55 protein-coding genes, 1 tRNA gene and 1 pseudogene (2 of these 57 only partly in view) are annotated in these 55,921 nt (G+C 59.6%); 27 read left to right on the top strand and 30 right to left on the bottom strand.

What is annotated here, in order from left to right; genetic code table 11:
* Both NKJ04_RS10250 and NKJ04_RS10245 read left to right on the top strand, forming a co-directional pair.
* A protein-coding gene (locus NKJ04_RS10250) for an alpha/beta fold hydrolase (protein WP_352674808.1) crosses the window boundary here: on the top strand, positions 1 to 121 show its 3' end. Its footprint begins 683 nt before the window's first position; 121 of the gene's 804 nt are visible here — the last part of the coding sequence; its start codon lies beyond the left edge, outside the window; the stop codon is at positions 119 to 121.
* Between the two features lie 114 nt (positions 122 to 235).
* Positions 236 to 853, top strand: coding sequence for a hypothetical protein (locus tag NKJ04_RS10245; RefSeq protein ID WP_352674689.1), 618 nt, complete (start codon positions 236 to 238; stop codon positions 851 to 853).
* Here the strand turns inward: NKJ04_RS10245 and NKJ04_RS10240 are convergent.
* Positions 837 to 1,766: a metallophosphoesterase family protein gene (locus NKJ04_RS10240; protein ID WP_128303702.1), complete on the bottom strand. Its 930-nt coding sequence runs from the start codon at positions 1,764 to 1,766 to the stop codon at positions 837 to 839. The two genes, NKJ04_RS10245 and NKJ04_RS10240, sit on opposite strands and share 17 nt — an antisense overlap.
* A 53-nt stretch (positions 1,767 to 1,819) precedes the next feature.
* Here NKJ04_RS10240 and NKJ04_RS10235 point away from each other — a divergent pair, with 53 nt between their 5' ends.
* On the top strand, positions 1,820 to 2,314 hold the full coding sequence (locus NKJ04_RS10235) for an NUDIX domain-containing protein (RefSeq protein ID WP_127290254.1): 495 nt from the start codon (positions 1,820 to 1,822) through the stop codon (positions 2,312 to 2,314).
* A 1-nt stretch (position 2,315) separates the two neighbouring features.
* Here NKJ04_RS10235 and NKJ04_RS10230 read toward each other — a convergent pair whose 3' ends face one another.
* Positions 2,316 to 3,308 (bottom strand): glutathione S-transferase family protein, encoded by a 993-nt coding sequence (locus tag NKJ04_RS10230; protein ID WP_352674686.1) that lies wholly within the window; start codon positions 3,306 to 3,308, stop codon positions 2,316 to 2,318.
* 271 nt (positions 3,309 to 3,579) lie between these two features.
* On the opposite strand from NKJ04_RS10230, the gene NKJ04_RS10225 reads away from it, so the two are divergent.
* The 6 genes from NKJ04_RS10225 (at position 3,580) to NKJ04_RS10200 (ending at position 8,409) form a co-directional block, all read left to right on the top strand.
* Positions 3,580 to 4,116 carry a GNAT family N-acetyltransferase gene (locus NKJ04_RS10225; RefSeq protein ID WP_352674685.1) on the top strand — a complete coding sequence of 179 codons (537 nt, stop codon included), beginning with the start codon at positions 3,580 to 3,582 and terminating at the stop codon, positions 4,114 to 4,116.
* Between the two features lie 61 nt (positions 4,117 to 4,177).
* On the top strand, positions 4,178 to 4,939 hold the full coding sequence (locus NKJ04_RS10220; RefSeq protein WP_128303701.1) for a 3-hydroxyacyl-CoA dehydrogenase: 762 nt from the start codon (positions 4,178 to 4,180) through the stop codon (positions 4,937 to 4,939).
* Positions 4,940 to 4,945: 6 nt separating this feature from the next.
* Positions 4,946 to 6,121 (top strand): CaiB/BaiF CoA transferase family protein, encoded by a 1,176-nt coding sequence (locus NKJ04_RS10215; protein ID WP_352674683.1) that lies wholly within the window; start codon positions 4,946 to 4,948, stop codon positions 6,119 to 6,121.
* A 31-nt stretch (positions 6,122 to 6,152) separates the two neighbouring features.
* Positions 6,153 to 6,932, top strand: a complete 780-nt coding sequence (locus NKJ04_RS10210; protein WP_352553348.1) for a HugZ family pyridoxamine 5'-phosphate oxidase — start codon at positions 6,153 to 6,155, stop codon at positions 6,930 to 6,932.
* Between the two features lie 152 nt (positions 6,933 to 7,084).
* Positions 7,085 to 7,429: an ArsR/SmtB family transcription factor gene (locus NKJ04_RS10205; protein WP_023809905.1), complete on the top strand. Its 345-nt coding sequence runs from the start codon at positions 7,085 to 7,087 to the stop codon at positions 7,427 to 7,429.
* Positions 7,430 to 7,593: 164 nt separating this feature from the next.
* Positions 7,594 to 8,409, top strand: a complete 816-nt coding sequence (locus NKJ04_RS10200) for a TrmH family RNA methyltransferase (protein ID WP_352440338.1) — start codon at positions 7,594 to 7,596, stop codon at positions 8,407 to 8,409.
* 91 nt (positions 8,410 to 8,500) lie between these two features.
* Here the strand turns inward: NKJ04_RS10200 and NKJ04_RS10195 are convergent, their stop codons facing one another.
* A complete protein-coding gene (locus NKJ04_RS10195) occupies positions 8,501 to 9,637 on the bottom strand; it encodes a coiled-coil domain-containing protein (RefSeq protein ID WP_352674679.1) in 1,137 nt (378 codons plus the stop codon).
* A gap of 189 nt (positions 9,638 to 9,826) precedes the next feature.
* Complete coding sequence (locus NKJ04_RS10190; RefSeq protein ID WP_352674677.1) at positions 9,827 to 10,408, bottom strand: DUF1134 domain-containing protein; 582 nt, start codon at positions 10,406 to 10,408, stop codon at positions 9,827 to 9,829.
* Positions 10,409 to 10,754: 346 nt separating this feature from the next.
* Here NKJ04_RS10190 and chpT point away from each other — a divergent pair, with 346 nt between their 5' ends.
* Positions 10,755 to 11,384: a histidine phosphotransferase ChpT gene (gene chpT / locus NKJ04_RS10185; RefSeq protein WP_024504504.1), complete on the top strand. Its 630-nt coding sequence runs from the start codon at positions 10,755 to 10,757 to the stop codon at positions 11,382 to 11,384.
* A 239-nt stretch (positions 11,385 to 11,623) separates the two neighbouring features.
* Positions 11,624 to 12,028: a response regulator gene (locus tag NKJ04_RS10180; protein ID WP_352674675.1), complete on the top strand. Its 405-nt coding sequence runs from the start codon at positions 11,624 to 11,626 to the stop codon at positions 12,026 to 12,028.
* A gap of 104 nt (positions 12,029 to 12,132) precedes the next feature.
* On the opposite strand, the gene ctrA is transcribed toward NKJ04_RS10180, so the two are convergent.
* Entirely contained in the window at positions 12,133 to 12,828 is a 696-nt protein-coding gene (gene ctrA, locus NKJ04_RS10175) for a response regulator transcription factor CtrA (protein WP_006203583.1), read from the bottom strand.
* A gap of 452 nt (positions 12,829 to 13,280) precedes the next feature.
* Here ctrA and NKJ04_RS10170 point away from each other — a divergent pair, with 452 nt between their 5' ends.
* On the top strand, positions 13,281 to 13,658 hold the full coding sequence (locus tag NKJ04_RS10170; protein ID WP_013529907.1) for a flagellar export protein FliJ: 378 nt from the start codon (positions 13,281 to 13,283) through the stop codon (positions 13,656 to 13,658).
* Positions 13,659 to 13,744: 86 nt separating this feature from the next.
* On the opposite strand, the gene NKJ04_RS10165 is transcribed toward NKJ04_RS10170, so the two are convergent.
* On the bottom strand, positions 13,745 to 14,143 hold the full coding sequence (locus NKJ04_RS10165) for a winged helix-turn-helix transcriptional regulator (protein ID WP_023809911.1): 399 nt from the start codon (positions 14,141 to 14,143) through the stop codon (positions 13,745 to 13,747).
* 90 nt (positions 14,144 to 14,233) lie between these two features.
* Between NKJ04_RS10165 and NKJ04_RS10160 the strand changes: the two genes are divergently transcribed.
* On the top strand, positions 14,234 to 15,160 hold the full coding sequence (locus tag NKJ04_RS10160) for an NADP-dependent oxidoreductase (RefSeq protein ID WP_023809912.1): 927 nt from the start codon (positions 14,234 to 14,236) through the stop codon (positions 15,158 to 15,160).
* 64 nt (positions 15,161 to 15,224) lie between these two features.
* On the opposite strand, the gene sciP is transcribed toward NKJ04_RS10160, so the two are convergent.
* Positions 15,225 to 15,500 carry a CtrA inhibitor SciP gene (gene sciP / locus NKJ04_RS10155; RefSeq protein WP_013529904.1) on the bottom strand — a complete coding sequence of 92 codons (276 nt, stop codon included), beginning with the start codon at positions 15,498 to 15,500 and terminating at the stop codon, positions 15,225 to 15,227.
* A 288-nt stretch (positions 15,501 to 15,788) separates the two neighbouring features.
* Here sciP and mnmA point away from each other — a divergent pair, with 288 nt between their 5' ends.
* Entirely contained in the window at positions 15,789 to 16,979 is a 1,191-nt protein-coding gene (gene mnmA, locus NKJ04_RS10150; RefSeq protein ID WP_023809913.1) for a tRNA 2-thiouridine(34) synthase MnmA, read from the top strand.
* A gap of 24 nt (positions 16,980 to 17,003) precedes the next feature.
* On the opposite strand, the gene NKJ04_RS10145 is transcribed toward mnmA, so the two are convergent.
* Complete coding sequence (locus NKJ04_RS10145; RefSeq protein WP_352610520.1) at positions 17,004 to 17,969, bottom strand: Gfo/Idh/MocA family protein; 966 nt, start codon at positions 17,967 to 17,969, stop codon at positions 17,004 to 17,006.
* Between the two features lie 240 nt (positions 17,970 to 18,209).
* On the opposite strand from NKJ04_RS10145, the gene NKJ04_RS10140 reads away from it, so the two are divergent.
* Positions 18,210 to 18,286 (top strand) — tRNA-Met (locus NKJ04_RS10140).
* On the opposite strand, the gene NKJ04_RS10135 is transcribed toward NKJ04_RS10140, so the two are convergent.
* From NKJ04_RS10135 to NKJ04_RS10120, 4 genes are all read right to left on the bottom strand, one after another.
* Positions 18,243 to 19,925, bottom strand: coding sequence for a recombinase family protein (locus NKJ04_RS10135; protein ID WP_352674806.1), 1,683 nt, complete (start codon positions 19,923 to 19,925; stop codon positions 18,243 to 18,245). The genes NKJ04_RS10140 and NKJ04_RS10135 overlap by 44 nt on opposite strands.
* Entirely contained in the window at positions 19,922 to 20,104 is a 183-nt protein-coding gene (locus NKJ04_RS10130) for a hypothetical protein (RefSeq protein WP_156935953.1), read from the bottom strand. The genes NKJ04_RS10135 and NKJ04_RS10130 overlap by 4 nt, the downstream gene beginning before the upstream one ends.
* A gap of 412 nt (positions 20,105 to 20,516) precedes the next feature.
* A complete protein-coding gene (locus NKJ04_RS10125) occupies positions 20,517 to 21,044 on the bottom strand; it encodes a helix-turn-helix domain-containing protein (RefSeq protein WP_084566687.1) in 528 nt (175 codons plus the stop codon).
* A gap of 95 nt (positions 21,045 to 21,139) precedes the next feature.
* The gene (locus NKJ04_RS10120) at positions 21,140 to 21,775 is read right to left on the bottom strand and encodes a hypothetical protein (protein WP_352674673.1); all 636 of its coding nucleotides are present in this window, start codon (positions 21,773 to 21,775) and stop codon (positions 21,140 to 21,142) included.
* 119 nt (positions 21,776 to 21,894) lie between these two features.
* Here NKJ04_RS10120 and NKJ04_RS10115 point away from each other — a divergent pair, with 119 nt between their 5' ends.
* Positions 21,895 to 22,140, top strand: a complete 246-nt coding sequence (locus NKJ04_RS10115) for a helix-turn-helix domain-containing protein (protein WP_031252501.1) — start codon at positions 21,895 to 21,897, stop codon at positions 22,138 to 22,140.
* 89 nt (positions 22,141 to 22,229) lie between these two features.
* Here NKJ04_RS10115 and NKJ04_RS10110 read toward each other — a convergent pair whose 3' ends face one another.
* The 5 genes from NKJ04_RS10110 to traA all read right to left on the bottom strand — a co-directional run bounded on the left by NKJ04_RS10110 (position 22,230) and on the right by traA (position 28,370).
* Complete coding sequence (locus NKJ04_RS10110) at positions 22,230 to 22,694, bottom strand: HEPN domain-containing protein (protein ID WP_352674671.1); 465 nt, start codon at positions 22,692 to 22,694, stop codon at positions 22,230 to 22,232.
* Entirely contained in the window at positions 22,694 to 23,806 is a 1,113-nt protein-coding gene (locus tag NKJ04_RS10105) for a GmrSD restriction endonuclease domain-containing protein (protein WP_023686201.1), read from the bottom strand. Before NKJ04_RS10105 ends, NKJ04_RS10110 begins: the two co-directional genes overlap by 1 nt.
* Positions 23,807 to 24,286: 480 nt before the next feature.
* Positions 24,287 to 24,682 carry a sigma factor-like helix-turn-helix DNA-binding protein gene (locus NKJ04_RS10100; RefSeq protein WP_352674668.1) on the bottom strand — a complete coding sequence of 132 codons (396 nt, stop codon included), beginning with the start codon at positions 24,680 to 24,682 and terminating at the stop codon, positions 24,287 to 24,289.
* Positions 24,683 to 24,984: 302 nt separating this feature from the next.
* Positions 24,985 to 25,200 carry a helix-turn-helix transcriptional regulator gene (locus tag NKJ04_RS10095; RefSeq protein WP_033001299.1) on the bottom strand — a complete coding sequence of 72 codons (216 nt, stop codon included), beginning with the start codon at positions 25,198 to 25,200 and terminating at the stop codon, positions 24,985 to 24,987.
* A 128-nt stretch (positions 25,201 to 25,328) separates the two neighbouring features.
* Complete coding sequence (gene traA, locus NKJ04_RS10090) at positions 25,329 to 28,370, bottom strand: Ti-type conjugative transfer relaxase TraA (protein WP_352674665.1); 3,042 nt, start codon at positions 28,368 to 28,370, stop codon at positions 25,329 to 25,331.
* A gap of 172 nt (positions 28,371 to 28,542) precedes the next feature.
* On the opposite strand from traA, the gene NKJ04_RS10085 reads away from it, so the two are divergent.
* Positions 28,543 to 28,869, top strand: coding sequence for a conjugal transfer protein TraD (locus tag NKJ04_RS10085; protein ID WP_352674662.1), 327 nt, complete (start codon positions 28,543 to 28,545; stop codon positions 28,867 to 28,869).
* A 1-nt stretch (position 28,870) separates the two neighbouring features.
* Complete coding sequence (locus tag NKJ04_RS10080; protein ID WP_023686206.1) at positions 28,871 to 29,119, top strand: conjugal transfer protein TraD; 249 nt, start codon at positions 28,871 to 28,873, stop codon at positions 29,117 to 29,119.
* A 115-nt stretch (positions 29,120 to 29,234) separates the two neighbouring features.
* Here NKJ04_RS10080 and NKJ04_RS10075 read toward each other — a convergent pair whose 3' ends face one another.
* From NKJ04_RS10075 to NKJ04_RS10065, 3 genes are all read right to left on the bottom strand, one after another.
* The gene (locus NKJ04_RS10075) at positions 29,235 to 30,149 is read right to left on the bottom strand and encodes a hypothetical protein (protein WP_352674658.1); all 915 of its coding nucleotides are present in this window, start codon (positions 30,147 to 30,149) and stop codon (positions 29,235 to 29,237) included.
* A gap of 118 nt (positions 30,150 to 30,267) precedes the next feature.
* Positions 30,268 to 31,206, bottom strand: coding sequence for an SEC-C metal-binding domain-containing protein (locus NKJ04_RS10070; RefSeq protein WP_352674656.1), 939 nt, complete (start codon positions 31,204 to 31,206; stop codon positions 30,268 to 30,270).
* 161 nt (positions 31,207 to 31,367) lie between these two features.
* Positions 31,368 to 32,072 carry a hypothetical protein gene (locus NKJ04_RS10065; protein WP_352674653.1) on the bottom strand — a complete coding sequence of 235 codons (705 nt, stop codon included), beginning with the start codon at positions 32,070 to 32,072 and terminating at the stop codon, positions 31,368 to 31,370.
* 119 nt (positions 32,073 to 32,191) lie between these two features.
* Here NKJ04_RS10065 and NKJ04_RS10060 point away from each other — a divergent pair, with 119 nt between their 5' ends.
* Genes NKJ04_RS10060 through NKJ04_RS10050 form a run of 3 tightly spaced genes read left to right on the top strand, consistent with a single transcriptional unit; the run spans position 32,192 to position 36,758 of the window.
* Complete coding sequence (locus NKJ04_RS10060) at positions 32,192 to 34,570, top strand: ATP-binding protein (protein ID WP_023686211.1); 2,379 nt, start codon at positions 32,192 to 32,194, stop codon at positions 34,568 to 34,570.
* Positions 34,567 to 36,240, top strand: coding sequence for a DEAD/DEAH box helicase family protein (locus tag NKJ04_RS10055; protein ID WP_023686212.1), 1,674 nt, complete (start codon positions 34,567 to 34,569; stop codon positions 36,238 to 36,240). The genes NKJ04_RS10060 and NKJ04_RS10055 overlap by 4 nt, the downstream gene beginning before the upstream one ends.
* Positions 36,237 to 36,758 carry a hypothetical protein gene (locus NKJ04_RS10050; protein ID WP_023686213.1) on the top strand — a complete coding sequence of 174 codons (522 nt, stop codon included), beginning with the start codon at positions 36,237 to 36,239 and terminating at the stop codon, positions 36,756 to 36,758. Before NKJ04_RS10055 ends, NKJ04_RS10050 begins: the two co-directional genes overlap by 4 nt.
* An 11-nt stretch (positions 36,759 to 36,769) precedes the next feature.
* Here NKJ04_RS10050 and NKJ04_RS10045 read toward each other — a convergent pair.
* The 4 genes and pseudogenes from NKJ04_RS10045 to NKJ04_RS10030 all read right to left on the bottom strand — a co-directional run bounded on the left by NKJ04_RS10045 (position 36,770) and on the right by NKJ04_RS10030 (position 40,381).
* Positions 36,770 to 37,287, bottom strand: a pseudogene (locus NKJ04_RS10045) (Eco29kI family restriction endonuclease).
* Positions 37,288 to 37,445: 158 nt separating this feature from the next.
* Positions 37,446 to 38,609, bottom strand: a complete 1,164-nt coding sequence (locus tag NKJ04_RS10040; RefSeq protein WP_352674648.1) for a DNA cytosine methyltransferase — start codon at positions 38,607 to 38,609, stop codon at positions 37,446 to 37,448.
* A complete protein-coding gene (locus NKJ04_RS10035; protein WP_352674645.1) occupies positions 38,593 to 39,018 on the bottom strand; it encodes a very short patch repair endonuclease in 426 nt (141 codons plus the stop codon). Before NKJ04_RS10035 ends, NKJ04_RS10040 begins: the two co-directional genes overlap by 17 nt.
* Positions 39,019 to 39,067: 49 nt before the next feature.
* Positions 39,068 to 40,381, bottom strand: a complete 1,314-nt coding sequence (locus tag NKJ04_RS10030; protein WP_352674642.1) for a GTP pyrophosphokinase — start codon at positions 40,379 to 40,381, stop codon at positions 39,068 to 39,070.
* Between the two features lie 681 nt (positions 40,382 to 41,062).
* Between NKJ04_RS10030 and NKJ04_RS10025 the strand changes: the two genes are divergently transcribed.
* Together NKJ04_RS10025 and NKJ04_RS10020 are read left to right on the top strand one after the other, a co-directional pair.
* Positions 41,063 to 41,863 (top strand): restriction endonuclease, encoded by an 801-nt coding sequence (locus NKJ04_RS10025; protein ID WP_050587378.1) that lies wholly within the window; start codon positions 41,063 to 41,065, stop codon positions 41,861 to 41,863.
* A gap of 490 nt (positions 41,864 to 42,353) precedes the next feature.
* Entirely contained in the window at positions 42,354 to 44,555 is a 2,202-nt protein-coding gene (locus NKJ04_RS10020; protein WP_352674639.1) for an AAA family ATPase, read from the top strand.
* Between the two features lie 605 nt (positions 44,556 to 45,160).
* Here NKJ04_RS10020 and fghA read toward each other — a convergent pair.
* From fghA to NKJ04_RS09990, 6 genes are all read right to left on the bottom strand, one after another.
* On the bottom strand, positions 45,161 to 46,009 hold the full coding sequence (gene fghA / locus NKJ04_RS10015; protein ID WP_352674636.1) for an S-formylglutathione hydrolase: 849 nt from the start codon (positions 46,007 to 46,009) through the stop codon (positions 45,161 to 45,163).
* Positions 46,010 to 46,245: 236 nt separating this feature from the next.
* On the bottom strand, positions 46,246 to 47,373 hold the full coding sequence (locus NKJ04_RS10010; protein WP_352674633.1) for an S-(hydroxymethyl)glutathione dehydrogenase/class III alcohol dehydrogenase: 1,128 nt from the start codon (positions 47,371 to 47,373) through the stop codon (positions 46,246 to 46,248).
* Between the two features lie 159 nt (positions 47,374 to 47,532).
* Complete coding sequence (locus tag NKJ04_RS10005) at positions 47,533 to 48,183, bottom strand: glutathione S-transferase family protein (RefSeq protein WP_352674630.1); 651 nt, start codon at positions 48,181 to 48,183, stop codon at positions 47,533 to 47,535.
* 9 nt (positions 48,184 to 48,192) lie between these two features.
* Positions 48,193 to 49,959, bottom strand: coding sequence for a Rieske 2Fe-2S domain-containing protein (locus NKJ04_RS10000; protein ID WP_352674627.1), 1,767 nt, complete (start codon positions 49,957 to 49,959; stop codon positions 48,193 to 48,195).
* A gap of 21 nt (positions 49,960 to 49,980) precedes the next feature.
* Entirely contained in the window at positions 49,981 to 50,886 is a 906-nt protein-coding gene (locus NKJ04_RS09995; protein WP_352674624.1) for an aromatic ring-hydroxylating dioxygenase subunit alpha, read from the bottom strand.
* 40 nt (positions 50,887 to 50,926) lie between these two features.
* Positions 50,927 to 51,787 carry an aromatic ring-hydroxylating dioxygenase subunit alpha gene (locus tag NKJ04_RS09990; RefSeq protein ID WP_352674621.1) on the bottom strand — a complete coding sequence of 287 codons (861 nt, stop codon included), beginning with the start codon at positions 51,785 to 51,787 and terminating at the stop codon, positions 50,927 to 50,929.
* A gap of 249 nt (positions 51,788 to 52,036) precedes the next feature.
* Between NKJ04_RS09990 and NKJ04_RS09985 the strand changes: the two genes are divergently transcribed.
* The 4 genes from NKJ04_RS09985 to NKJ04_RS09970 form a co-directional block, all read left to right on the top strand.
* A complete protein-coding gene (locus NKJ04_RS09985) occupies positions 52,037 to 52,894 on the top strand; it encodes a GntR family transcriptional regulator (RefSeq protein WP_352674618.1) in 858 nt (285 codons plus the stop codon).
* Positions 52,891 to 53,985, top strand: coding sequence for a BMP family ABC transporter substrate-binding protein (locus NKJ04_RS09980; RefSeq protein ID WP_352674615.1), 1,095 nt, complete (start codon positions 52,891 to 52,893; stop codon positions 53,983 to 53,985). Before NKJ04_RS09985 ends, NKJ04_RS09980 begins: the two co-directional genes overlap by 4 nt.
* A 100-nt stretch (positions 53,986 to 54,085) precedes the next feature.
* A complete protein-coding gene (locus tag NKJ04_RS09975) occupies positions 54,086 to 55,633 on the top strand; it encodes an ABC transporter ATP-binding protein (protein WP_352674613.1) in 1,548 nt (515 codons plus the stop codon).
* Positions 55,617 to 55,921 carry the start of an ABC transporter permease gene (locus tag NKJ04_RS09970; RefSeq protein ID WP_352674610.1) on the top strand. It continues 763 nt past the right edge of the window, so the window shows 305 of its 1,068 coding nt (coding positions 1–305); its start codon is at positions 55,617 to 55,619; the stop codon falls past the right edge of the window. The genes NKJ04_RS09975 and NKJ04_RS09970 overlap by 17 nt, the downstream gene beginning before the upstream one ends.

Raw genomic sequence — 55,921 nt, 5'->3', positions numbered from 1 at the left:
GCTGGGGGCCGGCCATATGCTGGCTGAGGAAGCCCCCGGCCTTGTTGCCGAGATCATTCGCCGCAACACCAATCGTCGCGCCAGGCCACATCGCCAGAAATTCGCCGCAGCAGCCAGCTGACCTTTTTCGCGCACGACAACCTTCCTAGGCACCCCGGGGCCGTCGATCTCGCCAGTGCATTTTGCCGGCGGCTGTGTTAACCCGGTGTTAACCAAACCCACGAGGCAGACGCCGATGAAGGAAGCAGGCGAGAAGACCATCGACCAGTCGAGGAAACTGTCCGATGCCATCCGTGATGTGAAAAATGCCTTCGCCGACCGCGACGACGTCGTCGTCGACATGCGCGAAGCGCATCGCATGCGTCTCGATCTGCTTGCCGCCGAGTTGGCGCCGGTTTTTGCCGATGTTCCGGCCGACATGGACAATTTCGACTTTGTCGTCTCGTCCGGCTTGCAGCCGCGCCTGTGGATCGACGCCATCAGCCATGTCGCCATGGGGCGCGACCGCCGGACCTATCGCTTCCTCAAGGACACCAGTATCGGCCGGGTGGTGCTTGCCGAATCCACCGAGATGAAGCCGGTTGCCGATTCCGTGACACGCTATGTCGCCGAGCGCATTGTCGAGCGTCAGAGGATGCTGGAAGGCGGCGTCGAACCGGCCGTCGCCGGCATGAAACGTGCCTATGTGCCGGAAGCCGAACCGCCGCTGCGCGCGACGGCGCGCGGCAAACGCTGGTCGGCCTTTCTGTCCGGGCTTGGCCTTGTGGCTGCCGGTGCCCTGGTCGGTCTTCTCGTGTCCATCGTCCTATTCTGGGACCGCATCGTCGCCATGGTAGTCAGCTTGCGGCCATAGCGGCGCCAGTCACGGCACCGAGTTCCAGCGTCTGCAGATCGGATGGCGGCATGGACGGCCCGGTCAGGCCGCGCCGCGTCAGCCGGATCCGCCAATTGCCCGTCTCGCCGTCAATGTCGAACAGATTGTACTGCGCCGCCGGGTTCTTGCCGCCCGGCGCCTGGCCGGCGGCGGCGACGCCGACCGCTGGGATCCTGACGCCGCGATCGCCGATGAAGAACAGCGACGGCAGATGTGAATGGCCGTGCAGGACAAGGTCGGCGCCGTGGCGGCGAATGATCTTGTTGAAGCGGGCAATGCCGAACAGCCGCTTGTGCTGCGGGACCGCGCCGCGCACCGGCGGATGATGGATCATGATGGCGCGGAACAGCCCCTGTCCGGCGGTATCCCCGAGGATTTTGCCGAGCCGCTTCGCCTGGCCTTCCATGAAGAAACCATTGGCCATGAAGGGTGCCGTGGCGCGCGCCGTCGAGACACCGATCAGCGCGACGTTGCCGCGCACGCGCAGATAGGGAAATGCGTTACGATCGACCGGCGTGTTGACGCCGTCGCCGCTCATCCACGCCGCCCAGGATCGGCAGACCTTGTCGAAGGCGCCTGGCACATAGGCGTCGTGGTTGCCCGGAACGACCGAAACATCATGCGCCGGCCCCAGCGTCTCCAACCAGTGCCTGGCCATCTCGATCTCGCCGTCAAGTGCCAGATTGACCAGGTCGCCGGTGACGGCGAGGTGGTCAGGCGTGTTCGCCTTGATGTCGGCGACGATCGTGTCAATGACCGCATCATGCATATGGCGGCGGCGGTTGCGCTGCCAGTTGACATAGCCGAGCACGCGCTTGGAGGCGAGATCGCGATAGGATACATCGGGGAGCGGCCCCAGATGGACATCGGAAATATGCGCGAGCCTGAACATACAACCTTCATAGGCGACCCGCGCGCGGCTTTCCACCCACGGTTTCGCTATCAATGACGAGCCCTGAAGATGCCTTCCGCCAGACCGGCTGGCCAGGTTTGAGGGCCAGGCTGTTCCATCTCTATTTCGTGCTGCGGAGGCCGATGACGCTTGGCGTGCGCGGCTTGATCCACGACAGGGCGTCCAGGTCCGTCTTCCTTATTCGCCATACCTATGTACCGGGCTGGCAGCTTCCCGGCGGCGGCGTCGAAGTCGGCGAGACGATGAACGAGGCACTGGCCCGTGAACTGGCCGAGGAAGGCAACATCGCTCTCACCGCCCCGCCGGTGCTCAAATCGATGCATTTCAACCGCCGCTCCAGCCGCCGCGACCATGTCGGCTTTTATTTGCTTGAGCATTTCAGCCAGACGGCGCCGAAGCTGCCGGACCACGAAATCGCCGAAGCCGGCTTCTTCCCGCTCGACGGCTTGCCCGAGGGCACGACGCCGGCGACGCTGCGCCGGATCGCCGAGGTTTTTGACGGCGAGCAGCCCTCGCCCTACTGGTAGATCAGGCTGCCGCTTTCTCGAAGCGCGCCCGGTCATGCCGTGCGGCATAATCCAGATCCGGTCCGACAGGCACGATCCGCGTCGGATTGATTGTCTGGTGGCTGCCGTAATAATGCGCCTTGATATGATGCATGTTCACCGTCCCGGCCACATCAGGCACCTGATAGAGATCGCGCAGATAGTTGGACAGGTTCGGGTAGTCGGCGATACGGCGCAGATTGCATTTGAAATGGCCGACATAGACCGGATCGAAGCGCACCAGCGTGGTGAACAGCCGCCAGTCGGCTTCGGTGATACGATCGCCGACGAGATAGCGCTGCTTCGACAGCCGCTCCTCCAGCGTATCCAGCGCTGTGAACAATTCACCGAACGCCTCTTCATAGGCACGTTGCGTGGTGGCGAAGCCGGCGCGATAGACGCCGTTGTTGACCGCGGGATAGACCAGCGCATTGATCCGATCGATCTCGCCGCGCAACGCCTTCGGATAGAAATCGAGGCTGGCGTCGCCCCATTCGTCGAAGGCTGAATTCAGCATGCGGATGATTTCGGAAGACTCATTGGAGACGATGGTTTGTTCCTTTTTGTCCCACAGCACCGGCACCGTCACCCGGCCCGAATAGGCGGGATCGGCCTTGGCATAGATCTGGTGCAGGAAGTCGAGGCCGTAAAGCGTGTCGCCCGTGGCGCCATCCTCAGCCAAAAACGTCCAGCCGTTGGCGCCCATGAAATGATGCACCACCGACACCGATATGACGCCTTCCAGCTTCTTCAGCGCGCGAAAGATCAACGTCCGGTGGGCCCACGGACAGGCAAGCGAGACATAGAGGTGATAGCGGCCGGGCTCGGCCTTGAAACCGCGCGTCCGGCCTTCGGCAGGCGCCCCGTCAACGGTGATCCAATCGCGCCATTGTGACTGCGCCCGTACGAACCTGCCACCGTTATCCGCCGTATCATACCAGCGATCCTGCCACCTGCCGTCGACCAGCAATCCCATGCAAATCTCCTTGCGTCCTTTTTGCCTATTTAGGCGCAAGGTTGGCCTGTCGAAGGCGTCAGGTGCTGAACAGACCGTCACTTGGCCGAAACGACGGACAAAAACGGCCGATTGCAGCGGCCGAAAATTGATGCTAGCGGACAATCCGCATGTTCGACTTTGCTTTGATCCGGTTTGACCGACGACGAAAGGGCGCCCGCGCTTGATGAAGCGCTGACTGGCGAATGCTGCCGTTTGCAGCAACCTTCCTCCTTACCGGAACGCAAAGACCATGAGCCTTGCCGACGTGAAATACCTGCCGGAAACCCCGGCGCATGACCTCCAGATCGAAGCCATCAACGACGAAGCCTTCGGGCCGGGCCGCTTTGTGCTGGCCGCCTACAAGATCCGCGAAGCCGGAGGGCACGAACGCTCGCTGTCCTTTGTCGCCGTCGACGGCGACATTGTCGTCGCCTCGGTGCGCATGACCCGCATCGCCGCCGGTGCCGGCCGCGCATTGATGCTCGGGCCGCTCGCGGTACGGCCGGCCTTCAAGAATCTCGGCATCGGCCGCCGGTTGGTGGCGATCGCGCTGGAGGCCGCCGCCCGGGCCGGCGCACCTGCCGTCATGCTGGTCGGTGACGAGCCCTATTACGGGCCGCTCGGTTTCAAGCGGATTCCGCGCGGCCAGATTTCGATGCCGCGCCCCGTCGATCTCGACCGGCTGCTGTCGCACGAGATCGCGCCGGGCGCGGTAGCCAGGCTCTTGGGCGAGGTCGGCCACGCCGATCAGGCCAGGGTGGCCGATCCTACCGCCGCGATGGCTTGACCTTTCCCTTCGATCTGGCGCCTGATCCATCCCACTGTTCCCGAGATCAAAGGATGACGCCATGAACCCGAACGGCCAGATCGCGATCGTCACCGGCGGCGGCTCCGGCCTTGGCGAGGCAACGGCGCGCGCGCTGGCGGCCAAGGGCGCCCGCGTCGCCATCTTCGATGTCGGTATCGATCGCGCGGCCAAGGTCGCGGCCGAGATCGGCGGTATAGCCGTCCAGTGCGACGTCAGCAGCGCCGACAGCGGGACCGCTGCCCTCGCCGACGTTACGGCCAAGCTTGGCCAGCCACGGATCCTGGTCAACTGCGCCGGCATCGCCATCGGCGTGAAGACGATCGGCAAGGATGGTCCCCACCCCCTTGATCAGTATCGCAAGGTGATCGAGGTCAATCTGATCGGCACGTTCAACATGATCCGCCTCGTTGCCGAGCGCGCGTCGAAGCTCGAGCCGCTGCAGGGCGGCGAGCGCGGCGTCATCGTCAACACCGCTTCGGTTGCCGCTTATGATGGCCAGATCGGTCAGGCCGCCTATGCGGCTTCCAAGGGCGGCGTCGTCGGCATGACGCTGCCGGTGGCGCGCGATCTTGCCCGTTCCGGCATCCGCGTCTGCACCATCGCACCCGGCATCTTCAAGACGCCTATGATGGCCGGCATGCCGCAAGAGGTGCAGGATTCGCTGGGCGCCGCCGTGCCATTCCCGTCGCGCCTGGGCGAACCATCCGAATATGCCGCTCTCGCCCTGCACATCGTCGAGAACCAGATGCTGAATGGCGAGACCATTCGCCTCGACGGCGCCATTCGCATGGCGCCGAAATAGAAGGTCATGAGCGCCGGCCTGTCCGCTGCCGCTAAAACCGGGCCGCTGGCCGGGCTGAAGGTGATCGAGATGGCCGGGCTCGGCCCGGTGCCGCTGGCCGGCCTGATGCTGTCGGAGATGGGCGCCGAAGTGTTGCGCATCGAACGGGCGGGGACGAGCCAGTTCCTGTCGCTGCCGGATGAGTACAACATCAACCGCCATGGCCGCGCCGTCCTGCGCCTCGACCTGAAGCGCCGTGAAGGCACCGATCTGTTGTTGCGCCTTGCCGAAAAGGCGGACATGTTGCTCGAAGGCTTTCGCCCGGGTGTCATGGAACGGCTCGGCCTCGGCCCGGAAGCGGTGCAGGCGCGTAATCCGGCGCTGATCTACGGCCGTATGACCGGCTTCGGCCAGGACGGTCCGCTCGCCGGCCGCGCCGGCCACGACATCACCTACCTCGCCTATAGCGGCGTGCTGCACGCCATCGGCCATGCCGACGGCCGTCCCGTCCCGCCGCTCAACCTTGTCGCCGACTATGGCGGTGGCGCCATGATGCTGATTGCCGGCGTGCTGGCCGCCCTGTTCCAACGTTCGCGCACGGGCAAGGGTGACGTCATCGACGCAGCGATGGTCGACGGCGCCTCGATGCTGGCGGTGCCCCTGCACGCCTTGACGGCGGCCGGCTTGTGGAGCGACAAGCGCGGCGCGAACCTGCTCGATTCCGGCGCCCCGTTCTACGACACCTATGAGACGGCGGATGGCGGGCACATCGCCATTGGCTGCCTCGAGCCGCAATTCTTCGCCGAATTCGCCAAGCTGCTGCCGCTCGACGAGCGCTTTGCGTCCGGCCAGTACGACAAGGCCCTGTGGCCGCCGATGCGCGCCGCCATTGCCGAACGGGTCCGGCAGAAAGCGCGCGACAACTGGGACCTGCTGTTTGCGCAAACCGATGCCTGCGTGGCCCCCGTCCTGTCGCTGCAAGAGGCGAAGCACCACCCGCACAATCGGGCACGCAACGCCTCTGTGACGACAGGTGCATTTGAGCGCCCGGCCCCCGCGCCGCGTTTCTCGAGCTCGCAACCGACATTGGCTACTATGCCAGGCAATGAGGATTTGTCGCCATCGGCAATTCTGGCACGTTTCGGCTTTGCGAAAGCCGAGATCGACGACCTTGTCAAATCCGGCTTGCTGACCGATAACTAGAGAAGAAAGATCAACTTACTGTGGTGCTGCCTTGGACGAGCCGAAAAAGGATGTGATCCGCGAGACGGACGCCGAAGCGATCCGGCTGGCGAAGACGCTTCTGCGCAGCGCCCGCTTTGGCGCCCTGGCGGTGATCGAACCGCAAACCGGCTCGCCGCTGGCCAGCAGGGTCGGCGTGGCCACCGACATCGACGGTGCGCCGCTGATCCTGGTTTCGATGCTTTCGGCGCACACCGGCGCGCTGCTTGCCGATCCGCGCTGTTCCCTGTTGCTCGGCGAACCAGGCAAGGGCGACCCGCTGGCGCACCCGCGCCTGACATTGATCTGCCAGGCGGCACGGCTTGAGCGCGGATCAGCCGAACACGCCCGCACCGAGCGCCGTTATCTCAATCACAATCCCAGGGCGAATCTTTACGCCGGTCTCGGCGACTTTTCGATCTTTCGCCTCGATCCGCAACGCGCCAGCCTCAACGGCGGCTTCGGCAAGGCCTATCAGCTCGATCGATCGGATTTGCTCGCCAGCGGACCGGTCGTCGAGGAACTCGCGGCGCGCGAACAATCCGCCATCGACCACATGAACGCCGACCATCTCGACGCAATCGCCGTTTACGCACAGCATTTCGCCAAAGCATCCGGAAACGGCTGGCGTGTTGCCGGATTCGATGCCGATGGCATGGACCTGGTGTCGGGCGACGATGTTTGCCGGGTCTTTTACCCACACCCTTTGGCGGCGGCAGGCGAATTGCGGCACGTTCTGGTCGATATGGCCAAGGCCGGCCGAGCCATGGCCGACGCCGGGACTGAGACTTAATTATGCTGGATCAAAAGCAACACTTGAGATTTAAGTGAAATGCTCTACCTTTTGGTGACGCTGAATCGCCAGCGCCGATCGACAAGTGAATTTATGGAATCAGACGCCATTGCCCCCATGGCGTCGGGATGAACAGGAAGCATGGGGGATCGATGGTCTCGACAAAGCTAATCGTGAACGCCGAATCGGCGGCAGAGTTTCTCATGCTGATGGGCAATGAGAAGCGACTGTTGATCATGAGCTATCTCGCCGAAGGCGAAATGTCGGTTGGAGCCATTGCTGAGAAGGTGATGCTCAGCCAATCCGCCCTGTCCCAGCACCTCGCCAAGTTGCGGGCGCTCGACCTGGTCGAGACCCGCCGCGACCGGCAGATGATCTACTACTCCTGCAAATCCGACGCCGTGCGAGAACTGCTTGTCATGCTGGACGGCATTTTCGGCAGCGGCAAGGATGACCTGTCCCAGATGGCGCACCGTTTGCGCCGTGCTGGAACCTGACCACATACCGCCGATCTCGCCGGTGATTTCAGAGCGACATGCGCCCATCCGGGGCGCACAAAGCTGGCTGATTGTCCCGAATTGTCGCATCGTGCTTTCCAAACAAGATGAGCGCCGGGAAGCGGTCCGGATTTTCGGGCCGATGCGACGGTCGCGAGGAATGCATGGATCCCATTCGCATCGACGACCCGCAAGATCCGCGCGTCGCTGCCTATCTCGACATTCGCGAGCGTGACCTCGCCGGCCGGCAAGGCCGCTTCGTCGCCGAAGGCAAGGTGGTGCTCGACCTGCTGCTCTCGACCGGGCGCTTTGCCGCCGAATCGATCCTGGTCCTGGAAAACCGGCTGGCAGGTCTCGACAACATCCTGAGCAAGGCGCCCGCCGACCTCCCGGTCTATGTCGCCACCAGCGCGGTGATGGACGCTATCGCCGGATTTCATATGCACCGCGGCATCCTGGCCATTGGCCGCAAGGGAGAGCCGCAGCCGGCCGAAGACCTGCTCGATGGCTTGCCGCCTCGGGCGCTCGTCGTAGTGCTCGTCGGCATCGCCAACCATGACAATATGGGCTCGATCTTCCGCAATGCCGCCGCCTTTGGCGCCGACGCGGTTCTGCTGGATGCGACATGCTGCGATCCGCTCTATCGCAAGGCGATCCGCGTTTCGGTCGGCGCCGCCCTCAAGATCCCCTTCGCATCGTTCTCCGACACCGCCCGCTTCACAACGATGCTCGCCCGGCGTGGTTTCGAACAATTCGCGCTGTCGCCCCGCGGGAGGACCGACATCCGCGATGCGCAGCGTAGCGAGCGCCTGGCGCTCTATCTCGGCACCGAGGGCGAAGGCTTGCCGGACAACCTGCTCACAAGCCTGCGCAACGTGCGGATCACCATGGCGGAAGGCTTTGACAGCCTGAATGTCGCCGCGGCTTCAGCCATCGCGCTGCATCATTTTTCGGCTAGAGCAATTCTAGGGAAAGTGTGAAGCGGTTTTCCGTCCAGAATTGCGTCAAAGCAAAGAGTTAGGGCATTTCGCCGTTTCCGTGAAACGGTGAAATACTCTAAAGAAGCCTGATTCAGCTTGTCGCGTCAGCCTTCTGCAGCGCGCGCACGCGGTCGGCAAGACTGCGGTCACCGTTGCCGGAGCGGGCGTCCGACGGTACCGCCAATGCCTTGGCGATCGGCGAACCAGGCCCCTCGAGCTTCGCCGTCAGATGGACGACCTCCGCCGCCAGTTCGTTCATCTGCTCGCGCAAGGCGGAGCTGCTGTCCGTGGCCTTGGACACTGCCAGTGCGGTGAGATCCGCCTTCAGCCGCTTGTTCTCTCGCGCCAGCGCCGCCAGCCTCGCCTCGAGCTGCTCACGGTCGCTGTCGAGCTTGGCGATTGCCTTGTCGAAATCATCGCTCCCCGCGACATCGCCGCCCTTGCCGACCAGCCGCAAGGCTGGCGCGCTGTCTTCGGATTTCGATCTTTCGCGCATGCGTGCCAGTTCCTTTTCGCGGCGGTCGAGTTTGTCTTCGCGATCGGCAAGTGTGGCCAGCAGCCGCTCGACCTTCTTGTCGAGCTCGGCGGTCCTTTTCTTCTCGGCTTTTAGGGCCTCCCGCGCGGCCTTGCTTTCAGCCACGATTTCCTGGCCGCGCCTGTCGGCTTCCTTGCGCTGGCCGCGCAGCATCGCAATGTCACTGGCGAGCTTCTGCATTTCGGACTCTCGCGCCACGAGCTCGATCTGCCGGCTGCTCGAGGAAAAACTGGCGTCGTCATACATGCGCTCCAGCTTTTCCAGCTCAACTGCGCGCTTTTCCAGCTTGCGCTCGGTTTCCTTCAGCCGCTCCGAAAGCTGCTGCAACTCGCCCTCTCGTTGACGCAGCGCTTCGTTCTTCGCGCCCAGCTCGGTCAGCGCCTGGTTCTTGTCCGTCCGCTCGACCGCCAGGCCCTTTATGGCCTCGCGACCGCGATTGATCTCGACGAGTTGTTCGGCCGCCTTCTCTCGCAACGCCTTGACGCCGATTTCCAGGCGGCGCGTCGTCATAGCGTATTCGGCGCGGATGCGATCCTTGTCCGCCTGGATCTCGGTTTGCGTCAGAGGGATCGAGGATTCGACGCGTCTGCGTGTAAGCGCGACCGCACGACGCCATATGGCCGGAGCCACCATGAGCGCCAGAAAGCCAGCGCAGAGAAAGCCGAGGACGAAGAACAGGACCGACTGGACCAAGTGACTACCCGTTGTGGCCGGTAAGCATCAAACCAGATAAACCAAAAGCGCATAGAGCGCTTGACTGTGCCACGTTGACATGGCGGAAATCCAGCGTTGCGGCAAGGGTTTGCCGCAACGCCACGAGTTTAATGCATGTCGACCCAAAAGCGGTCCCGGTTTTGGGCAACAACAGCCAAGGACTTCAGCTTAGAACGGGTTCCACGTGGCCCGCTCGGTAAGCTTCAGATAGCCGAGATTGACGCCAAGCCGGGCACCGACGCCCGTGCGGATCGGCACCAGGAGCACATTGTTGTTCTTCAGCACGTTGAAGCCGACGCCCGCCACCACATAGGCCGAACCGGCAACGCCGCCATAGCGGTTGTAGAGGCTGCCCACATCGTCGAGATTGTAGACCAGCATCATCACCCGCGAACCCTCGCCGCCGAAATCCCAGCCGAGCGACGGGCCTTGCCAGAACACTTTGTGGTCGCCGGCATTCTTGGTGTAGAGCGTGCCTTCGCCATAGGTCAGGCCACCGATCAGCGCACCCGAGCCCTCTTCGCCCAGCAGATAGCCGTTGGGCAGGCCGTAGGAGGCAAAAATCTTCTCGATCACCGTGGCGAGCCCGCCCGATGTCGCGCCAAAAAATTTGTGACCGGAATCGACAATCTCCTGAGCGGTGTATTCCTGGGCCCGCAGGGCTGAAGTCGAGAAGACGAGAACGCCCAGGAGCGTGACCGCCATTGAGAAGACACGGAGAAGGCTCCGGTCGTAGTATCGGGAAAACATGCTTCCAATCTCCGTCAGGGAGCACCTTCGCCGACGCCTCGCACCCCGTACGGCTCTTTTAGCCGGCCGTTAAGGGTAACTGTTAGGGGCAAACTATGCCGTAATCCTTTTTCAACCATTAAGCTCACACATGAACATGGCGGTTCGAAGGCTGTTTGGGGTCGCTCAAGTGGGGTCGGCAGCCTGCGTGAACACGCCATTTGCCACAACCACAATTTGGATTTGTTGCTGCACGCACGGGCGCTGTGTATTCAGAAAGCCCGAGGAGAGAGTGCGTGATTCGTGTGGCAGGCGACGATCGATCGCCCGGCCATGAGTTGTGAGATTTTGCAGGGATTTTTCGCCGATGGCCGATCTGTTCACCCTTTCCGCACCCGATCTGGCAGCGCTTTTGTGCAGTCGGGTCTGCCACGATATCATCTCGCCGGTCGGCGCGATCAACAACGGGCTCGAATTGCTTGATGAAGGCGGCGCCGACGAGGACGCCATGAAGCTGATCCGCCAGAGCGCCCGCAACGCTTCGGCCCGCCTGCAGTTCGCCCGCATCGCCTTCGGTGCCGCCGGCTCGGCCGGCATGTTGATCGATACCGGCGATGCCGAAGCGGTCGCCATCGCCTTCCTCAAGAACGAAAAGCCGGAACTGACCTGGAACGGGCCCCGCGCGTTGTTGCCCAAGAACAAGGTCAAGCTGCTGCTCAACCTGATCCTCGTCGCCAATGCCGCCATTCCGCGCGGCGGCAAGCTTTCCGTGACGCTGGAAAATCTTGAGACCGAACCGCGTTTCGCGCTTGCGTCGGCTGGCCCGATGCTGCGTGTGCCGCCGAAGTTCCTCGAACTGCATTCCGGCCACAAGCCGGAGGAACCGATCGACGCGCATTCCGTGCAGCCCTACTACACGCTGCTTCTGGCGCGCGAAGCCGGCATGACGATATCGATCCACGCGACGCCGGAAGAAATCGTGCTTTCTGCGGCCTGATTGCGCAGCCGATAAAGCGAAGTATTTCTACATTGAAATCTGTAATTCCAGCTCATCGACTTGAGATGCATCTGGTCGTCCAGTCAGTGCCAAAGCATTCGCGAATAAAAGCAGGCACCTGCCTATCTTTGTAAAAATTTTACCTAACGCCTTTTCGGCTTCTTTACCAGATTGGCCTATGGTCCGCCCTGGATGCCCCCGACGCTACCGGACTGCCAGAAGGCAAAGAGGACCCGGAAATGAAACGCTGCATGTTCGTCGACGATTCAAGCGTCATCAGGAAGGTTGCAAAACGCATCCTGGGCGGCTCCGAAATGATTGTCATCGAGGCCGCCAGCGGACTTGACGCGCTGGAGATGTGCGCCGCCGACATGCCCGACATCATCGTCGTCGATGGCGCCTTGCCCGACGTACCGGCGGTCGAGCTCATCCGTCGCGTCCGCGCCATGGAGAGCCCGATAAGGCCGCAGATCCTGATTTCCCTGGTCGAGCTCGATATTGCTTCGATCATGCGGGCCAAGCGCGCCGGCGCCCAGGGCTATCTCTTGAAGCCATTCAACCGCCCGCAGCTGCTCGAGCGCTTTCGCACCTTGAAGAGCGCACCTGATTCGGCATCCTTGAGCAATTCCAGAAAAAGTGCGTGACGGTTTTCTGCTCGGAAGCCCGAAAACAGACTGTTACCAGCCCATCATGCAAAAACCCGGCCGAAGCCGGGTTTTTTATTGAAAAGATTTGAACGATTCGTCGCTCAGGCGCTGACGCGAATGTCTTCCGGTTCGCGCAGCACATAGCCGCGCCCCCAGACCGTTTCAATGTAGTTCTGACCGCCCGATGCCGCGTCGAGTTTTTTGCGGAGCTTGCAGATGAAGACGTCGATGATTTTCAGCTCAGGCTCGTCCATGCCGCCATAGAGGTGGTTGAGGAACATTTCCTTGGTCAGCGTGGTGCCTTTGCGCAGCGAAAGCAACTCCAGCATCTGGTATTCCTTGCCGGTCAGGTGCACGCGCTGGCCGCCGACTTCGACTGTCTTCGCATCGAGGTTGACCACCAGGTCGCCGGTGGTGATGACCGACTGGGCGTGGCCCTTGGAGCGCCGCACGATGGCATGAATGCGGGCAACCAGCTCATCCTTGTGGAACGGCTTGGTCATGTAGTCGTCTGCACCGAAGCCGAGGCCGCGCACCTTGTCCTCGATGCCGGCCATGCCGGAGAGGATGAGAATAGGTGTTTTGACCTTGGAAAGGCGAAGCGTTCTCAAGACCTCGTAGCCCGACATGTCAGGCAGGTTGAGATCGAGAAGAATGATATCGTAGTCGTAGAGCTTGCCTAGATCGACGCCCTCTTCACCGAGATCGGTCGTGTAGACGTTGAAACTTTCCGATTTCAGCATCAGTTCGATGCTTTGTGCGGTTGCACTGTCATCTTCTATCAGCAGAACACGCATTTCATTCCCCTTTTCTGCTGCCGGACCATTTCACGACCCGTCCGGACCCGGAGCAGTGGTTGCCTTGTGCAGAGGCTGCCATTGAATGGTTAACAAATCCTAATTTCCCGTCCATGACGGTACCAGATTTTTTAACCTCTTTCTACACCCTCTTGAATCTAATAACGAATCTCAGAACCAAATTCCTAATGCAACACATTAACAACCTGGACTAAGCGACTCCAGGGACTCATCGACGTCGCTTCCGCATCGGTGGCCGGAATTTTTACCCGGCCTTAAGTCCTGACCCGTATGATTAACAATGCCCGTAAACGAATGGTTACCGTCGGCAAAAAACTTTAGGGTTTTGTTTCCCATAGTTAGGGGAAAGGCGGTGGACACGGGTGCGGCCTGGGCGTTTCCAGGTGGTTTGGACGATAGATGCGGGTGTGCGTTTCCGGGAGTACCGAATCATGAAGTCACGTGAAAACCTCGTTCGGCTGAAACAGTTTCAGGTGAATGAGAAGCGGCGGCAGCTGCTGCAGCTCGACATGATGATCGCCGAGTTCGAACGCATGGCCGTCGAACTGGAGCTTCAGATCACCGCCGAGGAAAAGAAGGCCGGCATCACCGACATCAACCATTTCGCCTATCCGACCTTCGCCAAGGCGGCTCGCCTGCGCCGCGACAACCTCAGGAATTCCCAAAGCGACCTCGCCCAGCAGCGAAGCGCCGCCGAATCATTACTCGGCGAAGCTGAAGCGGAGCTTTCCAAGGCGGAAATGCTGGAATCGCGCGACACGAAGATCCGCGAAGCGGAAGTCGGTGGCCGCAGCGCCATGATCGGCTAAGACCTGGCGGTTTGCCGCGCCAACGCCCGCCATCAGGCTGGCGCATTGTCGCGGCTTGCGGCTCCGGCGGGAAAAATGAATCCGCCCTACGCGGCCCAATCCCCTTCACTCTCGGCAATTGCCCTTGCACGGGCATCCTTGATATCCGGCGCATGCTGCTCCGCCCATGACCTGATCTGGGTAAGCAGTCCCGCCAGGTTCTGGCCGAGCTCGGTCAATTCATATTCGACGCGCGGCGGAATGACCGGGAAGATCTCGCGCCGCACCAGGCCGTCGCGCTCGAGCACCCGCAGCGTCTGCGTCAGCATCTTCGGCGTGATGCCTTCGAGCTTGCGGGCGAGCTCGCCATTGCGCAGCCGGCCTTTGCGCAGCGCGCAAACCACCAGATAGACCCATTTGCTGGCCAGCATCTCCAGCACGGTGTGCGAAGGACACGTCCGCCGGAACGCATCATAGCCGAAACCGCAATCATCTTCACTATCCATGGGGTGCGTATATATCAGGAAGGTACATACTGGACAAGAGACTATTACTATCCAAATGATAGTGGCATCAACCGAGCAGGAGACATCTCAATGCGTGCCGTTATCCAGAAATCCGTCGGCGGACCCGACGTCCTTGTCATCGCCGATCAGCCGGATCCCACGCCAGAGGCCGGCGAAGTGCTGGTTCGCGTCAAGGCCGCAGGCATCAATCCGGTCGACGGCGCCGTCCGTGCCGGCTACTACCCCTTGCTCGGCGAGCCGCCCTTCATCCTGGGTTGGGACATCTCGGGAACTGTCGAAGCACTCGGCCCCGGCGTCACCGGCTTCAAGATCGGCGACGAGGTGTTCGGCATGCCGCGCTTCCCCAAGCAGGCGGCGGCCTATGCCGAGCTGGCTGCCGTGCCTGCCGATCAAATCGCACTGAAGCCGAAGGGCGCGGACCACCTCCAGACGGGCGCCTTGCCGCTGGCCGGCCTCACCGCCTGGCAAGGGCTTGTTCGTCACGGCCGACTGAAATCGGATCGGCGCGTATTGGTGCATGCGGGAGCCGGCGGCGTCGGTCATCTGGCGGTGCAGATCGCCAAGGCGCGCAGCGCCTACGTCGTCGCCACGGCCAGCCCGGGCAAGCTCGATTTCGTCCGCAAACTGGGCGCCGACGAAGTCATCGACTACACCAAGGGCGATTTCACCGATCAGATCCGCGACATCGATCTGGTGCTGGATCCAATGGGCGGCGACCACGCCCAACGCTCGCTGAAGGTGCTCAAGCGTGGCGGCGTGCTGGTGTCATTGCTCGATGTCAGCGACAACACAAGGGCCCAGGCCGGCGCGCGAGACATTCGGGTCGAGCGTATGTCCGTCGTGCCCGACAGTGAGGGCCTGCTGGAACTGGCTCGGTTGATCGATGCCAACAAGCTTGCCGTCCATGTGGCGAAGAGCTTCCCGCTGGACCATGCGGGAGCCGCTCACGCCTTCCTCGCCACCAAGCCGATCGGCAAGGTTGTGCTATCGCTCTGAGCGGGAGCGGTGAAAAACAGAAGGGCGCGGGGTTAGCCGCGCCCTTCGTCTAAATTCGCAATGGTCAGTGCCGGTATTGCTGGATGCGTGTGGTGCGCAGCCCGGCAAGGCCATATTCGTCGATCGACGCCTGCCAGGACAGGAATTCCTCGGTGGTGAGCTTGTAGCGTTGGCATGCCTCGTCCAGGCTCAAAAGCCCGCCGCGCACGGCCGCAACCACTTCCGCCTTACGCCGGATAACCCAGCGACGTGTATTGGTCGGCGGCAGATCGGCAATCGTAAGAGGGCTGCCGTCAGGCCCGATAACATATTTGACTCTCGGTCTAACCAGATCGGTCATCGTACTCTCTACAAAAAACTCAAAGACCCAATCCCCGCCACGTTACCGCCACAGCTTTAAAAATTGCCTAAGCAGACCCTAATGACTAGGTAAGGATCATGAACGCCGCGTTAGTCTTTTCGCCGGCATTTGAAACATCTGCCCGCAAACCCTGATTTGCCGGGGAAAATGCATCCCCTGGCGGAGATCGGACGCAACCGGTGAATCGCCCTGCACGCTGGCGCGCCGGTAAAGCTTGACCTATATTCTCGACATTGGCATTGAGGCGCCGTGCAGAACGAAAGCATCATGAACAGTCTCGATCTTCCCGGACGTCCCGAAAACACCCGCATCGTCGTCGCCATGTCGGGCGGTGTCGATTCCTCTGTCGTCGCCGGCCTGCTGAAACGTGAGGGCTACGACGTCGTCGGCGTCACCTTGCAGCTCTACGACCACGGCGCGGCGACGCACCGCGCCGGCTCATGCTGCGCCGGGCAGGACATCGACGATGCCCGCCGTGTCTCCGAGACGCTCGGCATCCCCCATTATGTGCTCGACTACGAGGAACGCTTCCGCAAGGCGGTTATCGATCCCTTCGCCGAGAGCTACGTCGCCGGCGAGACGCCGATCCCGTGCGTTTCCTGCAATCAGACGGTGAAGTTCGCCGACCTCCTGGCCACCGCCAAGGAGCTCGGCGCCGACGCGCTGGCCACCGGCCACTACATCCGTTCCGGCGCCAACGGCGCCCACCGCGCGCTCTACAGGCCGGTCGACGCCGACCGTGACCAGAGTTATTTCCTGTTCGCCACCACGCAGGCACAGATCGATTATCTGCGCTTTCCCCTTGGCGGCCTGCCGAAGCCTCAGGTTCGAGCCATTGCCGAGGAGATGGGGCTGGCGGTTGCCGCCAAGCAGGACAGTCAGGACATCTGCTTCGTGCCGCAGGGCAAGTATTCCGACATCATCGCCAAGCTGAAGCCAACCGCCGCCAATCCGGGCGACATCGTCCACATCGACGGCCGCGTGCTCGGCCGCCATGAGGGCATCCTGCGCTACACGATCGGCCAGCGCCGTGGCATCGGCATCGCTTCCGGCGAGCCGCTTTACGTCGTCCACCTCGATGCCGACCGCGCTCGCGTCGTGGTTGGCCCGCGCGAGGCGCTGGAGACGCACAAGATCTATCTGCGCAATATGAACTGGCTGGGCGACGGACCGCTCACAGACGTCCCTGCTGGCGGCCTGGAGCTGTTCGCCAAGGTCCGCTCGACGCGGCCGCCGCGCCCGGCCGTGCTGCATCATCGTGCCGGTGCCACATGGGTGGAACTGATCGACGGCGAGTCCGGCATCGCGCCGGGCCAGGCCTGCGTGCTCTACTCCGATGACGGCAACGAAGCTCGCGTGTTCGGCGGCGGCTTCATCGAGCGTTCGGAGCGTGGCGCCGAGGCCGAGGCGATGCTGACCCGGCTTGCCGCCAGGCCGGCCCAGATACCTGCCGAATAAGGTTCCCGCCGAATAATCCGCGCTTCAGGAATTCGACTTGGTGTGGGTGACCGTGCCGGCGGTCAGGATGCGCAGCACCCTGATCGCTTCCTCGCCGCTGGTACGCGGTTCGGCACGCGTCTCGATGCACTGGATAAAATGCTCCAGCTCGCGTGTCAGCGGCATGCCCTGGGCAACCGCGACATAGGACGGCTCATTGGTGGTGAAGGCCCATTGGCCGCTGTCCTGCCACACCGCGTGGCGGTAGACGGCTAGCTTGCGTTCCCATGGCTCGACGTCGTCGAACACCGCCATCGCCTTGGTGCCGACCACGGTCAGCCGCCGCTCGCGATAGGGGTTGAGCCGCGAGGTGAAGAGATGGCTGCGCAGGCCGTTGGGAAAGCGCATGTGCAGATGGGCGAAATCGCTGAGACTGTCGAGCAGAGCGGCGCCCTCGCCGCGCACCTCGATCGGCTCGGTGCCGGTGATCGCCAGGATCATCGACAGATCGTGCGGGGCCAGGTCCCACAGCGCATCGTTCTCGGTGTGGAATTTGCCGAGGCCGAGCCGGTGCGAGTGGATGTAGCGCACTTCGCCGAGTTCGCCCTTGTCGATCAGCCCTTTCAGCGTCTCGAAGGCGGGGTGGAACCGCAGGACATGGCCGACCATGAAGACGCGGCCATTGTCCTTGGCCGCCCGCACCGCGCGCTCGGCATCGGCAACCGTCAGCGCGATCGGCTTTTCCACCAGCACGTCCTTGCCGTTCTCGACGGCGCGTACCGCAAGGTCGGCATGGAATTGCGGCGGCAGCGCCATGACGATGGCGTCGATATCGTCACGCACGAACAACTGGTCCGGCTCGATCGCCAGGCAGTCCTGCTCGCTGGCGAAGCCTTCTGCCCGAGCCCGGTTGGTATCGGAGACCGCGTGCAGCGCGCCGAGCGCCTTGAGAGTGCGGATGTGGTTGCTGCCCCAGTATCCGCAACCGAGGACTGCTATGCGCGGCTTCATCTGTTTCAAACTCTAAAAACTCTTGGCCGAGACATAGCGACGTGCCCCTTCGAACTCAACCCCGGCGGCGGCAACCAAATGTCCGCACGGCAAAGCTTTTCGATAATGACGATAAGCCGGCAAGCCGGTTGCTTCGAAGCTTGACAGGCTCACCCTCCCAACCTTATATCCGCGCGACCTTGGCGAACGCCCCCGACATGCCTTTCGATTTGAGGCGGATTTCGGGTCTTTCGCCGCCCTGGCGGGGTAGCTCAGTTGGTTAGAGCACGGGAATCATAATCCTGGGGTCGGGGGTTCAAGTCCCTCTCCCGCTACCACTTCCAACCCACTATCGTACGTAACGGCAGCGTTGAAGCGGCTGCCCTGTCCGGTGGGCTTTTCAGTATACCGTGCATTGGGAAATGCGGCCCCGCCTATAAGGGCGGCAAGCTTGCCCTTGACCTCGATTTCGAAGCCCTCACGTGCCCGCTTGGGGTGCACGGTGACGCTATGAACAAGTCCTCGAAGGTTTTGGATCAGCGGGCCACGGTCGTCAGCAGCAGTTGCGTGGTCGGCCAACGCCTTTGAAAGGCCGTCGACGGTTTCGATGTAACGCTGCAAGGTCGCAGGGTGGAGAGCTACGGGTGACAGCGGCTCATCGAGACCGGAGAGCTGTGCCTCTACCTCGGAAAGCTGCGTCTTGAGTTCTGCAATACGCTGCTTGGCATCCTCTTCAGCAATGACGCTCCTGATCACAAGATCGATCGTGCGCTGCCGTTCGCCTTCTATCCGATCGCGCTTGCCTTGCAGCGCTGTGCGCATCGCATTCGCCTGTGCGGACAATTCTCGGCGCTCTTGGTTGTATCTGCGGATGTATGCCTCGATGAGGTCGGGGGCTTTCAGTTGGTCGCGCATGCCATCGAGGACCGCCTTCTCGATCTCGGGTAGATAGATGATGCGCCGGTTGGAGCAGCTCCCGCTTTCACGAACTGCCGAGCACCGGACGCGAGTCTTACCTGTCTTATCACGGTCGTGAACCGACAGACCCGAACCGCAAACGCCGCAGCGGAGCAGACCGGACAACAGGTGAGCCGGCCGACGCGTGATATGAGAGATTGCGTTAACCCGCGCTGCTTTGCGAGCTTGCGCCTTCTCCCAGATTTCGTCTTCGATGATGCGCAAATGCGCAACTTCTTTCGTCTGCCATTGGTCCTTTGGATTCGGCCTGGAGACGCGCTTGCCTGTATCGGGATTCTTCACCATCCGGACCTTGTTCCAGACGATCCGACCGACATAAAGCTCGTTGAAGAGCAGACCTACGCCGCGCTGTGCATTTCCGTTGATCGTGGAACCGTTCCACCGTATCCCCCGCGGTGGCGCTATCCCATCCCGGTTGAGGTCACCGGCTAGGTCACGTGGTGCGCGACCGGCCGAATAGGCGGCAAAAATACGCCGGATAACGTCTGCCTCCTCCTGGACGATCTCGAGTTCGCCAGGATGGCCCAAGACCGGCCGATAGCCATAGGCCCGGCCTCCGGCATGACGTCCATCACGGACGACTCCAGCCATACCCCTACGGACTTTCTTTGCGCCATCCTCCCTCTGCATCTGACCGACGAGTCCACGAATACCAATGAGCACCGCATCGGCGATACCGTCATGAACAGCCTGGATTTCAATGTCGAGAAAAGAGAGACGTTTGTGAAGACCTGCGAGATCCGCCATGTCGCGCGATAGGCGATCGAGCGCCTCGACGACGACGATGTCGAACGCGTTCTGGCCCGCAGCTTCCATCAGGCGCATCAGCGCGTCGCGACCCAATATAGATGAGCCGGAGCGCGCCTTGTCCTCGTAGACTGAAACGATAGCCAGACCGTTGCGCGCTGCGTAAGCACGGCACAGCGCGATCTGGTCTTCTGTGGATTTTTCGTTCTGCAGCTCGGTCGAAAAGCGTGCGTAGACAGCGGCCCGCCTCATGTGTCGGAAGCCTTCTTCTCGCAGCGATCTGCATCCATGGCAGCATTTCGGCCAGCCAAAGCGCCGACGGATTTGAGATGATCGCCTCTAGCATCGGCGATGGCGAGTGCTTCGACAAACTTAAGCATCGCTGTGCGAAGCTCCTCCGGCGTTACCGCTGGGGCGGTTTCGCGCAGCAATCCACCATCGCGTCTGTGTCGTGCCGACTTCACGAAGCCGAGCATCACTAACACGACCGGCGATAAAAGGGGCACACCCCTTCGATCGTGCAATTAGGACCCTTCGGCGCGGAAATCGGATAGTCGCCGAACTGGCGAATCTAGATCGCACGGGCTGCACCCGTGCTGCTGGGAAGCCTATGGCAGGAACTTGGGATGCGTTCGAAGCTTTTTCATGCAACACTCCCATCATCGCCATAGGCAACGACAGGGCCACTTTCTCCGTGCCTGCGGCGATGTAGCCGTTGTCGAGGTCTCTTCGGGAAACACTCGCTCGACCATCCCTCCTTGGCGGTGCGGATCGAAGCGACAGCGCGAACTTCGCCATTCCAGCCGTCGAAGGGAACTCGTTGAGCTTTGCCATAACTGCCGGTCAAGCCGGCCTGCATTCGACCAGCATGGGTTCGCTGGACCTTGCGCTCTCCTGCTTTGGGTCGATGGCTGCCAGTTCCTCTCCTAATGCTGCGATTAAAGACGACACCCGACCTCGCACTCGCGGATGGAGATGCACAAGCCTTTCAATCAAGCGTCGACCTTCCGCGCTGGCAATAAAATTGATGCGTTCGTCGACCGGCAGCGGAGGAGGATCACGATCGGTCTCATTGCCCGGCAGGCCTTCGAAGAAGCGACCCACCGGAACACCTAGTGAACTAGCGATCTCGTAGAGCATGGAAGCGCTCACGCGGTTTCTCGCGTTCTCATATTTCTGGAGCTGCTGGAAGCTGATACCGATGGATCGGGCAAGCTGTGCCTGCGAGACGTCCGACTGCACGCGAACCGCAGCGATCTGCCTGCCGACATGTTGATCAGCAGGGTGCGGGCCACTCTCGATTCCATGGTTTGCCGGTGCGTCGAAGACGCTGCGACGTCCTGACTCCGCAAATGCCTTTCGGAACTGCATCGGTCGCTCCATGTGTAGAGAGTTTGTCTCGGTAAGCCCCGCGAAAATCACCAAACCGACGAATGATCGCGATTCCGGTACCTTAGTGGCGAAGTTCAGCTTGAGACTTTCTGCTCTCTAATCCGAGCTATGTCGTCTAAGGCCGAGCGGATTTGTGGCCACGGGGGCTCACTGTCATGTAGCGAATACTCCCCTTCCCTAAGCGCTGCATTTAGCTTGGCGGCTATACCGGCGAGCGACGTTGCAGGAACTTGGGATAAGGCTTCGAGTAATTCCTTCGCCCGCTCGCCAGCTTCGCGCTCAGCAAGTAAGGCTGTCGAATAACCAATCTCCCTAGCGGCGGCATCCCAGCGCGCCTGATTGGCTACGATTTCAGCTTCAGCTTGGGTGCGGGCCACTGTGTTAGCGGCACGAACACCGAGCAATTCCTGGAGGGCCTCAACGGAGTGAACTGTAACGCTCTCGCCGTCGGACAAGGTAACTGTCGTGCAAGGGAAGCCAACGGTCTCGATAAGTACCCTCTCCAGCCGCTGCTGCTGATTGCAAAGCCGTTCAGCCTCTTCCCAAGCCGCCTGCCATCGTTTCCACACCGCCACCGCAGGATCAATGGCGTCCAAGTCGATGCGAGCAAACGATGTAGACTGCGTCGCCGCCATTGCGGTTGCTGTTCCCGCAAGCACCTTCCTGCGGGTGACGAAAGGCAAAGTCGTGTTATTGTCGGAATCAGCCATGATCCGAGCTCCGCAAAGCGTGGGCGTGGTTAGACTGTTGGAAGCGGAGGAACCACTTTCAACGGCCGCTACCTAAAACAAGCATATTTGCACTTTTTGTGCAACAGGGCATTTGAACAATGAAGGTAAGTGCGGCCCAAGTTCGCGCGGCCCGTGGGCTTCTCGACATTTCTCAACAGGAACTGGCGGATCTATCCAAGGTAAGTTTGAGGACGATCGTGCAGTTCGAACGTGGTTCGAAACCAGCATCTGAATCAATCCTGCAAGCGCTGAAGCTATCGCTCGAAGCAGCCGGAATAGAATTCATTCCAGAGAATGGCGGTGGCCCTGGTGTGCGCTTGTCGCGCGGTACCGCTAACACTTAGACAAGGCGGCTGCGGACGCCGCCCTGCTGGCGTGGCCCTAAAAGATCGCTCGCTACTCGATCGCGAGCGAGTCACGTTTGAGTTTCGTTCTACTTCTTTGTAGCCTCAATGAGGGCGGCGACGATACTCTTGCAGTCGGAATAGAACGCCTCGACACCCGGCAAGCCTTTGTTTCCTTCCCCTCCATGGGCGATTGAGTTGCGGATAGCGTAAGCCGAGGTGAGCGAAGCTTCCCATTGCTCGTTCGCTTCGATCGTCGTTCGAAAAGCGTTAGACCAGCCTTGGTCGAAGCGGATCAGTAGTTGGCAGATTGCTTCGCAGTCATAGTTCGTTCCCTTCTTAAAATGCGTCTTAATAAATTGCAGCACTTGTGGCTGTGCTCGCGTGGTCAGCCTATCGAGAATGATGACCTCGACGCACCGCTCGACATAGCCGCACACCAGCACAATGCCGTAACGCGCCATATCTGACTTGAGCTCGTCGTCCTTCACGGCGTTGGCGCGCCCAAAGAAGGTATCGAGCTTCCGTTGACGGCTCTCGATCGAATGCTGCACTAGATGCCTGCGAAAGCGGCGGTGGCGAGCGCCAAGCGCTTACGCACGTTCTCCTCGTCGGCAGTTGCTCGCTCGCAAGCTTGTTTGAACTCATCGTCCGCGATCAGCTTATCGTATGCTGCGCCAACATCGTTGTCAGTGGGGGCCGGGCCGGTATCGAGGCGTTTCGCTAACCCAACCATTACTGAATCAAAGGCGGCAGCGTTCAGCGAGCGGATGATGCGGAATGCACGTGCGCCTATCGCCGTGTTAACTTTACTGATCGTAGTCTGGAAAACCTTCGACAGCCGGTCTAGCTCGTCCTTGCCGACCTTATTCATGGCCGCAGAAAACTTGTTCAGGAAGCCATTCATCGGCCTGGTGTATTTGTCCCCGTCACGATACATCGCGAAGAAACGCACAATCAGCTCTTCGTCCTTCGCGCGGTTGTTCTGGCTGGCGAATACCCCACGCCATGGAGGGAATGTATTCAATTGGTGCACCCGCTCGATGAACGGCCCGAGGCTTATGCAATTGCGGATTTCCTGCGGCGACAGGCGGATTCCGCCCGTGTTGATGCGCTCGAATACAAAGTAGATACTGTCTAGTACGTCTTCCGGCTTGTCTTGCTTAAAAATCGTGGCATGGACGATCGAGTCATCGAGCTTTAGAATGTCGGCGGGGTCAAGCGTCTTATAGGTTTGATTAACCCAAGGCTCGCGAACGCCTTGGAGCTTGAATTCTTTGCCGCGGAGGACGCCGTCATAAAACGCTTCGAGTGTTCGAAGGCGCTGCTGTCCGTCGATCACCAGATGCTCGTTCGTATCAGCCTCTTTGTAGAGAAAGACACCAGGAACCGGTAAGCCCATAAGCAGGGATTCGATGAACTTCGAGGCGTGTTTTGGGGTCCAGACGAACTGGCGTTGGAATTCTGGAATGCGAAACGCTCCCCCGCGCATCCGCTTTACGAGGCTATCTACTGTGTAGTCGGCTCCGTAGCTTGAGATGCTGAATTTGGTTGCCCCCGGATCATCGCGAAGCGTTTCGTCATCGATGCCTTCTTCCAGCGCCAGATCATACTCGTCCTTTCGAACGTCATCGTCTCGGATGTCATTTAGCGTGCCGATGCTCACAAATTATTCCTCAAAAGAATGTTTAGATTCAACACACCACACCCCGTCCCTCGCCGCAAGGAGAACCTAGAATTTGCTAAGGTATTGTCGATTATCGCGAACCCTTCGCGATAATGGCATCGGACAGTAGCCAGACTAATCAGTCCACAACTCCGCTGTTTAGCGAAACCTGACGAGTTGCGAGTCTCGGGCTGCAACATTACAAGCAGCAACAATGCGTTCGAAGTTGACGCTGGCAACTTTGCGATCGAACGTCCACTAACCCTGATCGACGCGTGAGAACGGCCGCTCGCTTCCGGCCCCCCAACGGCCAAAATGAATTCTTGCAGAATCCAGGGGATCTGGCCCGACATGAAAGACCGAGACTGGATGGGTCCCTGGCTTGGGGCTTTGGGCGATGAACTGCGGAAACCGGGCTGTGAGCGGTACAACCTGAGTGGGCGGTTTCGCGCCGAAATATCGGCCGCCCTGAGTTGCGATTTAGCGAAAGCCTTCACGTCGCAGGATATTAGACACTGTCGATTGGGACACGTCGAGGCGTTCCGCAATCTCCATCTGGGTCAAATCACGCTCGTATAGCGCGACGATGTTCTGATCCCGCGCAGCTTTCCCGCCCTTGGTCTTTGGGGTGTAGGTCACGGTCAACCCTGGCCCAACAACCTCCTGCGTGAAGGTTTGGCCACGATGTCCCACGGCGGTCGCCTTGGCGATTCCTGTTTCCTTGTTCACGGTGACCGTGAATTTCTTCACTCCGGGGTCATCTGAGAGGCGGTCCGTCAGCGCCTTCAACTCGGATGCCAGTCCCGCACTGCTGGCAATCGGGACGAGAGCTTTTTCGCTTTTATGTACCTTGCTGAGGCGAAGGGCCTTGACCATACAAATCACTTTCCTGCTATTTGTAATATTCGGATACCAGAACTACCAAATTTTGACAAGGGTAGTTTCAACCTGTCCGGCTACGGTTCTATGTCCGGTTCGAGGCATCGGAAAAACAGGCTGGAAGGCAGCCATCGGATCATGAGCAGTCTAGGCAAACTCCCGGTGAGGCAGATCCGAACAGCAGCTTGCGGCTGAACGTTACCTAGCACCGGACGGTCCGGACCCGGCCATTCCCAGTCGTTGAACTTACATCAGAGAGGACTGTTCAACGATGGGCGCAACGTGCCACTCCACCGGCACTAGTCGCTGTTTTTTCGTGATGCACTGGTGTGCCATGAGACAGGATCAGCGACCCACCGATTGATGTCCGACTCCCGCCAGCCCGCACCATTTACGCTTATCTTGATCTGCGCCGGGAACGTGCCTTCGGCGATTTTGCGGTACATCGTTGAACGGGAAAGGCCGGTCCGCGCGAGGACGGTCCGAAGGCGAATGATACGATCTAGTTCAGGCATGGCCGCTTTGCCTTTCGCTGAGAGCATTTGGCACCCGCTGGACCAGACAGGACAAACCAAGGCTCGCGCGCAATCAGATTTGTCGTCTCATTGATCTGAGGAGTGGAAACGGCGGCAAATCGGAGGGTTTAGATTCCTATGCCACGGCCGCTGCCAATGCCGTGGTTGAACGCGAGTTCCACACCCAGGCGGCGGCCGGATTCGACTTGGATGCCAAGCGCCTTCTTATGATTGGCAAGCAGGGATTCAAGCTGCGGATCGCGTTCAAGGCTCTTGGCCATGTCAGACATGGCCGAGCGCGTTGACTTGTAGCCGGACATGTCGCCGGCCTGATATTGCTCCTGTCCCGTACGGTCGAGCTTTTGCCAACGTTCCACGAACCGGTCGGCGCGGCGGACCGGATCGTTGTCCAGTCCGGTGCGAATTTCCGTTTCAAGCTGGAGAGCAAGCACGATGCGGCTGACGCGGCCGGCGCCCGCCTCACGGACAAGTTCGGGATTTTTCACATAGGCCGCTTCTGCGTCGCGCCAACCATGCGGCCGAATCTTCTCGAAAGCGCTACGGGCTTCCCTCAATTCGCGCATCTGCTCGGGACTGCCCTGCCCGTCTGCATTTCCAGTACTGAGGATCGCGTCGAGCGCACGCGCGTGACGGACAAGCGCCTGGGTGCGAGCGCTGCGCAACGCCGCTTCCGCGTCCACCGGCACAGTCGTGTCGCGCTGCGCCCCTCTGGCGGAAGCTTCCCTTCCAGGCGCGGCGACGGCATCGTCGCCTCGCGCTCCACCGTCTTCCCTTCCCGGCGTGCGCCCAAGGTCTTGGTCAAGCCCGGCGTCGCCAGGCGAGCGCAACCCGTCCAGCAGCCCGCCGATCCTGTCGCGAAGCTTCTCCGGAACGATGCGGCGCACGATCTCTACCACGCGCTCGCGGAAGGTTATGCCGCGCCGCTCGGCATAGCTCTGCGCCGGGTCGACCTTCTCGTAATCCGACGCCATGTCCTTGGCGCGGTCGCGTGACAGCGTGCGGACCAGCCGTTCGGGGGTCGCGAAGTCATCGCTGCCGTAATGCAGGTCCATCCCGTCGCGATGTCGCGACAGGGCGACGTAGCTGCCATGTGCATCCATGCCAGGCGTAGCGAGCACATGGGTCCGGTCGACGGTCATGCCCTGCGCCTTGTGAATGGTCGCGGCATAGCCGTGGTCGATGTGCGCGTAGTCTTTCAGGTCGAAGCGCACCGACCTGCCGTCGTCGACGCGAACCGTCATATTTTGTGTGGTGACTTCCTCCACGATGCCTAGCGTGCCGTTCTTGACGCCGAGCCCGCGCTCGTTGCGCAGGAACATGACCCGGTCGCCGCTGGCGAATTTCCTTGCACCGCGTTCGACATTCACGTGAACATCTTCGCCGAGATTTCCTGCAATGCGCATGCGCTCACGTGCAGCGTTGTTGAGTGCACGTACCTTGTCGTTGGTATGGGTGAGAATGATCCGGCTTGCCCCTGGATGCGCTTGCCTGTCGCGATCCCAGCGCTCGACGAGTTCAGCTCGCGCTTCGTCGCGCGTTGCAGCCTGATGCACCATGCCTTGCGCGTCGTAGACGCTGATTGCGGCGCCGATCCTGCCGGTTGCCAGATCGCGCGTGGCATCACGCTGCCAGTCCTCGCGCTGCCGGCGCACCTGGCCGATTTCGACGCCGCCATGTCGCTCGTGGATGGAACGGAATGCAGCACCGGCTTCGATTGCCTGCAACTGCTGCGGATCGCCGACGAGGACGACTTTGGCGCCAACGTTGGCGGCATGCGAGAGCACGCGCTCCAACTGGCGCGTGCCAACCATGCCGGCCTCATCGATCACAAGCACATCGCGCGCGGTGAGCAGATCCCTGCCCTGTCCCCAGCTATGCTCCATACTGGCTATGGTGCGTGACGAGATGCCTGAACCGCCTTCCAGGTTCTCGGCGGCAATGCCGGAGAGTGCGGCACCTCGAACCTCGTAGCCCGCCGCTGCCCATGCCTGGCGCGCAAAGCCCAGCATGGCGCTCTTGCCCGTTCCGGCAAAGCCGACAACGACACCAAGACCGCGGCTATTCGTGATGTGATCCAATGCATCACTCTGTTCGCCCGAAAGGACGAGACCGCGTTGCGCAGCCCGCGCCAGCGCTATCTCGCGATGTGCCTCACTTACTGCGTGGCGCTCGTCCAAATCGATACGCTCCGCGGCGCGGTGAAGGCGCTGCTCGGTGTCGATCATCGGCCGGGTGGTGAAGCGATCTTCGCCGCGTCCGTCCTTGCCGAGTTCAATCAAATCGGGTGCGTTGTTGATGGCTGCCACGACCGCGGTGAACTGCTCCATTCCTTCGCTGTGCCGATGCGCGAACTTGGCGATGTCTTTTCGGGTGAAGGTCGATTGCTGATGGGTCAGGGAATCCAGCGCCACGGATGGATCGGCAATGATGCGCGCACCATTGTTGCGCGCGATCTCGCGATGCAGTTCGGCGCGATCTGCTTCGCCAGCGTCCAGGCCACTGCCCTCGATGCGTTGGGCCGGTCCGCCAATCTGGGTTTGCGGCTCCAGGGCAATGCCCTGGGCTTCCAGACTGCGATGATCGATGCGGGCGTCGATGTCGAGTTCGGCCAGGCGTTCGTTGGCAAGCTCCGCCCATCGCTCGCGCCAGCGCTCGACCATCTGGGTGACGTTCCAATCGCGCACCTTTGCGCCAAAGCCGTTCTCGTCGACCGAGCGCATGGTGAGCATGACATGGGCATGAGGCTTCTGGCTTCCATCCTCTGCCCTGTCCCAATGCACATTGAGATCGGCGACCATGCCCCGGCTGACAAACTCGGCCTGCACAAAGTCGCGCGCCAGTTCGATGTTTTGCGCCTGGCTGAGTTCACGCGGCAGGGCAAACTCCACCTCGCGGGCTAACTGCGCATCCTTGCGGACCTCGAACGCCTCGACATCGTTCCACAGCCGTTCGCGGTCGCTCCAGACGTCCGGCGCATTCTCCGGCAAGATCACCTCGGAATGGACGACACCGCGCTTAGCGGAGAAGTCATGCGTGCGGTCGATCCGCTCGTCGCGCAGCCGCGACGCCGAGCGGTAGGCAGCAGATGCCACAGCGCTACTCCCAGCCTTGCGGCCTATGACCTTGACGTGAAGATGATAGATCGCCATCACGACAGGATCATTTGCACGTCAAAGCCTACGTCGGCACGACGTATAAGCGCGCCCTCCCTCGAAAAATTCTCGGGATGGACCAGCCCGTCCCGGGCTGTCTCGGCGACCCTGAAGCCTTCCGCCAGCCACTCCCCTATCATCCTCCGATCGACAACAGACGGAGACAACCATGCGCAAACCACGTGACTTCGATACGGAACTGAAGGCGTTGGAAGACAAGGCGCGAGAACTCAAGACGCGCAAGGTGCAGCAACTTGGCGAACTGGTGATTGCCACCGGTGCCGATCAGCTCAGCACCGACGAACTGGCCGGCGCACTGGTCGCAATCGCCGAGACGAAAGACGCCGCAAAGCGTGAGGCATGGGCCAAGTGTGGGTTGATGTTTTTCGAGAGCGGGTCACGGCGAATTGCTTCGGCATCTCAGCGCAACCCTCGCAGCGCTCAAGCGCAATCGGGCAGCCCACAATCGCCAGCAGGCAGCTCGGGCTCGCAATGACATGAGGATCTGGCAGGTCGAGCGACGCAAGCGCACCCGGGAGCTCATCGAACTTGGCGGTCTCGTCATCAAGGCAGGCATTGTCGAGCTCACCAATGATGATCGCGCTACCATCTACGGCGCGCTGCTCTGGATCGCCGCCAAGCTGCGGAGCCATGAAGGGAAGAATGCGCGAAACCTGTGGACTGCGAAGGGTAGGCAAGCGTTCGATGCGGAACGGCTTGAGGAGCGAAAGGACCAGCGGACTTAGCGGAGGATCCGCCAGTGGCGCATGTGCAAAGTCACAACAGCACGGGCCGTCGATATCCTGCCGCCTTCTTTCTGGTTCAGGATCCGAGCCGGATCGACGCTGATTTCGAACACCATCATTGTGTTCGGGTACAGGTGAGACAGATCCCCTCGGCGTTTGCGTCTCCCTGGCATGTCTCGTCCTTACAAGCCACTCGCTCAACCTCGATGGTCCGTTCGCATACGAAGCAGTGAAGCGACGTGGCCCCGGGTGTCTTGGTTTTGAATTGTGCAAGATGTGGCCACTCATCTTGCCAGTCGTGATTGGCTGCAAAATAGCAGTGAGGGCATAGGTAGGTACGGCGCTTGCTGTCGAAGCCGAAGAACCGCTTCGCTTCTGCCGGCGTCAGTTGCCGGATAGCGCTGCCGATCTGTGATAGAACCTTGGTGTGTGCATCGTCCACGAAGCCAAGCGACGCGAACTTGCTTTCATACTCCATCTGCAGGAGCCGACGCGGCCAGGGAATCTCACTGAACAGAACGTCTATTGCGGTCAGGATCGTTTTGACGACCACCGCGGCGGTGAATGTTCCAGGTGCGGCCGAATGCATGATCCGGTTTCGGTCGCGCCGAACCTGGTCCCAGAAGGCTTTGAAAACATCGTCCAGCGGCCGAGCTATGACGCTGTTGTGGACCTTGACCAGATCGACCGCATCAAGCGTGCGGAACTCGCCAAAAGATGCCGTCCCAGTCGCGGCCGAATTTGCCCAGTCCTTCGGATCCCCTATCAGGAGGTAGGGTGTAATCGCCGCGATACGCCCCTTCAACGCCAGCTCCATCGCGTGCTGGATCAGACTGTAGGCGTTGGCAAGCAATGGCTGCGAGCGCCGCCAGAAGTCCTCTGTCGCTTCTTCCGGCGTTTCACCATCCAGCTTGAAATATGTGGCCTCGTCGTAATCCCGCAGTGATTGCAACGCGATCTGCCACGCGAGATGAACCTGCTTTACGCCGGCAGCATGGAAATCGGCGGAGGTGGGTATGTCGATGATCATAGCCACGCGTGATATGTGCTACCGGGCCGGCTGGCCAGCATTATTCGTCAAGACGCAGTCACGTCGCCTAGACCACCTTGTTGCAGCTTCGAGCGGCTAGGAAAGGCCGGTTCCTGCGTCAATCGAAGTCATTTGTCATGTGGTTCCGCCGCATCAATATCGACAACGCGAAACGGGCGTGACCGCTGAGATCGATGAACACCGAGTCCACGGTCATGGCCTGATCAGAATCCGGCTCCGAATAGATGTAGTTCCTGACACTGACAAGCTCAAATGGATAGCTGGCAAGGCCGGAAAGGACCTCCGCCTCCCGCTGTTGGCGGACGGCCTCGACATTACCGGCGAAGCGCTGGACCATTTGCAGGACACCACCGGCTCGGAGCCGCTTGACTGTGAATTCCATCACCCGATCTTCCAAAGCCTCACGCAGATCGGCGTCGTTTTTAGCGCCCAGTTTCTGCGAAACCTTGGTCATCGACCGCGCCGGGTGGACGCCCGAAAACCACAACGTGATGGCATCGAAGGGTCCGGTTGCATCCAGCCAAGCCTCGAACGCGGGATCAGCAACCATCATGTCGACGTGGACCAGAAGCAAGTCACCGCTAAGCTTCAATGGCTTTGTGGCGACTTTCGAAGCGTAATACCCGCTCAGCTGACGTTCCGGCTTGATGCGTCCAAGCGCGGCGCCGGCTGCTGGTATTGCCAGGAGATCGGAGGCGGCCTTCAGGCAGTCAGGGTTCTCATCGATCCCCACGATGAGCCGGTCCGGCTGCGGGATCGCCTCCGCCAATGCCTTCAGACCTTGGCCCAGGCCACAGCCTATGTCCAGCACCCGACGGAAGTCGCACACCGCCGCCAACTCGGCCGCGAGCTTGCCGTAAATTCCCTGAGCGTCGTAGTGCTGCGCATTCACGGCCCAAGTCTTGGCGTACATTTTCTGGCCGACAAAGATCGCCTTGCCTTTCGGCGCCTCGACGATAGGACCGTGACAGTCCGCGTAGCGTTTACCGCTCTTGCAGGTGCACGGGTCATCTGGCTTCGGATTCGACGTCGGCATCGGTGCTCGAGGGTCAGGTTCTAGCACGTCAGAGTGTCTGCTTATCGAGGCCACATCAATGCCCGTCTCACCCCACGCCGTGCTCCGACGCGATGTTCGTCGAGGATCTTCCCGGCCAGGGGTTCGTCGCCACGCCTGAAGCCAAAGATCCCACCGATCGCTCACTTGTCCTGCTCGATCAACGCGTGCAAGCGGTCAACGAAATATGAATTGACGCATTCGATGGCCTCAACGACCGGGAAGTTGAAATGTGAGTCTAGGTCCTTCCCAGCTATCGCCAGCGGCGCCGGCAGCGAAAGCAAACCATAGTAGAATACGATATGCGAGTGTGTTTCCGTTGGAATCAGGCCGAGAGTCTTTCCGTAGTCAGGCAGGAGCATATGCGTTCGAACGAGATCCTCCTGGAACATGCGCCGCTTGCCACCATCATAGGATCCGTTCCCTCTTTTGACATTGTACGAGGTCAGCGCGCCCCGTTCTTCGTCGAAGACGATAATGTCAACGCGAATGGCTCGCTCACGATCGCCGTAGGGGAGAGCTGTGGCCAGAAGGGGCTCGATACGTTCACTCATGCGAACGCGTTGAAGTGATTCATGTGAAAGCTTGAAGTCGTCTTCCGTCCAAACCCGCAGGCGGGCGCAGTCCTTAAGGCGCTCCAGAAGAGCCCTGTCGAGAATTGCTCCGTGCCGCTTGTACGCTGAGCTGATTATTGAGGTCGCGCGCGAATATTTCCGACCGGCGATCGGATCCTCACGAAAACTTGCGCTTCCAAGCTTCTCGATCGTATCGTCAACGAAAGGGCGGAGGCGACCCAAATAGTTATCCGATTCGAGCACTACCGGCGTGCCGGTTAAATGGGTCGCCATGGGAATTCCGTCAAGCATGTACCATTCGCTAGCATTTGCAAGGGTGTCCCTATTTTTGCATGCAAATTGTTAATATATCAGGAATCGAAAATATGTCTGGTGGGCAGGGAAGCAACGTGATGACGAACGGCGAGTTTAACTTAATACCAAGTCCGCGGGTTCTTCCCATGTTGGGCGAGATAAATCTGGACCAATGGCGTTGCATCGCGGAGCTGGTAGACAATTCCGTTGACGGTTTTCTAAAGCAGAGTCGCCAAGACGCGCCAATCGCGCACGCGCGGGTAGACGTAACCTTGCCAAACTCTGACAAGGACGGCGCAACGGTGCGCATCCAAGATAACGGGTCCGGCATGTCCGTGGACGTTCTGGAACAGGCCGTCAGCGCTGGATGGTCTGGAAACAATCCGATCGACAGTCTGGGGTTATTCGGCATGGGCTTCAATATCGCGACCGCACGTCTTGGCTCGGTCACCGAAGTCTGGACGACCCGAAAGGGCGAGCTTGAATGGCATGGACTTACGATCGACTTCGATGAGTTGCGACGCCAGCGGCATTTTCGCACTCCGAAACTCACCAGGCCCAAGGCTGATCCGGAGCAGCATGGAACCGAAGTCACCATCAAGAAGCTCAAACCAGAGCAACGTAAGTGGCTAGCAAAGGGTGCCAATCAGACGACGGTGAAAAAGCGACTCGCTCAGGCATACTCCGCGATGCTGCGCCAGAATGGCGTCCCTATTAGCTTCGAGCTTTACATTAACAACAAGCGACTAGAAGCGCGGCGCCACTGCGTGTGGAATGAGGATCGTGTTGTGCCGGGCGTGGGTGGCACGAGCGTCAGTGCGGTAATTCCTATCAACCATGCACTGTCCGAACGTCTCTACTGCACAAACTGTTTATCCTGGGTGCCTGAGGCTTCGGAATCGGAGCCTTGTCCGCTGTGCGACACGAGTGGCTCGATTGTGAAGCGCAAGCGCAGGATCAAGGGGTGGATTGGCATTCAACGGTATCTTGATCAATCGGAGTACGGCCTCGATTTCATTCGGAATGGTCGAAAAATTGAAATCGCGAGCAAGGACCTATTCTCATGGAATGGTGGCGAGGAGAGCGAGCAGTTAGAATATCCGACCGACGATCAGCGTAACCGCGGACGTATCGTTGGTGAAATTCACATTGATCACTGCCGGGTGAGCTACGCGAAAGATCGTTTTGACCGTGCTGATCCTACTTGGACCGAGATGGTGCAGCTTATACGCGGCGACGGGCCGCTACGCCCGGAAAAGGCCAAAGACCTTGGTTTTGCAACGAACGATTCGCCGTTATTCGCTCTATTTCGGGCTTTCCGCCGCACCAGCCCTCATTCAAAAACTGCGGGCGCATACGCGCGTATTCTCATCGCAAAGGACAACAACCTCGCGATGGAAATGGCGAGTTATTTCCATGACGGCAATCCGGAATACCAAGACGACGCGAAATGGTTTGAGCTGGTGGAAGCGGCCGATCGCGAGTTGCTCTACGGGCAATCAGGTCAGCCTGGACAAGCTGGACAACCGGGCGGCGGTTCTCAATCGACACCAGGTGGTGAGGACGGGTTGCCAGCTGGAATCATGGATGATCCAGCACCGGGTATTGAGCCTACGCCCACACCATCGCCTGCCGCCCCCACTCCCGCGCCCCCCGTACGGCGTGAGGTGCCTAACCTTACGAGAAAGTATCATCATCAATCGTCGTCAATGACATGGAATGTCGCGGCATTCGAAGTTGCTTCTAATGATCCTGATTTACCCGCAGGCGCGCCATGGGCCGTCACGCTGGGAGATATTCCGACTAAGACGCACCATTATCTTTATAACCCCGCCCATCCGGTCTTCCAGTCGATTACGATGACGCCCCGGGATGGGATGTTGACACATCTCGCGTACATGACCGCCGATCAAACCCGCAGCTCAAAGTACGCGCCGGACATCGCACTGATTCTTAGCGAATTTCGTGCCGCGTACGGCGATGAGAATGCTCTCGACTTCAAAGCGCTTCCAGCCGACGCAGCAGCGATTCTCGTTGATGTGGCACGCGCGCTTGTGAATTCGTGTGCCCCTGAAGAACGTGCGTCGTTGTTCAATGATTTATCGGTGCAGGAGCAAACCACCGTTATGCGCGCGCTCGCGGCAAGAAAGATCAAACCCGCAGAGGCAACGATTGATGGCAGCTTCCTGCAATCGGCACCCTCCGACATAATCAGGACGCTGATCATTAGGCACCCCGAGCTTTGCTTTGATGGAAAAATCTGGGCCGATGCTTACGCCGACCTCGATTACGGCGACCCAGACATCACCGAGGACGCTAGGCGGAATGTCCTATCCAAGTACGTGAGCCTAGTGAGCGATGCTATCTGGCTTTCGAAACAAGACCTGAGTGATTTGGGAATGGCTTCGAAGGATGAGATTATCCGAGCGGTCATGTCGTTGCTGCTTCTCAGGCCGGATGTCGAGCCGTCTCAATGACACCGTTTCTCGACGATCGGCGCCTTCTCCGCGGCCCGTGGCAGGCTTTCGAACGCGATGTCGCACGACTGCTGATTTATGCGGGATTTGACGATGTCCGTGTGGTTGGGGGAACCGGAGACAAGGGAGCCGATATAGTTGGCGTTAAGAACGGTGAAATCTGGGTCGTCCAGTGCAAGCACACCACCACCGCGCCCGCGAATAAATTCGCCGTGCAAGAGGCAGTCGAGGCGGGCACCTTCTACGGGGCAAATCGCATGGTCGTCGCGACGTCGCGTGCGGTTGGGGGAGGATTACAGGCGGAGATCGATCGTTACCGCCGCATCGGTGTGAACGTAGAACTCTTGGACCCAGCGAAGCTCGCCATCATGGCGGCGCGCATCCCGGAGTATTCAAAGTCGCGGCGGGAACTCCGACCCTATCAACAAGATGCGCTTGCGCGTTTTAGAGAAGGATTGACCGACACGGGACGATCTCAAATCGTTTTGGCGACTGGCCTTGGAAAGACCGTGGTCATGGCTGAGGTGGTCAGCGATATGTACCGTGATGGACTCATCCGCGAAAACCGCGTGCTGGTTCTAGCGGACAAGCGCGAACTGGTCCGTCAGCTCCAGTTTGGCTTTTGGTATCAGCTACCCAAATGGGTTCCGACGCATCTGCTTTCGGGCGACGAAACGCCCTCGTTCTACGACGGAATCACCTTTGCGACCGTGCAGAGCGTTATTGGGCGCGTCGATGACCTTCCGAGTTTTGGATTGGTTCTCGTCGATGAGGCCCATCATATCGGCTCCACGACATTCCGGCGGGCGCTGGAAGCGCTTGAGCCGCCAATGGTGGGAGGAGTCACGGCGACTCCATGGCGAGGCGACGGCTTCGACATCGACGCAATTCTTGGAAAGCCACTGGTTCGCCTTGGTATTTCGGATGGACTCAAGAATAGATATCTCAGCGAAGTGGACTACCGACTGCTGGCCGACAATATCGACTGGAAATTCGTTCAAGACCGCTCTGTGCACAATTATTCGCTGAACCAATTGAACAAGAAGCTCATCATGCCAACCCGCGACGAGGAAGCTGCGCGTCAAATCGCGGAGGTATTCAAGCACGAGGAACGTCGTGGCGGAATCGTATTTTCCCCCACCGTGGATCACGCTGAAAGCTTCGCGGGATCGCTACGTGGCTTCAGTCTTCGCGCGGAGTCGATTTCATCCCGACAGGACGCGCGTGAGCGCGACAGGCTCATGGCGATGTTCCGGCGCGGCGACATCGATTTATTGACCAGTGTTGACCTTTTCAATGAGGGGGTCGATGTCCCAGACGTTGACTTGATCGTATTCATGCGCGCCACGCATAGTCGGCGAATTTTCGTGCAGCAGCTCGGTCGTGGACTTCGGCTAAGCCCCGGGAAAGACAAGGTTGTTGTGCTAGATTTCGTGACAGACTTGCGCCGCATCGCGGAGTTGGTTGAGCTTCAGAAGGCGGCGTCAGGCCCGCTGGAGCGTCTGCCTCTTGGACACCATCTGATAAACTTCAGGGATGCGTCGGCAGGTAGCTTCATGTTCGAATGGATGAAGGATCAGGCTGATCTGATGCTGCGCGAGGGGGACGCCCAACTGGAAATGCCTAGGTTTGATTTCCCCGACACGCCGCAACCTGGAGGCGTCGCATGAGCGTCCCCGAAAAAATTCGGCGCGAGATCAAGGAGAAGCTATGGGCTGAGGCTGACCGGCTTGGTTGGCCCTCACTTTCGGCCAATGACAAGTCACGCTATTACGGCATTTGGACAGAGACCAAGGACGTAGGTGGTCGCCTAGGGATGTACATGGACCCTCGCCAGGTTCGCGTGTACATCAAGGATACCCTCCTCAAGCCTTACACGCGAGAAGCTTCCGCTAGTCATGATCTGGCTTTTCGGGTTTTGGGGATTCCGGCCAGTGCAAAGCCTGTTACCACATACATCAAGCCGCATGGACGGTTGCTCGATGATGACCGCCAGATCGCTTGGAGCAAGGCAAGCGAGTGGAAGGCGACGCTCATGGCTCTTCACGAACGAGCCTTCGAATTTGGCACGCCTTACGCTGCTATATTGACCCACGCAGGTTCGAAGTTCGCGGAGGAGGAAGGTCGTCGCGTGGTGGAAAGCGCGGCTTCCAAACTCGGCGTGGAAAAGATAATCTGGCTCGGCTGAAGCAACTAAATTTAGACTTCGTCGGCGCTTTGCTCCGCCTCAGCCTGTACCGCGGCTTGCTGGTCTTCGAGAGCCTTTGGAAGTTTTTCGAAGGGTCTGCCAGCGAGATAATCCGATACCTGCCGCTCTAGGAACTCCTTGGTCAGTGGGCTTTCTGCCAACTTTGTTGAGAAGGCGCGACCTGGGTGAAGGACATCCCAAGACGAGCGATACTGTGTCGCGCGGCGATTACCCGGGTCCCTGTTTCCGAATCCATGGCGCTGTTCCACAAAGGCTTGAACGTCTCGATCAGCATGTTTTCGCCAAGGGGAATCCAAATATCATCGACGACCAAGTATCGAACCAAAAAGTCCTGGGTGTCCAGGTTGGTGGCCTGCTCGATCCAGGCGGCGTGCTGCGCGATACGATCAGCCAAGGCGCGACCCTTGGCAGCATCAGCGCTCAAACCACCTTTGCGCCCGCCTTTTGGGATCGCCTTCCCGACATAGGTCGGTTGAGCATAAGCGCCATCCGCGTTTCTCGCCGCGATCGGTGCGTAAGCCGAAATTTTCCGATGTAGTAGACTGCGTAGATGCCCGCGCCTTTGACATTGTTCACAGCCGAGAGCGGTGCGGGTGCGCGTCCAAGCAATTCAAATTCAATGCTCTTGGCAAGGTTTGCCTTATCGAGAAGATTGTAAGGAGCCCGTCACGCGGCCTTCCTCGGCAAATGGCTGGCGACACTTTCGCCGACTATGCGAGCCAAGTCGACAGGCACGGCATTCCCGAGCTGGCGCATGGTCTCGCTCCATGATCCATGAAACAGGAAGTCATCTGGAAAGGTCTGCAAACGCGCGCTTTCGCGAACGGTGAAGTAGCGGATCGATCCATCCGGGCGCACGAGCATGTTCTCGCCGCCGGGAACTCCATGTACTCCGGCCTTTAGCGTCTTGGCGGGTTCATCCAGCGCACTTCCGGTATGCCCCTTGTAGGAGCGTGCCCCTGCTTGCAGTCGATGGTTCAAAAACTTCTCACTGCCACGAGGATCGAACTCCGGATCGGGCAAACCGACAAGCGCATCGCGGGTGGTGCGCCATGGAAGCGGTTGCCCTCTGTTATCCGGATTGAGGTTCCCCTTGCCGGAAGACTGCGGCGGACGGTCCTTCGTCGCGACTTTATGGCGATCCCAATAGTCGCCGTGCACCTGGCTCCAAAGGAGTGCCTCGCGGGAATGCGTGGCAAGTGGAAAATGCCAACTCACGCCGAGGTCTTCGCGAAAACCCACGAAAATCACGCGTTCCCGTTTTTGCGGAACGCCGTAATTGGCTGCGTTAACGACCTGGGTAATCACACGATAATTCAGGCCAGCCTTGCTTCCACTCGTATGATGCTGTTCCAAGCGCGCCAAGTGATCCCCCCACTCCTCGTCGCGGCGGAGTTTGATTTCAGGATGTTCTAGCTGGAGCTTGATATATTCGAAGTAGTTGCGGAAGGTCGCCCGCGTCAGTCCCTTGACGTTTTCGAAGATAAAAGCCTGTGGGCGTGTCTCACGCACGGCGCGTATAGCTTGGGGAAACATATCTCGCGCGTCATCGTAGGCGGCGTGTTTGCCACCCATCGAAAACGGCTGGCAAGGTGGTCCACCTGACACGAGGCGAATTTTTCCTTCATACGGCTTGAAGTCGACTAGCCGCACATCGCCTTGCGTGACCTTCCAGTTCTTGACCGCCGAAATCCCCCGCTTCTTGTTTTCGCGGATCGTGTCGCAACAATAGGAATCCCACTCAATCACGTTCACCGGGTTAAATCCCGCGTCGTGCAATCCTATCCCAAGTCCACCAGCGCCAGCGAAAAGCTCAATCGATTTCATCATTCAAGAATGCCTGTATTTTGCTTTCCAGCAAAGCGCGATCTTTTATCTCGCATTCCCATATTACAAGAACACCCCACCCCAAATTATCGAGAGCATGCTCGTTTCTGCTGTCACGCTCGGCGTTAGCCTCTAACTTGGGTATCCAGAACTCCACACGCGATTTTGGCAGGCGCGCCAGCTTGCAGCGCGAATCGGAGTGTCGGTGCCAGAAGCAACCATGCACGAAAATCGCCTTGCGTCGCGTTGGAAAAACAAGGTCTGGCCGTCCCGGCAGGGCGCGGCGGTGAAGGCGATAGCGGTAGCCTAGGGAATGAATTAGGCGACGGACAACCATCTCGGGTTTCGTGTCCTTGCGGCCAATTCGAGACATCCGTTCGGATCGCGCTGATGTGCTTAGGGTATCAACCATATGTCATCCAAGGTGCAGCTAGTTGCCACGATTTTTCGAGCTGCGGCAATCATGGTCTGGTTGTGGGGTCTCTCGCCTCGGATAAGGCGTCACGCACCCGAGCCTCCGGATGGCTTTCTAGCTCTTGGAAGACGGAATCCAACGAATTCCTCGCTTCAATCAACACCTTGCGTGAGGGGATATCGATCCCATGCACCAAATTGTTCCGAAGGCGCCGGATTCCGCCTATGGTTTCCAACGCGCTTGCCGAAAGTTCTATCGATTTGGCGGCCTTGACGGGGTCGACGTAGCCGCGTTTGGAGTAGGTAAGGTCCGCTCCCAAAATTCGGAATGTGCGTTCGAGTGTGACCCATGCCGAGAGAAAGTCCCCCATTGTGTCGGCTCGCGCGGTGGCCTGTGGAGAGGGTTGCGCGGATGTATCTGGGGTCGCCAGGCTAGACTGCAGCGTTCCGTAAGACGAATACAGTTCTGGATACAATTCAAGGACGGCGTCCGCGAGCAGATCTGATAAGGCCGACCCGCTGGAGGCCGCTGCGGCGTCCGGCAACAAAGGTAGTAGTTTTCCTGGGCTGTTTAAATCCGCTCGCTTGAGCAACTCCCAAAGAATGTCGACACGGCCGATCGCGGGCTCCGTGCCTTCTGGCACGCTTCCCCGCATCCACTTGTACAAGTAAGCCGCCAACTCGTAGTGATTGTCGAATTGCCTATCCTGCGCACTGCTTAGTCGACGTTCCACAGCCTTTTGAAGCCGCTCAAGCGCGATCTCTCCCGCGATGACCATACCGTTCAATTCATCGAGGATAGCGTGCTCATCCTCCGAAGGCATGCCGCTTTCAGGCTTGTAGACCAAGTCATGTTCGACCTCGGCCCAGGCGTGCATGAGGACGGAACCGACTTGGATTTCGATGGCCGCAGTGGCGTATGATTTTTCGCCGTCCTCCAGCGCGTTCGCGGGCATGAGGACGCGATAGTGGTCGGCGTGATATCCGTCGAAGCGTTTTGAGTCCTTGCGTGGCTTTCCTTTCTCGGGAAAGTCCTTTGCCTTGAGGACATCGAACTTCTCGCTCAAGATCGCTTTTACCCTTTCCCGGTCGCCCGGAAAGTAAAGTGCGATCCGCACACCCGCTAGATCAGGGACGTCGGCCCGAATTTCATCGTGATTCTGGTAATTCTTATCCTTGTCTCGCTGCTGGAGCTTGGCCAGGAGCTTATTTGGCCTCTTAGCGCGGTGACTGACGATAGCCCGAATCCCCTGGGTTGCCAAAAGCTGTTCACAACGGAGGCTACAAATCGCCGACGCCGACTGGTAATAGTCGTATTCGCGCGTATAGGCGCTTACAAAATCTGGAACAACTTGCGACACGGTGGCCCTCCCTCTCGCGACCTTATCGAACCGTGCCTAATGTGTTCAAGCAAAATGGGGTAAGTCCGACTTGTCGGTGGGTCGACCGGATGCATCTACAGCCTGAGCTGAGGCGGCAGTTTTACGCGGGGCAATCCGTCACAAAACGCGCCACACATTAAGCCGAGTCAATTCAAACAATCGCGGATTTCTGCGAATTTTCGCAGGGCGCCAACTTGTGGCAAAGTTCGTGAACCCTACGGGTTTCTTCCGTAGTTTATTGCTAAGATATTGACGTCCAAATGCGAGCAGATAAAAGAAAACGGCTTGAGGTGCCAAGGCGATAAATACCCCACCTATTGGAGAAATGACGGCAAGGGCTTCAGACACAGTTATTATCGTCAGTTGCAGTTGGCACCCTCGGAACCTTGATCTTTGCACCCAAGCGGGATCGGCCCATTTGGAACGACAAATTCAGGGGCTCCGCTCACCGTTTTACCGCCCAACGAAACCGATGTTGGCCTAAAACACGGCTGACCCGGTAGTGTGATCAGTAGTCTTCAGCCGAAAATCGAGTGCTTCGTGATTCAATGAGGTGCGGGTATCCCCTGCGAGGCCGCCTAGCTATTCTATTAACTACTCGGAAGCTTCATCGCGTGCGATTCTTCGCCAAGCTCCCGCGAATGCAAAGAGGAGCGTTGCGTGCCATTGATTACGGTGAAGATCCCGGACAGTTGGGAAGAGCTGGAGGATCTAATCCAGGCGATCCTTGCAGAGTGCGGGATGAAAGCCACAAGGCAGGTGACGATAAAGTTGCCGCGCGGCAGCGTCGATGTCGACGTACTGGCCGAAGAGACCGTGGATGGAATTACCAGCATCACGGTATGCGAATGCAAGAACTGGAAGGCCAGGATTCCGAAGGAGATCGTGCATGCGTTTCGCACCGTCATGCAGGAGACGGGCGCCAATAATGGCTACATTATTTCGCGGGAGGGCTTTCAATCCGGGGCGATCGAGGCGGTCGCCGCGACAAACATCAATCTGGTGACATTCGAGCAATTCCAGGAGCGCTTCTTCGAAAAATGGTATCGCAACCGGCTGTGGGCAATTGAAGACTCACTGCACGGTTTCCACACCTACTACGAGATGCTTGGCAAGCCCGGGTACGATCGTCTTACGACCGATGAAGAACGCGCCGCGTATGATGTGGTCTGGGACCGTCATCTGTTCGCGGGGCTGATGCTTATGTCGTTCTCGCCCTTCAGCGGGCTTCTAAAGGGCGGGTTCAGGGCGCCCCCTCTTCCATTTGATGTATCCAAGATTGTTGAGATGGGTGCAGACGTCCCGGAAGCCGCACAGAATGTGCAAGGCTATCGGGAACTGCTGTCGTTGCTGGAAGCGGCCGGAAAGGAAGGTCTGGCAGAGCTGAGAAAAGTGAACCCCATCACCCGCGACAAAGAGGCCGCGGAAATTGCCGAGAAGCCGCTTCGTTTCGGTGAGTGACTAGGCCTAGAGATGACTGGTGTCGGACCTTCACTTTGACAGTCGTCGGTAGGGAAACACCGCTTCCTCGATAGTGGCTTTGGTAATGTAGCGGTCTTCCGCTTCCGCAATTTCGTGAGCGAAATCAGATTCTTATAGGCGGCCAGCCCTCAAAGCTGGCCCATTGCATGTCGCCCCATGTTGCAAGCGGCTACCGTTGATTTCCAAGGGTTTCCTGCGACACTCGGCCAGTCCACACAACATGCGGCGCGACATGAAGAGGTCAGGGAATGCGTTACGTCATACTTATCGACAGCGATCCAGCAACCGGCCTCTACGCGGATCTGTCGGAGGCCACGCGTCATGGGGAACGAACCGCAGCGAAGCACGCCCATTCCGAAATCTCCATTGAAGGCTGTCCCGAAGGCCAAGGCGGCCCCATGGCGACGTGGCGATATGATCGCGATGTCGCGTTGTGGGTTTCAACAAATTAGCCCATCGTTGAGCAGTATTGCCGTCGGTTCCAAAAAAGAAACCTATTGATGAAGCATCGCCGCCGTTGTTGGAAGTCGACAACGACGACCTCCCGGTGCTTTATAGCAAGCAATTTTTGGGAGGGACGGCCGTGAAGCTCATTAGGTTCAAAGTTGAGAACTTTCGCTCGGTAGTAGACAGTGGTTGGGTCGAAGCAGAGCGGGTAACTGCCCTCATAGGCGTGAACGAGTCCGGCAAGACAAACCTCCTCCTTCCCTTGTGGAAGCTGAACCCGGCGCGTGAAGGGGAGATAAAGCCGACTTCGGACTATCCGAAGGCAACCTTTAACCGCATTCAGGAGGCACCCGGAGATTACGTTTTCATCACAGCTGATTTCGAGTGCAAAGAACTCGCACCTAAGATTGCAACTCTAACCGGCCTGGACGCATCGATCCTCGACCGGGTTGAGGTTTCCCGAGCGTTTGACGGAGAGTTCTATGTGTCGTTCCCGAAACACTCGCCCTCAAGCCTGGTAGGCGTCGACACGTTAGATGCTGTCTTTCGAACTGCGCTTGCGGAAATAGAGGCCATCGCTCCACTCGCAAAAGAGGGGACCCTAAAACCGGACTTCATCGCGGCAATTAAAAATGCCTCGGCCTCGGTGGAGGGTAAAGTGAAAATCAATGCCAGAGACCTCCTCGATCTCGCAGAAAAGCTCAAAGGCCGCCTTCCGCCAACCCCGGCCACAACAAGCTCGATCGTGCCTCGGTTTATGCTCCTTATCGAGAATCTGGACGGCATCGCAACACGGCTTAAGGCTCCAAATCCGGGAGACGTCGAAGGGGTTGAAGAGCTTATAGTCGCTGCTCTGCCGAAGTTCGTCTACTACTCAAACTATGGGAATCTCGATTCAGAGATCTACCTTCCGCACGTCGTTGAGAACTTGAAGCGAACCGATCTCGGGCAAAAGGAGGCTGCCAAAGCGCGGACTCTGCGAGTGCTATTTAGCTTCGTTCGACTCCAGCCTGAACAGATACTGGAATTGGGACTGGAAGCAACCAACGCGCAGACCGGTACCGCCACAGAGGGTGAAATCGCCGAGGCTGCGGAAAGGAAACGCAAGCGCACAATCATGTTGCACTCGGCTGGAACAGAATTGACCAAAGAGTTTCGGGATTGGTGGAAGCAAGGCGATTACACGTTCGATTTTCAGGCAGACGGAAATCATTTCCGGATCTGGGTGAGTGACGCCCGTAGGCCCGAAAAGGTCGAACTAGAGGATCGAAGCACCGGGCTGCAATGGTTCCTGAGCTTCTACCTCATCTTCCTCGTCGAGAGGAAAAGCGATCTCAAGGATACCGTCCTTTTGTTGGATGAGCCTGGGCTCTCTCTGCACCCGCTGGCGCAGCGCGACCTATCGGCATTCTTCGAGAACCTCGCTGACACCAACCAGATTATTTACACAACCCATTCGCCATTCCTGGTCGACGCGGACATGCTGGATCGGGCGCGCAAAGTCTATCTGGGAGACGATGGCTCGACGAAAGCCTCTGCTGACTTACGGAGAGGTAGCGAGGATCCACGGAAAGCCGGTGCCACCTATGCCATCTATTCAGCGCTGAACATGAACGTAGCCGAGAGCATCCTTTTTGGTTGCCTGCCGGTCATTGTTGAGGGTCCTTCGGACCAGCACTATTTGTCGACAATCAAGATGCTTCTCATCTCGGCGAGCCGCATCAATCCCTCGCGCGAAATAGTGTTCCCCCCATCTCATGGCGCCAAGAACGCGAAGGTCGTAGCTAGCATCCTTTCCGGCCGCGATGAGGAGTTGCCGGCGATGCTCCTAGACGGTGACGAGATAGGACGAAAGATGGCCAATGATCTTCGCAACGGGCTCTACCAATCGGCCAAAGGTCGGGTGCTATCGACGGACGCCTATACCTCGATAAAGGATTCAGAAATCGAGGACCTCTTTCCCCCTGATTTTCTGGCCGCAGTCGTCGATCGGTGGCAGCGTGGCACCGAGACACTCTTCGCAGATGTGCTGAAGGCTGGAGAGCCGATCGTGCCGCAAATCGAAAGCTGGGCAGCACAACAGAGCGTCCTTCTGGAGGACGGATGGAAGGTAGACCTTGCACGGGAGGTCAAAAAGCGAGCTCTTGCTCAAGGTGCGGGCAAGTTCGACACTGAAACTCTGGATCGCTGGACGAAGTTGTTCACCGATCTTGAGAAGGCATAAATAGCGCCCGGCCGACTGAGCCTTGATCCGTCGCCGCTTAGCGTTCTCCCCCTTGCGCGCGACTTCCGCGCGCTTCTCCCCTGCCGCGATCTCCTCGGCCGACGGCGCCGGCAGGGTGATATCCGGGCTCGCAAACCGCCACAGCAGCGTTACCGTCATGGCCTCCGTCGTTGCGCAAAGTTTCGGCCGCGCCACCTGAAGGATTTTGACTAAGCAGCGTGCCTCCGATAACAGAAGAACGCTTCTTCGATAGTGGGTTTCGCTGTGTAACGGCCTCCCGCTACCAGATTCTGGTTAACCCGCTGAAATATACACCGAATATTCCCCTCGATGGTAGCGGCCTCGGACGAGATTTCACAATGAAATCAAACGGAGCACCCACCCAAAAGCAGCCTTGAGTTCACAGTTGGGTCTCGATGGTCGCGATGCGTAGCCGTGGTGGGCCCGGAGCGGCGTGGTCTTTTCAACAAAGTTAGCGGGAGGGTTCGCCCAGCCATATCCGTCGTATGTTCTCGTATGCTCTGGTGACCCAAAGACAAGACCTTATTGATCGTTATGGAACGGGCGAATTGTGCCAATCTGAACGCACCAAATCGGCTTGAACCTTATGACGAAAGCCGTTCCGCATGCCATCTCAGATGGTCGTCCATGAAACTAGAGATGAAGAAATAGGAGTGGTCGTAGCCGTCCTTCATGCGCAGCGTGAGCGGAATGCCGGCCTTGGCGCAGGCCGCTTCAACAAGCCAGGGCCTCAGCCCATCATTGAGGAATCCGTCCGACGTTCCCTGATCGATGAGAAACCCCGGAAACCGGTGTCCATCCTCGATAAGCGAGATGGTGTCGTAGCTCCGCCACGAGGCCTCGTCGTTGCCGAGATATTTTTCGAAAGCAGGCCGCGACCAGCCGGCGGTGGCTGGCTGCACGATCGGCGCAAACGCCGAGCAGCTCTTGAAGCGCTCTGGATTTTTCAGCGCAATCGTCAGCGCCCCATGGCCGCCCATCGAGTGGCCAAAGATTGCCTGGCGCCTCATATCGACTGGAAATTCCTGCGCGACCAGGGCCGGCAGTTCCTCAGTGACATAGGAGTACATGCGATAGTTCTTCGCGTAAGGCTCCTGCGTCGCATCAACGTAGAAGCCGGCGCCACTGCCAAACTGCCAATTGTCCTTCTCGTCGGGAATGTCGGCGCCACGCGGACTGGTGTCTGGACAAACGACGATCAGGCCAAGCTCCGCGGCCATCCGCCTGTACTCGCCCTTGTCCATCACATTGGCATGGGTGCAGGTGAGGCCGGAGAGGTACCAAACCACGGGGCAAGGCGTTTCACGGGCCTGCGGCGGCACAAAAACGGCAAAATTCATGTCGCAGGCGCAGTCATCCGAAGCGTGGGAATAGACGCCCTGCACGCCGCCGTGCGACCTGGCAGCAGAGATGATCTTCATCGACCCTGACATGTGCTTTTTCTCCGCCAATTCAAAACGCCAACCTTGGTCGCCGTGTCTACGGCTTCGGTCGGGATCGCGGCAACCCTGGAGGATTGGATGATCCGGATTCCGTGGGATGACGCAGGTCTGATCGACCGGCGGCGCGGGCATTCCGGAATGCCTGCGCCACCGGTCTTACGCCGATGCTGGGGAAGCCGGTATTTTGGGAACACAGAGCTTTCAGCGCGGCGTATGGCTCAAACCGATCAGTAGACCACCACGCTGCGGATGCTTTCACCGGCATGCATGAGGTCGAACCCCTTGTTGATGTCTTCCAGCTTCAGCAAATGGGTGATCATCGGGTCGATCTGGATCTTGCCGTCCATGTACCAGTCGACGATCTTCGGCACGTCGGTGCGACCGCGCGCGCCGCCAAAGGCGGTGCCCATCCAGGTGCGGCCGGTGACGAGTTGGAACGGCCGGGTGGAAATCTCCTGGCCAGCGCCAGCAACACCGATGACGACCGACTTGCCCCAGCCGCGATGCGAGGCTTCCAGCGCCTGGCGCATCACCTTGGTGTTGCCTGTACAGTCGAACGTGTAGTCGGCGCCGCCGATCTGGTCGGCGCCGCGCTTGGTCATGTTGACGAGGTGAGGGACGATGTCGCTGTCGATCTCCTTTGGATTGACGAAATGCGTCATGCCGAAGCGCTCGCCCCATTCCTTCTTGTCGTTGTTGAGGTCGACGCCGATGATCATATCGGCGCCCGCAAGCTTCAGGCCCTGGATGACGTTGAGGCCGATGCCGCCGAGACCGAAGACGACAGCGGTAGCGCCTTGCTCGACCTTGGCGGTGTTGATGACGGCGCCAATGCCGGTGGTGACGCCACAGCCGATGTAGCAGATCTTGTCGAACGGGGCGTCGGCGTTGACCTTGGCCAGTGCGATCTCGGGCAGCACGGTGAAATTCGAGAAGGTCGAGCAGCCCATATAGTGGAAGATCTTGTCCTTGCCGATCGAGAAGCGCGACGAACCGTCCGGCATCAAGCCCTGGCCCTGCGTGGCGCGGATCGCCGTGCACAGATTGGTCTTGCGCGACAGGCAGGACGGGCACTGCCGGCATTCGGGCGTATAGAGCGGGATGACGTGGTCGCCCTTCTTGACCGAGGTGACGCCCTTGCCAACATCGACGACGATGCCGGCACCCTCATGGCCGAGAATGGCCGGGAACAGGCCTTCGGGATCGGCTCCGGAAAGCGTGAACTCATCGGTGTGGCAGATGCCGGTTGCCTTGATCTCGACCAGCACCTCGCCCTCCCGCGGACCGTCGAGGTCGACCTCCATGATCTCCAGCGGCTTTCCGGCGGCGACAGCAACTGCGGCGCGGGTTTTCATCTTTTCTCTCTCTCCCAAAACTTGTTCTTGCCGAAGCCATGGCTCCGCTCGTGGTGATCGGTCTAAAGCCTGTTCCATCCCGATGGCATCGGGATGGAGCCCTCAGTGTTTGATCATGATCTTTTCCGAAAACCGGGTTCCACTTTTCGGGATCATGCTCTAAGCGGCGACCTTGCCGGGACCAGCCGGGAACACGCCCGACATCACTGTAAACCCCTTGATGCGCTTGACCCGGTCGCACCAGCGCCGGATTGCCGGATAGTCCTGACGCGGAATGCCGCCCTCTTCCGACAGGATGACGTAAGGAAAGCAGGCGATATCGGCGATGGTCGGCTGACCGGCCGAACAGATCCAGTTGCGGCCTTGCTGTTCGCCGAACCACAGATGCTCGTCGAGGATGCGGAATAGCCGATGCGCGCCGGCGCGCGCCGCATCGATGTCGAAATCGTAGAACAGGCTGTCATGCAGCCGCGCCGCCGATGCCGTTCCGGTGATGCCGTCGGCGAAAGCCAGCCACTGGCTGATCTCGCCAAGCAACGCCGGATTGTCTAGCGGGTACCAGCTTTTTGACGGATCAAATTTGGCGGCGAGATAGACAAGAATGGCTTGCGCGTCGCGCAGCACAAGACCGTCATCCTCGAGCACCGGCAGCTGTCCGAGCGGATTGAGCCTCAGGAAACATTCGGATTTGTGCTCGCGGCCGGGGTAGAAGTCGACAGGCACGGTCTTGTAGTCGATGCCGAGGAAACTCATCAGCAGCCGCAATTTGTAGCAATTGCCGGACAGTTCGTAGTCATAAAGCGTGATCATCGGCTGCTCCTAGATGTCCAGCACGAGGCGTGCCGACTTGGCCCGCGAAACGCAGGTCATGATCTTGGTCCCGGCCTGTTTTTCGGCGTCGTTCAAATAGACGTCCTGATGGTCAGGTTCGCCTTCGATCACCGTCGCCACGCAAGTGCCGCAGGCACCCTGCTCGCAGGACGACGGTACATCGATGCCGTTCTCGCGCATGACCTGCATGATGGTCTTGCCGGCAGGCACCTTGAGCGTGACGCAGGAGCGCGCCAGGGCCACTTCGAAGCTCGAACTGTCATCGATCTTGTTGGTGTTCTTGAAGTACTCGAAGTGAACCGCACTGTCGGGCCATCCCTGCTCCGCCGCTGTCCTGCGGGCAGCTTCCAGCATCGGACCGGGGCCACAGATATAGACATGCATGCCGTTCCGGTATGCGGAAAGCAGTTCGTGCAGTTTCGCGCCTGTCTGTTCCGGCGTGAGGCCAAGGTGCGGCACCAGCGAGCCACCGAGTTGCCGCAGCCGATCGGAAAAGGCGAGATGCTCCTCCCCTTGCGCGAAATAGTGCAATTCGTGCGCCAGTTCCTGGTTCTTCAGCGCCTGCGCCATCGCCAACAATGGCGTGATGCCGATACCGCCGGCGACGAACAGCGTCTTGATCGCGTCGCGGCGCAGCGGGAAATTGTTGCGCGGCTCGGAGATCGCCAGCACGTCACCTTCACGCACCGTCTCGTGCATGCATTTCGAGCCGCCCTTCGAATCCCTCTCCAGCTTGACGCCGATGGTAAAGCTGTCGGTTTCGCCAGGACCGTTGGTGATCGAATATTGCCGTACCTCGCCATTGGGCATGTGGACATCGATATGGGCGCCTGGCTGGAAAGTGGGCAGAAGGCCCTTGATCGGGCGAAGCTCGAAGGCGGCTATGCCGTCGGCGGCCTGCCATTTCCTTGCCACAGAGACGCGCAGCGCCGCCTTGCGGCCGTGCGTCGTCAGTTCCGGCATTTCGGCGAGTTCGGCTGATACTTTTTCATAGACAGGCTCGATCGGCGCGGGCGCGGCGGCGCTTGCCGCCTCATGTTCCGCCGCATCGCGCAACTTGCCGAGGCGTTCGTTGTGGTGGCGCAAGGCGGCGATACGCGCGGCTCCTTCGAGGTCCCGATCGAGCACGCCGCGAATGACCGAACGGTTGGAATCGACGGGTTGAACGAAGAAGACGCCATGCGTCTCCTGGCTGCCGTCACGCGAGCGGAGCGCCACGGCAAAATCCTGGACGGCTTCGACCAGTATCTCGGCGGCGTCGCCATCGACGGCTCCGCTGGGCTGAAACCGATAGGCTTTCAGCTTTTCCACGACCTTGCCTGCCGACGCATTGACCGGAATGCCACGCAAGGCAAGCAACTTGCCCTCCAGCAACCCGGCGACATCGGGAACCTCCCCTTGCGGCTCTTCGGACGACCAGACGAGGCCATAGCGCTCCACCGCCGGAAAGGTGCGGTTGGTGATGGTGCGGGCCGGCGCATCGGCGGGGTGGGCGGGAATATAGGTGCAGCCGGCGGTGCGGTTCGAATAACGCCAGCCATGATACTGGCACTTCAGTTCGCGCCCGTCATTGATGCCGATCGACAGCCTTACGCCGCGATGCAGGCAGCGGTTCTCCCAGATGTTGACGTAACCGTCATCGGCTCGCCAGACGGCAAACTCCCGGCCAAGCAGTTGGCCGTGGAAGACGTGGCGGTAAGGCAAATCATGGGCGGCGGCGATCGGATGCCACCGGCTTCTGGCTTCTTGCAACATTCGTCGTCTCCAAAAATAATGTCAGGCCGCAACCGGGATGACGCCGTAGGTCACGCCCTTCTGGCTAAGCCAACGCCTGTAGGCGATGGCCGACTTGTCGGCCCGGATCGGTGTTTCGGCACGAGGGTCCAGCGGCAGGCGTTTCGGCACCTGGTTCTCGAGGATCGGTTTGTCCTGACCGAAGATCGTCTGCTGGAAGCGCTTGATGACCTTGTCTTCATTGTCTTCGTCGAGCACGCAAAGCAGCATGTGGGCGCGCACATGCTCCTGGTCGACAGGTTGCAGGAAGACGGCGATGACATCGCGCCGGGCTTCGTCGACCGGGCTCGATTTGTAGAGGACCGAGCAATAGGGATGCGGCACGCGGTAGACGTAGTCCACATCCGCGCCACCATCCGAAGCGGTCGAAGCCATCGGCTGAAAGAAGCGGCAACGCGTGGCCAGTATTTCGTCGCGGTCGACGGATATCTCGACATCATATTCCTTGACTTCGGTATGCGGTTCGACGCCGAGGATGTCGGTGTGCACGTAGGGAAAGTGGCCCATGTCGAGAAAATTCTCGATGGCACGCGGCGCCGAGACGTTGACGCCAAACGTTGCCGCGTTGAGCTTGCGGCGGTCCGGTTCTTCATATTCAGGGATCGGGAACAGCTCTGCTGGCGGCGAACCGAGCGAGGTCCAGACATAGCCATAGGCGCTCTTGGCGGGCAGCGCTTCATGGATCGAGGCCGGATCGATCCTGGCGCCGGGTCGCAAGTCGGGCCGGGATGTCCAGACCCCGATGGCACCGCCCGCGCCAATTGCGAAACTGACCTGCTCGCCGAGCAGGGTCGTCTCCATCACAATGTTTGGCGTCGTCTCGGCAATAGCACCGATCGGATGCCAGAGATTGAGAATGACCGGGTCCGAACATTTCGTCTGTATCATTTTCATTTCCCTCGAAGGAGCCAGGCCAGCATCGATCCCATCAGGCCTGGGCCGGAATGGCGCCGTAAGTTACTGCCTGATCCCGCAACCAGCGCCGGTAGGAAACAGAGATGGCGTCGGCACGGATCGGTGTCTCGGCTCGCGGGTCCAACGGCAACCGTCGCGGCACCTGGTTTTCCAGGATCGGCTTATCCTGGGCGAAGATCAGTTGCATGAAGCTGCGCACCGTCGCCGCGTCGATGCCGTCCACAAGGTAGCAAAGGAAGGGATGAGCGACGCAATTGTCCTCATCGACCGGCTGCACGAACAGGGTGATGACGTCGAGCCGGTCCTTCTTCATAGGATTGCTCTTGTAGAGGGCCACCGTATACGGCCGGATTACCTTATAGATGTAGTCGACGACAAAGCCTTCCTTGGCGGTCGGCGAGGCCAGCGGTTGATAGAATTTGCATTCGGTCGCCAGCACCTCGTCCTTGTCGGTGATCTCGACCCTGTAGGGCACCACTTCGGTGTGCGGCTCGTCACCCAGCAGGCCTGTATGCACGAAGGGGAAATGCCCCATGTCGAGGAAATTCTCGACGGCACGCAGACCCGACACCTTGACCGCGATCGAGCCGCCGCTGACCAGATGCCGGTCCGCCTCGTTCGATTCCGGAATGTAAATGATGTCCCGCCAGGGCTTGCCAAGACATGCCCAGACGAAGCCGTAGCGCTCGGCCGAATTGACCTGTTCGCCGGTGTCCTGGCGGACGATCTCCTTGTTATAGCGTCCCTTGCAGGTGATCGAGAGAGCGACCCCCAAAAGCCGTGTGTTGAACGGAGCACCAGCGGACAGCATCGAGCAATCCGCAACAATATGCCAGTCATTCAAGAGAATCCCGTCGCTGCAAGGGCTGGTCATCGCAATCGTCCTCCCTGGCCGGCTCTTCACATCGAACCCGGCTTGGTCAGCGCCACCATTGCAAACACAAGATTGGATATCAATCAATGCATTTTTTGTAGCCAATGAATGTTTTTTGGTTGACAGACTGAAAGGATTGCATCCCATATATGGCACACCGCAACCTGGGATATGGGGCGCTGGAATGACGCCGATCATCGGCAGTGACATTGCGAAAGACGCGTGGAAATCAACGCGGAGCGCCGTCTCGTGAGCAGCCGTTCCCAGTCAATCGCCGACACGCTGACGCGCGCCATCATTGATCATCGTCTCGTTCCGGGCTGCAAACTTGGCGAACGCGAACTCGCCGAGATATTCGACGTCAGCCGCATCGTTGTGCGACAGGCGCTGATCCGCCTAGCCGATGACGGCCTGGCCCAGATCGAGCGCAACCGCGGCGCCTTCGTCGCCCGGCCGAGCATGCAGGAAGCGCTAGAGATCTACGACGCGCTGACCCTGGTTGAACAGGGCGTCGCCGCGCAGCTGAGCGACCGCCTCGGCCCCGCCGGCTGGGCCGAACTGCGCCATCATGTCGAACGCCAGCGCCAGGCTGTCGCGGCTGGCAATGATGCCCTGGCCGACGTGCTCGGCCAGGAGTTCCACACGGTGTTCGTGCGCCTCAGCCGCAACAAGGTGATGCAGGAAATCCATGCGCAACTCGTGCGCCGCACGACGTTGCTGCGCTCCCTCATTTCAGCCGATTTCGATTATTGCAATCTGCTCGACGACCACTCGCGGGTCGTTGACCTGCTGGAAAAGGGCCGCTTGAAGCAGGCCATGGATCTCATCGACACACACCACCGCACGGTGGTGCGCGGCTACATCATGGACCGTGAAGTGTTTCCGGAAATGACACCGGCCGAGGCCCTTGCCCCCTATCTCGACGGCACGGCCGATGCGGCGACAACAGCGGTTCCGCTCAGAAGGATGGCGAAGTCGCAGGGGAATGGCGACGCCGCAACGCATCTCGGAGCCGCAGCGCATCTCCATGTTCATCTTCCAAAAACAGATCCGGCATCCACAAGCCGGGCATCAACCAAAAAAACCAACAGAGGGTTGCCATCATGAACGACGTAACAAGACGGGACTTCCTGAAATACGGCAGCGCGCTGGGAGCAGCACTTGGCGCAGGAGGCCTAAGCACGATCGCGCAAGCGCAGGAGGTGCTGAAAATCGGCGCCGTCTATGTCTCGCCGGTGGCTGAAATCGGCTGGACCAAGCAGCACAGCCTCGGTGTCGAAGCCATCAAGGCCGCATTCGGCGACAAGGTCGAGCTGACCGTCATCGACAACATCTTCATGCCGCAGGACGCCGAGCGCATTTTTCGCGAACTGGCGAGCGCCGGCAACAAGCTGATCTTCGGCACCAGTTTTTCACACGGAACGCCCATGCAGAAAGTGGCGCCGCGGTTCCCCAAAGTGGCCTTCGAACATTGCTCCGGCATCGTCCACCTTGCCAATCTCGGCACCTTCGAAGCCAAATATTACGAGGGCACTTTCGTCGCGGGCGCGGCTGGCGGCTACATGTCGAAATCAGGCAAGATCGGCTTCATCGGCGGCTTCCCGATCCCCGACATCGTCGGCCCGGCCAATGCGCTGCTGCTCGGTGCGCAAAGCGTCAATCCGAACGCCACCTGCAACACCATCTTCCTCAACTCCTGGTTCGATCCGGGCAAGGAAAAGGAGGCCGCCAAGACGTTGCTTTCACAGGGCTGCGACGTCATCTGCTCGATGACGGACACCGCCACCGGCGTCCAGGTCGCCGGCGAAGGCGGTGCCTGGTCGATCGGCTATGCCAGCGACATGGCGAAGTTCGGTTCGGGCAAGCAGTTGACGGCATTCGTCCTCGACTGGACCAGCGACTATGTTGGCGCCGCCAAGGCCGTTGCCGCAGGCAGCTGGAAGCCGGAAGTGCGTTGGGACGGGCTGGCGGCAGGCGTCGTGAAAATGGCGCCCTACAATGACGGTATTCCGGCCGACACCAGGGCCAAGCTCAAACAGCTCGAGGCCGATATCGGCGGCGGCAAGGTGCATCCCTACGGCGGCGAGTTGAAGGACCAGGACGGCAACATCAAGGTCGCCGCCGGCTCGGTTCTGGCCGATGACGACATTCGCGGCATGAACTGGTTCGTGAAGGGGATGATCGGCAAGCTGAGCTGATTATCCACCAACGAGCCATATGGCGCCGAAGCTGGAATGCTTCGGCGTCCGCCAGGTTGCGCCTAGTCCAACCCCGCTTCACGCCACGGCAGGACCCGCCATGCATCCGCGTTTAGAACTGCGCAACATCTGCAAGCGCTATCCGGGCGTCGTCGCCAATGACGACATTTCGTTGTCAATCCAACCCGGCGAAATCCACGCTGTCCTGGGTGAGAACGGCGCCGGCAAATCCACCCTGATGAAGATCATCTACGGGGCGGCGCAGGCCGATTCCGGCGAAATCTATTGTGACGGCAACGCGATAGCCGCACACAACCCCGCGGTATCGCGTGCGCTCGGCATCGAGATGGTCTACCAGCATTTTGCGCTGTTCGAATCCGTCTCGGTGGTCGAGAACATCGCCCTGTCGACAAGCAGCGCGTTCCATCTGCCGACGCTTGTCGAAAAGATCCGCGACCTCTCCATGCGCTACGGCATGCCCATCGATCCGCATCGCCAGGTGCACGACCTGTCGGTTGGCGAGCGCCAGCGCGTGGAGATCGTGCGCTGCCTGCTGCAGGCACCGAAACTCCTGATCCTCGACGAGCCGACTTCCGTGCTGACGCCGCAGGCAGTGGTCAAGCTGTTCGAGACACTGCGGCAACTGGCCGCCGAGGGCTGCAGCATCGTCTACATCAGCCACAAGCTGGACGAAGTGCAGGAGCTCTGCGACACCGCCACCGTGCTGCGCAACGGCAAGGTCACCGGCACCGCCCGCCCTAAAGAGACGACATCGCTCGAACTTGCCCGCATGATGGTCGGTTCCAAGCTGCCTGAAATGCATGTCAGCCCGCCAAGCCCGAGCGACGAGCCGGTGCTTGAGGTCAACAACCTTTCGGTCTCGGCCCGAGACCATTTCGGCGTCGATCTGAAGGATGTGTCGTTCAATGTGCACGGCGGGGAAATCGTCGGCATTGCCGGCGTTTCCGGAAACGGCCAGGCTGAGCTGATCGCCTTGCTCAGCGGCGAACGCACCCATGACCGCGGCGACGCGATCAGGATTTGCGGCATCGATGCCGCCAGCCTGCGTGCCCACGAACGCCGCAAGCTCGGCGTCGCCTTCGTCCCCGAAGAACGGCTCGGGCGCGGCGCGGTCCCATCGCACACGCTGTGGGAGAACGCCGTGCTGACCGCGCACCGCTTCGGCACGGTGCGCAACGGACTGGTCGATCGCCGCAAGGCCAAGGCTTTCGCCGCCGGCATCATCGACAGGTTCAAGGTCAAGGCCAATGGAGCGCAGTCGACCGCGCAAAGCCTGTCGGGCGGCAACCTGCAGAAATTCATCGTCGGACGCGAGATCGCGCTCAAGCCAAAGCTGTTCCTGGTGTCTCAGCCGACCTGGGGTGTCGATGTCGGAGCATCCGCCTTCATCCGGCAGACCATCATCGATCTCAGCCGTGCCGGGGCAGCGGTGCTTGTCGTCTCCGAAGAACTCGACGAGTTGTTCGAGATCTGTGACCGGCTGCTGGTGATCTGCAAGGGAAAGGTGTCACCGCCACTCATCCGCACGACAACCGACCGCGAGGAAATCGGACTTCTGATGACCGGCCGGACAATGAACGAGCCGACATCGGCAAACGGGAGTGGCGATATTGCATTTCAGGATTGAACAAAGGCCGGAGCCATCCGTGCCGATGCGCATTGCCGCACCGATCCTGGCGACGATACTGACGGTCGTCGTCGGCTCGATTTTCTTCGCCTCTCTCGGGCATGATCCATTGGCCACGCTCCATGCGTTCTTTGTCGAGCCGCTCAGTTCGATGAACGGGCTGTCGGAATGGCTGCTCAAGGCCTCACCGCTGATCCTGATCGCTTGCGGGTTGGCGGTCGGCTTTCGCGCCAATGTCTGGAACATCGGCGCCGAGGGCCAGTTCACGATGGGTGCGATTGCCGCCAG

It is taken from the genome of Mesorhizobium sp. M0618, from assembly GCF_040320765.1.
Taxonomy (GTDB): Bacteria; Pseudomonadota; Alphaproteobacteria; order Rhizobiales; family Rhizobiaceae; genus Mesorhizobium.
The sequence above is the reverse complement of the archived record's forward strand: the minus strand, read 5'-3'. Positions and strand labels throughout refer to the sequence as shown.

Excerpts from the sequence above, each read along its gene's own strand:
- NKJ04_RS10170 (WP_013529907.1), top strand. The coding sequence starts at position 13,281 with ATGAAGTCACGTGAAAACCTCGTTCGGCTGAAACAGTTTCAGGTGAAT.
- NKJ04_RS10050 (WP_023686213.1), top strand. The coding sequence starts at position 36,237 with ATGAGCGTCCCCGAAAAAATTCGGCGCGAGATCAAGGAGAAGCTATGG.
- NKJ04_RS10060 (WP_023686211.1), top strand. The coding sequence starts at position 32,192 with ATGACGAACGGCGAGTTTAACTTAATACCAAGTCCGCGGGTTCTTCCC.
- NKJ04_RS10145 (WP_352610520.1), bottom strand. The coding sequence starts at position 17,969 with ATGAAGCCGCGCATAGCAGTCCTCGGTTGCGGATACTGGGGCAGCAAC.
- NKJ04_RS10235 (WP_127290254.1), top strand. The coding sequence starts at position 1,820 with ATGACGAGCCCTGAAGATGCCTTCCGCCAGACCGGCTGGCCAGGTTTG.
- NKJ04_RS10035 (WP_352674645.1), bottom strand. The coding sequence starts at position 39,018 with ATGGTTGATACCCTAAGCACATCAGCGCGATCCGAACGGATGTCTCGA.
- NKJ04_RS10220 (WP_128303701.1), top strand. The coding sequence starts at position 4,178 with ATGAACCCGAACGGCCAGATCGCGATCGTCACCGGCGGCGGCTCCGGC.
- NKJ04_RS10055 (WP_023686212.1), top strand. The coding sequence starts at position 34,567 with ATGACACCGTTTCTCGACGATCGGCGCCTTCTCCGCGGCCCGTGGCAG.
- NKJ04_RS10065 (WP_352674653.1), bottom strand. The coding sequence starts at position 32,072 with ATGGCGACCCATTTAACCGGCACGCCGGTAGTGCTCGAATCGGATAAC.
- NKJ04_RS10165 (WP_023809911.1), bottom strand. The coding sequence starts at position 14,143 with ATGGATAGTGAAGATGATTGCGGTTTCGGCTATGATGCGTTCCGGCGG.
- ctrA (WP_006203583.1), bottom strand. The coding sequence starts at position 12,828 with ATGCGTGTTCTGCTGATAGAAGATGACAGTGCAACCGCACAAAGCATC.
- NKJ04_RS10070 (WP_352674656.1), bottom strand. The coding sequence starts at position 31,206 with ATGCCGACGTCGAATCCGAAGCCAGATGACCCGTGCACCTGCAAGAGC.
- NKJ04_RS10160 (WP_023809912.1), top strand. The coding sequence starts at position 14,234 with ATGCGTGCCGTTATCCAGAAATCCGTCGGCGGACCCGACGTCCTTGTC.
- NKJ04_RS09990 (WP_352674621.1), bottom strand. The coding sequence starts at position 51,787 with ATGACCAGCCCTTGCAGCGACGGGATTCTCTTGAATGACTGGCATATT.
- NKJ04_RS10085 (WP_352674662.1), top strand. The coding sequence starts at position 28,543 with ATGCGCAAACCACGTGACTTCGATACGGAACTGAAGGCGTTGGAAGAC.
- NKJ04_RS09975 (WP_352674613.1), top strand. The coding sequence starts at position 54,086 with ATGCATCCGCGTTTAGAACTGCGCAACATCTGCAAGCGCTATCCGGGC.
- NKJ04_RS10080 (WP_023686206.1), top strand. The coding sequence starts at position 28,871 with ATGAGGATCTGGCAGGTCGAGCGACGCAAGCGCACCCGGGAGCTCATC.
- chpT (WP_024504504.1), top strand. The coding sequence starts at position 10,755 with ATGGCCGATCTGTTCACCCTTTCCGCACCCGATCTGGCAGCGCTTTTG.
- NKJ04_RS10075 (WP_352674658.1), bottom strand. The coding sequence starts at position 30,149 with ATGATCATCGACATACCCACCTCCGCCGATTTCCATGCTGCCGGCGTA.
- NKJ04_RS10245 (WP_352674689.1), top strand. The coding sequence starts at position 236 with ATGAAGGAAGCAGGCGAGAAGACCATCGACCAGTCGAGGAAACTGTCC.
- NKJ04_RS10215 (WP_352674683.1), top strand. The coding sequence starts at position 4,946 with ATGAGCGCCGGCCTGTCCGCTGCCGCTAAAACCGGGCCGCTGGCCGGG.
- NKJ04_RS10125 (WP_084566687.1), bottom strand. The coding sequence starts at position 21,044 with ATGCAGTTCCGAAAGGCATTTGCGGAGTCAGGACGTCGCAGCGTCTTC.
- fghA (WP_352674636.1), bottom strand. The coding sequence starts at position 46,009 with ATGTCAGGGTCGATGAAGATCATCTCTGCTGCCAGGTCGCACGGCGGC.
- NKJ04_RS10240 (WP_128303702.1), bottom strand. The coding sequence starts at position 1,766 with ATGTTCAGGCTCGCGCATATTTCCGATGTCCATCTGGGGCCGCTCCCC.
- NKJ04_RS10190 (WP_352674677.1), bottom strand. The coding sequence starts at position 10,408 with ATGTTTTCCCGATACTACGACCGGAGCCTTCTCCGTGTCTTCTCAATG.
- NKJ04_RS10000 (WP_352674627.1), bottom strand. The coding sequence starts at position 49,959 with ATGTTGCAAGAAGCCAGAAGCCGGTGGCATCCGATCGCCGCCGCCCAT.
- NKJ04_RS10205 (WP_023809905.1), top strand. The coding sequence starts at position 7,085 with ATGGTCTCGACAAAGCTAATCGTGAACGCCGAATCGGCGGCAGAGTTT.
- mnmA (WP_023809913.1), top strand. The coding sequence starts at position 15,789 with ATGAACAGTCTCGATCTTCCCGGACGTCCCGAAAACACCCGCATCGTC.
- NKJ04_RS10200 (WP_352440338.1), top strand. The coding sequence starts at position 7,594 with ATGGATCCCATTCGCATCGACGACCCGCAAGATCCGCGCGTCGCTGCC.
- NKJ04_RS09980 (WP_352674615.1), top strand. The coding sequence starts at position 52,891 with ATGAACGACGTAACAAGACGGGACTTCCTGAAATACGGCAGCGCGCTG.
- NKJ04_RS10115 (WP_031252501.1), top strand. The coding sequence starts at position 21,895 with ATGAAGGTAAGTGCGGCCCAAGTTCGCGCGGCCCGTGGGCTTCTCGAC.
- NKJ04_RS10180 (WP_352674675.1), top strand. The coding sequence starts at position 11,624 with ATGAAACGCTGCATGTTCGTCGACGATTCAAGCGTCATCAGGAAGGTT.
- NKJ04_RS10100 (WP_352674668.1), bottom strand. The coding sequence starts at position 24,682 with ATGGTCAAGGCCCTTCGCCTCAGCAAGGTACATAAAAGCGAAAAAGCT.
- traA (WP_352674665.1), bottom strand. The coding sequence starts at position 28,370 with ATGGCGATCTATCATCTTCACGTCAAGGTCATAGGCCGCAAGGCTGGG.
- NKJ04_RS10010 (WP_352674633.1), bottom strand. The coding sequence starts at position 47,373 with ATGAAAACCCGCGCCGCAGTTGCTGTCGCCGCCGGAAAGCCGCTGGAG.
- NKJ04_RS10120 (WP_352674673.1), bottom strand. The coding sequence starts at position 21,775 with ATGGCTGATTCCGACAATAACACGACTTTGCCTTTCGTCACCCGCAGG.
- NKJ04_RS10040 (WP_352674648.1), bottom strand. The coding sequence starts at position 38,609 with ATGATGAAATCGATTGAGCTTTTCGCTGGCGCTGGTGGACTTGGGATA.
- NKJ04_RS10135 (WP_352674806.1), bottom strand. The coding sequence starts at position 19,925 with ATGAGGCGGGCCGCTGTCTACGCACGCTTTTCGACCGAGCTGCAGAAC.
- NKJ04_RS10225 (WP_352674685.1), top strand. The coding sequence starts at position 3,580 with ATGAGCCTTGCCGACGTGAAATACCTGCCGGAAACCCCGGCGCATGAC.
- sciP (WP_013529904.1), bottom strand. The coding sequence starts at position 15,500 with ATGACCGATCTGGTTAGACCGAGAGTCAAATATGTTATCGGGCCTGAC.
- NKJ04_RS09995 (WP_352674624.1), bottom strand. The coding sequence starts at position 50,886 with ATGATACAGACGAAATGTTCGGACCCGGTCATTCTCAATCTCTGGCAT.
- NKJ04_RS10230 (WP_352674686.1), bottom strand. The coding sequence starts at position 3,308 with ATGGGATTGCTGGTCGACGGCAGGTGGCAGGATCGCTGGTATGATACG.
- NKJ04_RS10005 (WP_352674630.1), bottom strand. The coding sequence starts at position 48,183 with ATGATCACGCTTTATGACTACGAACTGTCCGGCAATTGCTACAAATTG.
- NKJ04_RS10095 (WP_033001299.1), bottom strand. The coding sequence starts at position 25,200 with ATGCCTGAACTAGATCGTATCATTCGCCTTCGGACCGTCCTCGCGCGG.